This is a genomic window from Gilliamella sp. wkB112 (assembly GCF_001690685.1).
GTDB classification, from domain to species: domain Bacteria; phylum Pseudomonadota; class Gammaproteobacteria; order Enterobacterales; family Orbaceae; genus Gilliamella; species Gilliamella apicola_J.
This window is the reverse complement of the sequence record NZ_LZGL01000007.1, coordinates 1-57,671: the sequence shown is the minus strand read 5'-3', so window position 1 is coordinate 57,671 and position 57,671 is coordinate 1. Positions and strand designations below refer to the sequence as shown.

60 protein-coding genes (1 of these 60 running past the window's edge) are annotated in these 57,671 nt (G+C 33.3%); 29 read left to right on the top strand and 31 right to left on the bottom strand.

Annotation, left to right across the window (positions count from 1 at the left end; translation table 11 throughout):
• The 3 genes from proS to A9G12_RS01960 form a co-directional block, all read left to right on the top strand.
• Positions 1-1,639: the 3' portion of a proline--tRNA ligase gene (gene proS / locus A9G12_RS01970; protein WP_065564208.1), read on the top strand. Its footprint begins 83 nt before the window's first position; the window shows 1,639 of its 1,722 coding nt (coding positions 84-1,722); its start codon lies beyond the left edge, outside the window; its stop codon occupies positions 1,637-1,639.
• Positions 1,640-1,666: 27 nt separating this feature from the next.
• A complete protein-coding gene (locus A9G12_RS01965; RefSeq protein WP_081299620.1) occupies positions 1,667-2,251 on the top strand; it encodes a fused DSP-PTPase phosphatase/NAD kinase-like protein in 585 nt (194 codons plus the stop codon).
• A gap of 167 nt (positions 2,252-2,418) precedes the next feature.
• A complete protein-coding gene (locus tag A9G12_RS01960) occupies positions 2,419-3,867 on the top strand; it encodes a beta-barrel assembly-enhancing protease (protein WP_065564207.1) in 1,449 nt (482 codons plus the stop codon).
• Between the two features lie 77 nt (positions 3,868-3,944).
• Here the strand turns inward: A9G12_RS01960 and A9G12_RS01955 are convergent, their stop codons facing one another.
• Positions 3,945-4,604 carry a histidine phosphatase family protein gene (locus A9G12_RS01955; protein WP_065564206.1) on the bottom strand — a complete coding sequence of 220 codons (660 nt, stop codon included), beginning with the start codon at positions 4,602-4,604 and terminating at the stop codon, positions 3,945-3,947.
• Positions 4,605-4,626: 22 nt separating this feature from the next.
• Positions 4,627-5,610, bottom strand: coding sequence for a 23S rRNA pseudouridine(955/2504/2580) synthase RluC (rluC, locus tag A9G12_RS01950; RefSeq protein WP_065564205.1), 984 nt, complete (start codon positions 5,608-5,610; stop codon positions 4,627-4,629).
• Positions 5,611-5,732: 122 nt separating this feature from the next.
• On the opposite strand from rluC, the gene dsbB reads away from it, so the two are divergent.
• The 4 genes from dsbB (at position 5,733) to rapZ (ending at position 8,621) form a co-directional block, all read left to right on the top strand.
• Positions 5,733-6,266, top strand: a complete 534-nt coding sequence (gene dsbB / locus A9G12_RS01945) for a disulfide bond formation protein DsbB (protein WP_065564204.1) — start codon at positions 5,733-5,735, stop codon at positions 6,264-6,266.
• Between the two features lie 78 nt (positions 6,267-6,344).
• Positions 6,345-7,001 carry a bifunctional tRNA pseudouridine(32) synthase/23S rRNA pseudouridine(746) synthase RluA gene (gene rluA / locus A9G12_RS01940; protein ID WP_065564203.1) on the top strand — a complete coding sequence of 219 codons (657 nt, stop codon included), beginning with the start codon at positions 6,345-6,347 and terminating at the stop codon, positions 6,999-7,001.
• A 74-nt stretch (positions 7,002-7,075) separates the two neighbouring features.
• Complete coding sequence (locus A9G12_RS01935) at positions 7,076-7,672, top strand: XTP/dITP diphosphatase (protein WP_065564202.1); 597 nt, start codon at positions 7,076-7,078, stop codon at positions 7,670-7,672.
• A gap of 100 nt (positions 7,673-7,772) precedes the next feature.
• Positions 7,773-8,621: an RNase adapter RapZ gene (gene rapZ, locus A9G12_RS01930; RefSeq protein WP_065564201.1), complete on the top strand. Its 849-nt coding sequence runs from the start codon at positions 7,773-7,775 to the stop codon at positions 8,619-8,621.
• Here rapZ and A9G12_RS01925 read toward each other — a convergent pair whose 3' ends face one another.
• Positions 8,622-9,452 carry a divergent polysaccharide deacetylase family protein gene (locus tag A9G12_RS01925; RefSeq protein ID WP_065564200.1) on the bottom strand — a complete coding sequence of 277 codons (831 nt, stop codon included), beginning with the start codon at positions 9,450-9,452 and terminating at the stop codon, positions 8,622-8,624.
• On the bottom strand, positions 9,449-10,654 hold the full coding sequence (envC, locus tag A9G12_RS01920) for a murein hydrolase activator EnvC (RefSeq protein WP_065564199.1): 1,206 nt from the start codon (positions 10,652-10,654) through the stop codon (positions 9,449-9,451). Before envC ends, A9G12_RS01925 begins: the two co-directional genes overlap by 4 nt.
• A gap of 219 nt (positions 10,655-10,873) precedes the next feature.
• Here envC and glyQ point away from each other — a divergent pair, with 219 nt between their 5' ends.
• The 4 genes from glyQ (at position 10,874) to ybaK (ending at position 15,336) form a co-directional block, all read left to right on the top strand.
• A complete protein-coding gene (gene glyQ, locus A9G12_RS01915; protein WP_065564198.1) occupies positions 10,874-11,806 on the top strand; it encodes a glycine--tRNA ligase subunit alpha in 933 nt (310 codons plus the stop codon).
• Between the two features lie 10 nt (positions 11,807-11,816).
• On the top strand, positions 11,817-13,889 hold the full coding sequence (gene glyS, locus A9G12_RS01910) for a glycine--tRNA ligase subunit beta (RefSeq protein WP_065564271.1): 2,073 nt from the start codon (positions 11,817-11,819) through the stop codon (positions 13,887-13,889).
• 66 nt (positions 13,890-13,955) lie between these two features.
• Positions 13,956-14,765: a hypothetical protein gene (locus tag A9G12_RS01905; protein WP_065564197.1), complete on the top strand. Its 810-nt coding sequence runs from the start codon at positions 13,956-13,958 to the stop codon at positions 14,763-14,765.
• Between the two features lie 85 nt (positions 14,766-14,850).
• A complete protein-coding gene (gene ybaK, locus A9G12_RS01900) occupies positions 14,851-15,336 on the top strand; it encodes a Cys-tRNA(Pro) deacylase (RefSeq protein WP_065564196.1) in 486 nt (161 codons plus the stop codon).
• Between the two features lie 151 nt (positions 15,337-15,487).
• Here the strand turns inward: ybaK and A9G12_RS01895 are convergent, their stop codons facing one another.
• The 4 genes from A9G12_RS01895 to A9G12_RS01880 form a co-directional block, all read right to left on the bottom strand.
• Positions 15,488-15,760, bottom strand: a complete 273-nt coding sequence (locus tag A9G12_RS01895; protein WP_065564195.1) for an HU family DNA-binding protein — start codon at positions 15,758-15,760, stop codon at positions 15,488-15,490.
• Between the two features lie 175 nt (positions 15,761-15,935).
• Positions 15,936-16,529, bottom strand: coding sequence for a YjaG family protein (locus A9G12_RS01890; protein WP_065564194.1), 594 nt, complete (start codon positions 16,527-16,529; stop codon positions 15,936-15,938).
• On the bottom strand, positions 16,522-17,595 hold the full coding sequence (gene hemE, locus A9G12_RS01885) for a uroporphyrinogen decarboxylase (RefSeq protein WP_065564193.1): 1,074 nt from the start codon (positions 17,593-17,595) through the stop codon (positions 16,522-16,524). The genes A9G12_RS01890 and hemE overlap by 8 nt, the downstream gene beginning before the upstream one ends.
• Before the next feature lie 91 nt (positions 17,596-17,686).
• Positions 17,687-18,592 carry a LysR family transcriptional regulator ArgP gene (locus tag A9G12_RS01880; RefSeq protein WP_065564192.1) on the bottom strand — a complete coding sequence of 302 codons (906 nt, stop codon included), beginning with the start codon at positions 18,590-18,592 and terminating at the stop codon, positions 17,687-17,689.
• A gap of 208 nt (positions 18,593-18,800) precedes the next feature.
• Between A9G12_RS01880 and rpiA the strand changes: the two genes are divergently transcribed.
• Together rpiA and serA are read left to right on the top strand one after the other, a co-directional pair.
• Positions 18,801-19,457, top strand: a complete 657-nt coding sequence (gene rpiA / locus A9G12_RS01875; protein WP_065564191.1) for a ribose-5-phosphate isomerase RpiA — start codon at positions 18,801-18,803, stop codon at positions 19,455-19,457.
• 62 nt (positions 19,458-19,519) lie between these two features.
• Complete coding sequence (serA, locus tag A9G12_RS01870) at positions 19,520-20,761, top strand: phosphoglycerate dehydrogenase (protein WP_065564190.1); 1,242 nt, start codon at positions 19,520-19,522, stop codon at positions 20,759-20,761.
• A 126-nt stretch (positions 20,762-20,887) separates the two neighbouring features.
• Here serA and srlR read toward each other — a convergent pair whose 3' ends face one another.
• The 6 genes from srlR to srlA all read right to left on the bottom strand — a co-directional run bounded on the left by srlR (position 20,888) and on the right by srlA (position 24,983).
• A complete protein-coding gene (srlR, locus tag A9G12_RS01865; RefSeq protein ID WP_065564189.1) occupies positions 20,888-21,667 on the bottom strand; it encodes a glucitol operon DNA-binding transcriptional repressor SrlR in 780 nt (259 codons plus the stop codon).
• A 101-nt stretch (positions 21,668-21,768) separates the two neighbouring features.
• Complete coding sequence (gene gutM, locus A9G12_RS01860) at positions 21,769-22,134, bottom strand: transcriptional regulator GutM (RefSeq protein ID WP_065564188.1); 366 nt, start codon at positions 22,132-22,134, stop codon at positions 21,769-21,771.
• 75 nt (positions 22,135-22,209) lie between these two features.
• Positions 22,210-22,989: a sorbitol-6-phosphate dehydrogenase gene (gene srlD / locus A9G12_RS01855; RefSeq protein WP_065564187.1), complete on the bottom strand. Its 780-nt coding sequence runs from the start codon at positions 22,987-22,989 to the stop codon at positions 22,210-22,212.
• Positions 22,990-23,000: 11 nt separating this feature from the next.
• Positions 23,001-23,369: a PTS glucitol/sorbitol transporter subunit IIA gene (gene srlB, locus A9G12_RS01850; RefSeq protein ID WP_065564186.1), complete on the bottom strand. Its 369-nt coding sequence runs from the start codon at positions 23,367-23,369 to the stop codon at positions 23,001-23,003.
• Positions 23,370-23,407: 38 nt separating this feature from the next.
• Positions 23,408-24,415 carry a PTS glucitol/sorbitol transporter subunit IIB gene (gene srlE, locus A9G12_RS01845; RefSeq protein WP_065564185.1) on the bottom strand — a complete coding sequence of 336 codons (1,008 nt, stop codon included), beginning with the start codon at positions 24,413-24,415 and terminating at the stop codon, positions 23,408-23,410.
• A 19-nt stretch (positions 24,416-24,434) separates the two neighbouring features.
• The gene (gene srlA, locus A9G12_RS01840) at positions 24,435-24,983 is read right to left on the bottom strand and encodes a PTS glucitol/sorbitol transporter subunit IIC (RefSeq protein WP_065564184.1); all 549 of its coding nucleotides are present in this window, start codon (positions 24,981-24,983) and stop codon (positions 24,435-24,437) included.
• Positions 24,984-25,248: 265 nt separating this feature from the next.
• On the opposite strand from srlA, the gene A9G12_RS01835 reads away from it, so the two are divergent.
• From A9G12_RS01835 to A9G12_RS01795, 9 genes are all read left to right on the top strand, one after another.
• Complete coding sequence (locus tag A9G12_RS01835; RefSeq protein WP_065564183.1) at positions 25,249-25,785, top strand: Dps family protein; 537 nt, start codon at positions 25,249-25,251, stop codon at positions 25,783-25,785.
• Between the two features lie 82 nt (positions 25,786-25,867).
• A complete protein-coding gene (locus A9G12_RS01830) occupies positions 25,868-26,416 on the top strand; it encodes an NADPH-dependent FMN reductase (RefSeq protein WP_065564182.1) in 549 nt (182 codons plus the stop codon).
• A gap of 77 nt (positions 26,417-26,493) precedes the next feature.
• A complete protein-coding gene (gene mutH / locus A9G12_RS01825; protein ID WP_065564181.1) occupies positions 26,494-27,165 on the top strand; it encodes a DNA mismatch repair endonuclease MutH in 672 nt (223 codons plus the stop codon).
• 236 nt (positions 27,166-27,401) lie between these two features.
• Positions 27,402-27,821 (top strand): PTS sugar transporter subunit IIA, encoded by a 420-nt coding sequence (locus A9G12_RS01820; RefSeq protein WP_065564180.1) that lies wholly within the window; start codon positions 27,402-27,404, stop codon positions 27,819-27,821.
• Positions 27,822-28,313 (top strand): PTS system mannose/fructose/N-acetylgalactosamine-transporter subunit IIB, encoded by a 492-nt coding sequence (locus tag A9G12_RS01815; protein WP_065564179.1) that lies wholly within the window; start codon positions 27,822-27,824, stop codon positions 28,311-28,313. It begins immediately after the preceding gene.
• Between the two features lie 29 nt (positions 28,314-28,342).
• Entirely contained in the window at positions 28,343-29,161 is an 819-nt protein-coding gene (locus tag A9G12_RS01810; RefSeq protein WP_065564178.1) for a PTS mannose/fructose/sorbose transporter subunit IIC, read from the top strand.
• A gap of 18 nt (positions 29,162-29,179) precedes the next feature.
• Positions 29,180-30,010 (top strand): mannose/fructose/sorbose PTS transporter subunit IID, encoded by an 831-nt coding sequence (locus tag A9G12_RS01805; RefSeq protein WP_065564177.1) that lies wholly within the window; start codon positions 29,180-29,182, stop codon positions 30,008-30,010.
• A gap of 127 nt (positions 30,011-30,137) precedes the next feature.
• Positions 30,138-31,382 (top strand): zinc-binding dehydrogenase, encoded by a 1,245-nt coding sequence (locus A9G12_RS01800; protein ID WP_065564176.1) that lies wholly within the window; start codon positions 30,138-30,140, stop codon positions 31,380-31,382.
• 117 nt (positions 31,383-31,499) lie between these two features.
• Positions 31,500-32,480 (top strand): sugar-binding transcriptional regulator, encoded by a 981-nt coding sequence (locus tag A9G12_RS01795; protein ID WP_065564175.1) that lies wholly within the window; start codon positions 31,500-31,502, stop codon positions 32,478-32,480.
• A 66-nt stretch (positions 32,481-32,546) separates the two neighbouring features.
• Here the strand turns inward: A9G12_RS01795 and argA are convergent, their stop codons facing one another.
• The 7 genes from argA to A9G12_RS01760 form a co-directional block, all read right to left on the bottom strand.
• The gene (argA, locus tag A9G12_RS01790; protein ID WP_065564174.1) at positions 32,547-33,875 is read right to left on the bottom strand and encodes an amino-acid N-acetyltransferase; all 1,329 of its coding nucleotides are present in this window, start codon (positions 33,873-33,875) and stop codon (positions 32,547-32,549) included.
• Between the two features lie 275 nt (positions 33,876-34,150).
• Entirely contained in the window at positions 34,151-35,446 is a 1,296-nt protein-coding gene (locus tag A9G12_RS01785; RefSeq protein WP_065564173.1) for an MFS transporter, read from the bottom strand.
• An 88-nt stretch (positions 35,447-35,534) separates the two neighbouring features.
• A complete protein-coding gene (locus A9G12_RS01780) occupies positions 35,535-36,734 on the bottom strand; it encodes an MFS transporter (protein ID WP_065564172.1) in 1,200 nt (399 codons plus the stop codon).
• Between the two features lie 301 nt (positions 36,735-37,035).
• Positions 37,036-37,548, bottom strand: coding sequence for a shikimate kinase AroL (gene aroL / locus A9G12_RS01775; protein WP_065564171.1), 513 nt, complete (start codon positions 37,546-37,548; stop codon positions 37,036-37,038).
• A 208-nt stretch (positions 37,549-37,756) separates the two neighbouring features.
• Positions 37,757-38,110, bottom strand: coding sequence for an Aca2/YdiL-like domain-containing protein (locus A9G12_RS01770; protein WP_065564170.1), 354 nt, complete (start codon positions 38,108-38,110; stop codon positions 37,757-37,759).
• Between the two features lie 145 nt (positions 38,111-38,255).
• Entirely contained in the window at positions 38,256-39,083 is an 828-nt protein-coding gene (gene aroE, locus A9G12_RS01765) for a shikimate dehydrogenase (protein ID WP_065564169.1), read from the bottom strand.
• Between the two features lie 277 nt (positions 39,084-39,360).
• Complete coding sequence (locus tag A9G12_RS01760) at positions 39,361-40,260, bottom strand: LysR family transcriptional regulator (protein WP_065564168.1); 900 nt, start codon at positions 40,258-40,260, stop codon at positions 39,361-39,363.
• 293 nt (positions 40,261-40,553) lie between these two features.
• On the opposite strand from A9G12_RS01760, the gene rpmB reads away from it, so the two are divergent.
• From rpmB to A9G12_RS01725, 7 genes are all read left to right on the top strand, one after another.
• Complete coding sequence (gene rpmB / locus A9G12_RS01755; protein WP_065557406.1) at positions 40,554-40,790, top strand: 50S ribosomal protein L28; 237 nt, start codon at positions 40,554-40,556, stop codon at positions 40,788-40,790.
• Positions 40,791-40,805: 15 nt separating this feature from the next.
• Entirely contained in the window at positions 40,806-40,973 is a 168-nt protein-coding gene (gene rpmG / locus A9G12_RS01750; RefSeq protein ID WP_025314526.1) for a 50S ribosomal protein L33, read from the top strand.
• 394 nt (positions 40,974-41,367) lie between these two features.
• Positions 41,368-42,159, top strand: coding sequence for a DeoR/GlpR family DNA-binding transcription regulator (locus A9G12_RS01745; protein ID WP_065564167.1), 792 nt, complete (start codon positions 41,368-41,370; stop codon positions 42,157-42,159).
• 83 nt (positions 42,160-42,242) lie between these two features.
• Complete coding sequence (gene alsE / locus A9G12_RS01740) at positions 42,243-42,929, top strand: D-allulose 6-phosphate 3-epimerase (RefSeq protein WP_065564166.1); 687 nt, start codon at positions 42,243-42,245, stop codon at positions 42,927-42,929.
• Positions 42,930-42,941: 12 nt separating this feature from the next.
• Positions 42,942-43,874: a ribokinase gene (locus A9G12_RS01735; RefSeq protein WP_065564165.1), complete on the top strand. Its 933-nt coding sequence runs from the start codon at positions 42,942-42,944 to the stop codon at positions 43,872-43,874.
• A 39-nt stretch (positions 43,875-43,913) separates the two neighbouring features.
• The gene (fucP, locus tag A9G12_RS01730; RefSeq protein WP_065564164.1) at positions 43,914-45,230 is read left to right on the top strand and encodes an L-fucose:H+ symporter permease; all 1,317 of its coding nucleotides are present in this window, start codon (positions 43,914-43,916) and stop codon (positions 45,228-45,230) included.
• Position 45,231: 1 nt separating this feature from the next.
• On the top strand, positions 45,232-45,636 hold the full coding sequence (locus tag A9G12_RS01725) for a VOC family protein (RefSeq protein ID WP_065564163.1): 405 nt from the start codon (positions 45,232-45,234) through the stop codon (positions 45,634-45,636).
• A gap of 90 nt (positions 45,637-45,726) precedes the next feature.
• Here the strand turns inward: A9G12_RS01725 and gltP are convergent, their stop codons facing one another.
• From gltP to rppH, 10 genes are all read right to left on the bottom strand, one after another.
• Complete coding sequence (gene gltP / locus A9G12_RS01720; protein WP_065564270.1) at positions 45,727-47,037, bottom strand: glutamate/aspartate:proton symporter GltP; 1,311 nt, start codon at positions 47,035-47,037, stop codon at positions 45,727-45,729.
• 90 nt (positions 47,038-47,127) lie between these two features.
• Positions 47,128-49,818 (bottom strand): DNA topoisomerase (ATP-hydrolyzing) subunit A, encoded by a 2,691-nt coding sequence (gyrA, locus tag A9G12_RS01715; protein ID WP_065564162.1) that lies wholly within the window; start codon positions 49,816-49,818, stop codon positions 47,128-47,130.
• A gap of 100 nt (positions 49,819-49,918) precedes the next feature.
• On the bottom strand, positions 49,919-50,497 hold the full coding sequence (locus A9G12_RS01710; protein WP_065564161.1) for an SIS domain-containing protein: 579 nt from the start codon (positions 50,495-50,497) through the stop codon (positions 49,919-49,921).
• A 17-nt stretch (positions 50,498-50,514) separates the two neighbouring features.
• Positions 50,515-50,859: a YraN family protein gene (locus A9G12_RS01705; RefSeq protein ID WP_218056551.1), complete on the bottom strand. Its 345-nt coding sequence runs from the start codon at positions 50,857-50,859 to the stop codon at positions 50,515-50,517.
• Positions 50,852-52,636 carry a penicillin-binding protein activator gene (locus A9G12_RS12310; protein WP_176701736.1) on the bottom strand — a complete coding sequence of 595 codons (1,785 nt, stop codon included), beginning with the start codon at positions 52,634-52,636 and terminating at the stop codon, positions 50,852-50,854. Before A9G12_RS12310 ends, A9G12_RS01705 begins: the two co-directional genes overlap by 8 nt.
• Before the next feature lie 95 nt (positions 52,637-52,731).
• Complete coding sequence (gene rlmM, locus A9G12_RS01695; RefSeq protein ID WP_065564158.1) at positions 52,732-53,814, bottom strand: 23S rRNA (cytidine(2498)-2'-O)-methyltransferase RlmM; 1,083 nt, start codon at positions 53,812-53,814, stop codon at positions 52,732-52,734.
• A 47-nt stretch (positions 53,815-53,861) separates the two neighbouring features.
• The gene (gene lpxL, locus A9G12_RS01690) at positions 53,862-54,812 is read right to left on the bottom strand and encodes an LpxL/LpxP family Kdo(2)-lipid IV(A) lauroyl/palmitoleoyl acyltransferase (protein WP_065564157.1); all 951 of its coding nucleotides are present in this window, start codon (positions 54,810-54,812) and stop codon (positions 53,862-53,864) included.
• Positions 54,813-55,050: 238 nt separating this feature from the next.
• On the bottom strand, positions 55,051-55,845 hold the full coding sequence (gene thyA / locus A9G12_RS01685) for a thymidylate synthase (RefSeq protein ID WP_065564156.1): 795 nt from the start codon (positions 55,843-55,845) through the stop codon (positions 55,051-55,053).
• On the bottom strand, positions 55,842-56,711 hold the full coding sequence (gene lgt, locus A9G12_RS01680; protein ID WP_065564155.1) for a prolipoprotein diacylglyceryl transferase: 870 nt from the start codon (positions 56,709-56,711) through the stop codon (positions 55,842-55,844). The genes thyA and lgt overlap by 4 nt, the downstream gene beginning before the upstream one ends.
• Positions 56,708-57,280, bottom strand: a complete 573-nt coding sequence (gene rppH, locus A9G12_RS01675; RefSeq protein ID WP_065564154.1) for an RNA pyrophosphohydrolase — start codon at positions 57,278-57,280, stop codon at positions 56,708-56,710. The genes lgt and rppH overlap by 4 nt, the downstream gene beginning before the upstream one ends.
• Positions 57,281-57,671 lie beyond the last annotated feature (391 nt).

The following is a 57,671-nucleotide window of genomic DNA, read 5'->3' as shown; positions in this document are numbered from 1 at the left end:
TGCTGGAATGATCCGTAAAGTTGCAGCTGGGTTGTATACTTGGCTTCCCACAGGTTATCGAGTACTAAAAAAAGTCGAAAATATTGTTCGTGAAGAAATGAACAAAGCTGGCGCAATCGAAGTATTAATGCCAGTAGTTCAACCCGCTGATATCTGGCAAGAAAGTGGTCGTTGGGAACAATATGGACCGGAATTACTTCGAATAAAAGATCGCGGTGACCGTGATTTTGTCTTAGGTCCAACCCACGAAGAAGTGATTACTGACTTACTTCGTAACGAAGTCAGTTCTTATAAACAATTACCGCTTAATATTTATCAAATTCAAACTAAATTCCGTGATGAAGTTCGTCCACGTTTTGGTGTTATGCGTTCACGTGAATTCATTATGAAAGATGCATATTCATTTCATACTTCCCAAGAATCATTGCAACAAACTTACGATGATATGTATAAGGCCTATAGTGCAATTTTTACCCGCACCGGCTTAAACTTTAGAGCTGTACGGGCTGATACGGGATCAATTGGTGGAAATTGGTCACATGAATTTCAGGTATTAGCTGATAGTGGAGAAGATGATATTGTTTTTTCAACCGAATCTGACTATGCAGCCAATATCGAAATGGCTCAAGCATTGGCACCAACTAATGAACGCTTACAACCAACTAAAGATCTACAATTAATTGACACCCCAAATGCCAAAACTATTGATGAATTAGTAGAACAATTCAATGTACCAATCGAGAAAACAGTTAAAACCCTAGTAGTTAAGGCAAGTAAAGAAAGTGGTCATCAATTAGTTGCTTTATTAGTGCGTGGTGATCATACCTTAAATGAAATTAAAGCTGAAAAAATTGATATTGTGGACTCTCCACTTCAATTTGCAACTGAAGAAGAAATTCGTTCATTAGTTAACGCAGGTCCAGGTTCATTAGGTCCAATTAATTTAAACATGCCCATCATTATCGATCGGGATGTAGCAATAATGAATGACTTTAGTGCTGGTGCTAATATCGATCACAAACACTATTTTAATATCAATTGGCAACGAGATGTAGCCTTACCACGTATTGAAGATATTCGTAATGTAGTTGAAGGTGATATTAGTCCTGATGGTAAAGGCACTTTGCAGATTAAACGGGGCATTGAAGTTGGCCATATTTTCCAACTTGGCACAAAATACTCTGAAGCAATGAAAGCAACGGTTCAAGGTGAAGATGGACAAAATCATGTAATGATTATGGGGTGTTACGGTATTGGTGTGAGCCGAATAGTAGCTGCCGCAATAGAACAATGTCATGATGATAAAGGTATTATCTGGCCTGAAGCTATTGCCCCATTTAGTGTAGTAATAATCCCAATGAACATGCATAAATCTGAAAAAGTACAGACCACCGCAGAAAAAATCTATGCTGATTTACAAGCAGCAGGAATTGAGGTGTTATTTGATGATCGAAAAGAACGTCCGGGTGTAATGTTTGCGGATGCTGAACTTATTGGTATTCCTCATACTATTGTAATTGGCGAACGTAATCTTGATAATGGTGAAGTTGAATATAAACATCGTGCTGGTAAAGATAAAGAAATGGTAAAAACCGATAGTATAATTGAGTTTATTAAAAATCACTGTAATCTTGTTTAAATATCTCAAATACAGTAATTAGCAATAATGAAACGTACATCCAAACAATCGTTGTTTTATCATTCTAATAATATGACTAAAATATTTAGCTATTTGGTTTTATGTTATTTATTGCTAATAATAACTGGCTGTCGATCACAAATTAATCCTAATGATAGGTTACCCAATAATTTTTATAAAATATCGGAAGAGATATACCGCTCGGAACAACCTTCCCCTCAACAGATGCAATATCTGGCAGAATTAGGGGTTAAAACTGTCATTAATTTACGATTATGGCATAGTGATCAAGATGAAATAACCAACACTACAATTACTGAAGTCCCGATTAAGTTACGAGCAGGGAAAATCACTGATGAAAAAATTATTGAAACGTTAAAAGTTATCAATAAATCACCAAAACCAATATTAATTCATTGCTGGCATGGCAGCGACCGTACTGGTGTTGTTGTTGCGATGTATCGTTTAGTTTTTCAAAAATGGACTAAATCTCAAGCTATTAATGAATTAATGCAACCAGAATTTGGTCATCATTCTAATATTTACCCCAACATTGTTAAATATATTGAAAATGCAGATATTGTAAAAATTCGTGAGGCAGTGTTCCACTAGTCCTGTCTTGCTAATTTATAATAGAATTTAAATCACACTTTCCTAAAGAATATAGCTATTTATTATTCTTAATATTTTGATTAATATGATTATAAATTCGAAGTGATATTGTGTTATTTTTCGGCTAAAATAATTGCACTTAGAGTTAATTTGAATTGGATGAATTAATGTTAAAAAAAATAGTAGCGCTTATATTATCTACATCGATATTGCACAGTTCTTTTATGGCTAATGCTGATAATATAACCCTTCCTGATATTGGAACCGCTGCCGCCTCGACATTAAGTATTGGGCAAGAGATGGAGATGGGTGATTATTATATGCGAATGTTGCGAGCTGATGCTCCAATTATTAATGATCCTGTTTTAAATCAATATATTAATGATTTAGGTAAGAAATTAGTCTCCAAGTCAGAATCAGTACAAACACCTTTTCATTTTTATATTATACAGAGCAATGTACTTAATGCGTTTGCTTTTTTTGGTGGCAACGTAGTTATCCATTCCAAACTTATCTTAGATACCGATACTGAAAGTCAATTAGCTTCTGTGATGGCACACGAAATTGGTCATGTTACCCAACGGCATTTAGCTCGTGCAATGGAAGCCCAAAATCGTAATAGCCCTTATGTGTGGGGGGCAACATTAGGTTCTATTTTACTCACACTAGCGGATCCCGAAATAGGAATGGCTGCAATGACTAGTACCATGGCGGGTTCAGCGCAAAGTATGATCAGTTTTACTCAAAGCAATGAACAAGAAGCAGATAGAGTTGGTTTACGTACATTAGCAAAAGCCGGATTTGATCCTTTTGCATCATCGGAATTTTTACAAAAATTAGCTGACCAAACTCGTTTTTCCAGTAAGCCTCCCGAAATTTTACTTACTCACCCTTTACCAAATAGCCGTTTAACCGATATTCGCAACCGCTCGATGCAATATAGTAAAAAAAATGTTAATCCCTCACTTAATTATTATTTAGCTAAAGCACGACTGGCTGTGTTGTTAAGTAGATATAAAGATACTGGAAAATTATTAGTTGAAGATTACAAAAAAATAAATGACCCACAAAGTAAAATTGCAATTGTTTATTGTGGTGCTCTCACTGACTATCGTGGTGGTAACTACCAAAAAGCTAAACAACAATTACAACCATTATTGGATAATGACCCAAATAATATTTGGTATATAGATTTAATGACAGATATTGATTTAGAGTCGAATAATATCAGTGGAGCAATTAATCGTTTGCAAACTGCTTTGAAAAAAGCACCAGATAGTTCAGCACTACAATTAAATTTAGCTAACGCTTATGTAAAAAATAAAAATTATCAACAAGCTGTTAGTTTGCTACATCGTTATACTTACGATCATAATGATGATATGAATGGCTGGGATCTACTTATTACTGCATATGGAGGGCTACGTTCCAGAGCACAAGAAATGTCTGCTCGTGCTGAGTTAGTTGCTTTGCAAGGCCAATTTAAACAATCTATCCAATTGTTACAAAATGCCAAAAATCAAATCCAAGGTAACCAAACCATGGTATCAAAAATCGATGCTAGAATCAGTCAATTACAACAACTACAGAAGCGTTATGCTGCATATAAACGATAAATATTATTGTTATTTATAATTCCTCGACTGGTGTAGAAATGCACTAGCCGAGAAAATAATAATTAATATGCAATTTATTAGTTAACTAAATGATCAACATTATTGTAAGATTTAACCGTATATTGTCCTTCAGATTGATTTTTATCCTGTCTATAATTAACCACACTAATGCTGGTATTCAATGTACGCGGAAAGTAATCTTGATCGCGATGTAAACGCCAATCACCACCATTTAATACACACAGTAAAAGACGTAAAACAGTACCATGCGAAACCACCAAAATATTACCTTTATCTTGTGGAGCATTTTCAATAATTGTATTTAAAGCTCGTTGCATACGAGCAAGCACATCCAAATAGTTTTCACCTTGATTTACTGAAGCATCAAAATTAACCGGATCAGTTAGATAAGTAATAAATTCAGGGACTTCTTTTTTTAGTGATGGTACATGTTTACCTTCCCATATACCAAAATCCATTTCACTCAAATCAGCAAGCTCATAAGTAGGAATCGTTAGATTATTTTCATTAACAATATAATCTCTGGTTTCCATTGCTCGTTGCTTATTACTTGAATATGCTTGCATGAAAGGGATGTTTTTTAGATGTTTTCCGGTCACTTTAGCACCTAAAATACCCTCTGATGTCAATGGTGAATTTAGGGATCCTTGCATATGATCTTTAATATTCCATTCTGTTTGTCCGTGTCTAATTAAATATAAATTAAGATCTTTCATTCTTTTAAACTACCTTTTTTATTTAAAATTCTGTAGATTGAAATTTACCATTTCGGATTTCAGCTAAACAAGCTTGCAAAATTTTATCCATTGGCGCATGCAATTGCATTTCTTGCATAGTTTTTGGATGAATAAATTTTACATTAGAAGCATGTAAAAATAACCGATTAAGTTTGGTATTTATTAACATTGCATCAAATTGACTATCCCCGTAACGATCATCAAAAGCAATCGGATGATTTACATATTGAGTATGCACTCTAATCTGATGGGTTCGTCCCGTAACCGGACTAGCTTTGATAAGAGTAGCAAAATTAAAACGTTCTTCAACTTTAAAGCGAGTTTCTGAAGGTTTGCCTTCTTTATCAACTTTGACTACCCGTTCACCACTTTTCAAAACATTTTTTAGTAATGGTGCTTGAACCACTTTACATTCGGAAGGCCAATTACCTCTCACTAATGCAAGATAATTTTTTTGCATTTGCTTAAGTCGAAGTTGCTCATGTAAAGATTTTAGAGCAGATCGTTTTTTAGCGATTAATAAAATACCCGATGTTTCACGATCAATTCGATGTACTAACTCTAAAAACTTTGCCTCAGGTCTTAGCGCTCGTAAGCCCTCAATTACGCCAAAACTAAGGCCACTACCACCATGTACTGCAATGCCTGACGGCTTATTAATGGCTAAAATAACATCATCTTCATAAATAATTGCATTTTCAAGTTCAGCTACTCTATTAAGTTTATTTGATATTTCAGGTGATGATCTTTCGGCTATACGAATAGGTGGAATACGAATTTCATCCCCTATTTCTAATTTATATTCGGGTTTAATTCTTTTTTTATTAACTCTGACTTCACCTTTACGTAAAATCCGATAGATCTTACTTTTAGGTACCCCTTTTAGATGTGTAATCAAAAAATTATCTATTCTTTGAGTCACATTATCTTCCGAAATAGTTATAAATGAGACCTGCAATTTTGTGTTTGGCGCGTAAGAGTCCATAAGAGATGATTAATCCACCGTCATAAATAAAAGTCATTTACATTATTCTAAAATAAACTACACTTACCGTTAGAATAAAAATAGCAAGATAATTATAACGGAATATGGAGGAATAAAATAGTATGTTATCACTGCTGAATCAATACTCTCGAGGAAGGATTGCTTGGCTTTTACTTTCCCTTTCCGTCATTATTTTTGAAATAACAGCATTATATTTTCAGCATGGATTAGGCCTTCCTCCTTGTACACTTTGCATCTATCAGCGTTGCGCCCTTCTAGGAATTTTATTCGCTAGTATTATTGGTATTATTGCTTCACAAAATATTATTTTACGGATGATTGCAATTTTAATATGGTTATTTAGTGCTTTCAAAGGCTTTAACTTAGCTACATTTCAAGCACAATTACAATTTGCTCCTAACCTCGGGGATACATGTTCTGTTAATGTGCAATTTCCATCATGGTTATCATTAAATGAATGGTTCCCAAGTATATTTAATGCATATGGTTCTTGTGCCGAAAAACTTTGGTCATTCCTCACCATCGAAATGTCACAATGGATGATCATTATTTTTGCTTGTTATCTTGTTGTTGGTTTAGCTGTTCTTATTTCACAACTATTTTCCCCTAATAAAAAATCAATTTGGAGAAAATAACCATCTTGTAGAACTGACACTTTCTATTTATTTTGTTAAAATGTGTGGCAATTTTAGTTTACAAATTGTCACACACAAATGCTTTTAGAATACCATCCACCAATTAATCCTTGGCTTTCTATTTTATATCAAGATGATCATATTGTTGCGGTTAATAAGCAACCTGGAATATTATCTGTTTCAGGTAATAAACCTCAATTTATTGATAGTATTATTTACCGTCTACAACAAAAATATAGTTATGTTGAATCAGTGCATCGCTTAGATATGGCAACAAGTGGAATTATGATTGCCGCATTATCTAAATTAGCCGATCGGGAAATAAAAAAGCAGTTTAGAGAAAGAATACCTAAAAAACAATACATAGCAGTAGTATTTGGACACTTAAAAAACGATACAGGTATTATTGAATTGCCTTTAAGTTGTGATTGGCCAAATCGTCCTAGGCAAATGATTGACATGGAAAATGGTAAACATGCATTAACCGAATATCAAGTCATTTCCAGAAATCCAGATAACACCACGCGAGTTAAATTATTTCCTTTTACTGGAAGATCTCACCAATTACGTGTTCATATGCAAGCGATTGGTCATCCAATTTTAGGTGATAAATTTTATGCGACTTCGGAAGCTTTTTCGATGTCAAAAAGATTGTTATTACACGCACAGCTTCTTACTTTTAATCATCCCAAAACAGGAGAAAGTATGACTTTTAGCTGTGAACCTGATTTTTAAATAAAATTAAACCGAATAATTCAACCAAAATGATTACTTAATGAAAAATGAGTAATTATGTTAAGGAAATCAAAATGCAAAAAATAGTTCTAGCAACCAATAATCAAGGTAAAGTAAATGAATTACAAAAATTACTTGCCGATGCTGGCTTTAATATTATCGCACAAAGTGAATTTAATGTACCTGATGCTGATGAAACAGGTTTAACATTTGTCGAAAATGCTATATTAAAAGCAAGACATACAGCAAAATTAACTGGGCTACCAACTATTGCTGACGATTCGGGCTTAGTCGTTCACGAATTAGATGGTGAGCCAGGAATCTATTCAGCTCGATATGCTGGTGAACATGGTAACGACAAAAACAACAATCAAAAATTACTACAAGCATTAGCCAATACACCTAAAGAAAAACGCACAGCTTATTTTTACTGTGCTCTAGTTTTTATGCGTCATGAAAAAGATCCGACCCCTATTATTTGTTTAGGGAAATGGCATGGCTTGATTTTAAATGAAGCGCGTGGCGATGGTGGTTTTGGTTATGATCCACTTTTTTATATTCCTGAGCTAGGTTGCACCGCTGCTGAATTGACAAAAGAACACAAAAGCCAGATCTCACATAGAGGTCAAGCTCTTAAGCAACTAATAAAAAAAATCACAACTGAATTTTAATTTTGCGGTGGTTAATAAATAATCTTCTTTCTACTTACAATTGTATATTTAGAATTAAAAAGTATATACTTAATCAATCAATTATATTGGAGTTAATGCTGTGATTCTAATGATAGTAAGTGGTCGTTCTGGCTCAGGCAAATCAATTGCATTACGAGCACTAGAAGATATGGGTTTTTATTGCGTTGATAATATTCCAGTAGTTTTATTACCACAATTAGCCAATGCGCTAGAAAATAATAATACTCCTGTTGCTGTCAGTATTGATATTCGAAATTTACCAGAAAAATTCAATTTTAATCAGGATATTATTCAACGATTACCAGAATCTATTTTCCCTGAAATGATTTTTTTAGATTGTAGCCGCAATACTCTGATTCGCCGTTATAGTGAAACAAGAAGAACCCACCCATTATCTGAGCTACATTTTTCTTTAGAAGAAGCTATCGAACGTGAAGGTAAGTATTTAGAACCACTAAAATCCCATGCTGATTTAGTTATCAATACTGATAATCTTTCCGTTCATGAATTATCGGATATTTTAAGAACCCGAATTTTAGGCAAAAAAGAACGAGAATTAACTATTATTTTTGAATCTTTTGGCTTTAAGCATGGTTTACCTATTGATGCTGATTTTGTATTTGATGTACGTTTTTTACCAAATCCTCATTGGGATGCAAATTTACGACCTTTAACCGGATTAGATCAAGCTGTGAAAGATTTCTTGTCACAACAACCAGAGGTAAATAATTTTATCTATCAAACCGCATATTATTTACAACAATGGTTCCCAATGCTAGAAAAAAATAACCGTAGTTATTTAACCATTGCTATCGGTTGTACTGGAGGACAACATCGTTCAGTTTTTATTGCTGAACAACTAGCCGAATTATTCCGAACACGCAATAAACAAGTACAAACTCGCCATCGCACATTAGAAAAGAAATAATTATTTTTCTTTTGAATTATAAAAAAGATATATATCGTTAATTAACTTTTTATATTTTTCAATAAAATCTTTTAAAGTGACATTTTTGGGTTGTGTGATTGAAGGCAATGGAGTGATTAACTGGCTAAGTTTAATTAATTCAATATCTACAGGTAAATTAGCTAACTTACTCCTTAAAACATTTACTGTTTGTGGGTGAGGGTGACCTATAGCAATTGCATATCCATTTTTACGTGCAATTGCTACAGCTAAATCAAATTGATGAGCAATACTATTCTCTTTTTGTTCATCATCTAAAAAAACATCTCGACTAATAACTGGGATATTATAACCACTAGCGGCTTGTTTTACTTTAGTTTTACCAATAGTTTTGCTATCTAAAAAAAACATTGGGTAATGGCTAAGCGCTTTCATAACATGTTGCATACCATTTAAATTAGATGTCATTAAACTCCCCATATGATTATTAACACCGATCGCATAAGGAACACGTTCAATAGCATTGGTGACAATTCTTTGAACTTCAATTTCATTCATATAGGGAAATAACGTATCTTTCTCCAATGGTTGTTTACCCATTGGAGCCATTGGTAAATGAATAATGACATCATTACCATGGTTATGAGCTAAAGTTGCAATATGTTTTGCATTTGGGGAGTGAGGTAATACTGCAACTGTTATGTTTGGTGAAAACGAAATAATTTGTTCTTCATTACGTTGACGGTAACCAAAATCATCAATAACTAGAACTAACTTTGCTGCCCAAACACATTGAATATTTAACATAAATAAAGTTATGATGAGTGTAAAAATAAAACGAAAATTAATCATTTTAGCCACCCTTTTGGATCAAGGGCTTTACCATCACGACGAATTTCAAAATATAACCCTGGCGTATTTTGACCACCACTAGCACCAACCAAAGCAATAGCTTGACCACCTTGAACTTTATCGCCAACATTAACCAGTAGCCGTTGATTATAACCGTATAAACTCATATCTCCTTTACCATGTTCTAGAGCCACCACAAAACCATAACCTTGTAACCAACTAGCTAGTATTACCCGCCCATCGGTAATCGCGTTGACTTGGATCCCATCTTTTGCATTAATGACTATTCCTTTCCAGTGAAGTTCACCTTGTAAAGATTCACCAAATCGATGAGCTATACTACCAGTAACAGGCCAATTGAACTGATGTTGTGGTTTGCCAATTCCACTAACTCGTGCCATTAATGACTTTTCATCTGAATTAAGTATGTAATTGGTATTTTTCTGTTTTTCTGCTATATGCTTCGCCTGCCTTGCTTCTTCTTCAGCTAAACGGCGACTTTCTTTTTCCGCTTGAGCTATTTTTGCTTGAAGTTTTGCTTCATTATCACGAAGTTCTGCTAATTTTTGTTGATTTACCTGCATTGAGGATTCAAGAGCACTAATCGTTTTTTGGCGATTTTGGCGATTTTTTTCCAACCCTATTTGAACTTGTTTTTGTTTGTTTTGTAATTCTTTTTGTGATGTTTGCTTTTTTTGCAAAATAATTCTTTTATTATTAAGTTGTGATTGAGTGTCACGAAGTGCATTTATTTGTTGTTCTCTCGCCTCATTAATATATCCATAATAATTTATAATACGTTCATTACGCTCACTTTCTTTATTGGAAAAAATGAGTTCTAAACCAGTCATTTTCCCTAGTTTAAAAGCACTTTCTAGTTGTTTTGATAATACATTGCGCTGTTGTTTTTGCTTAATTATTAGTTCATTAATTTGTTTTATTAAATTATTAACTTCAATATCAAGCTTTTTTAAGGAAATACTATTTTTTTCAATGGATGTCAGCAAGTTGGCAATTTCGGTTTCTTGCTCCTTGAGGTCATTAACTAATTGGGTTCGTTCTTTTTTCTGTTCAGCTAAGCGGTTCTCTTGTTCTTGAATAGAACGACGTAAAGTTTGTAGCTGCTGATTATCATCAGCATACGAAAAATTGAGATTCAACAGACCAATTAAAAAGATAATCAAAAATTTATAACAGGACATGGTGTTTTATTTATAATTAATTACCAAGCTATACAGATAATCCACTATACCTACAAATAGGTAAAGATGCAAAATGAAAACTATTTTAAACATTGAGATAATATTAATAATATATTGTAATATGCAAAGATTAGGCATTTCACAATAACTAATAAAAAGTATAAAATATAAAACTATTTAAATTATCGCAATAACTAACTCAACCATAAAGATAACATCATGCAAAAGTTTAATGTAAAAACCTTTCAGGGTTTAATTCTTACGCTACAAGATTACTGGGCAAATCAAGGTTGCACCGTGATCCAACCATTAGATATGGAAGTTGGTGCGGGTACATCACACCCAATGACTTGTTTACGGGCACTTGGACCAGAACCTATTAATGCTGCTTATGTACAACCATCTCGCCGGCCAACTGATGGTCGTTATGGTGAAAACCCGAATAGGCTACAACATTATTATCAATTTCAAGTTATCTTAAAACCATCCCCAGATAACATCCAAGAGCTTTATTTGGGATCATTAAAAGAACTTGGTTTAGATCCTACTATTAATGATATTCGCTTTGTTGAAGATAATTGGGAAAATCCTACTCTTGGAGCATGGGGGCTAGGTTGGGAAGTTTGGTTAAATGGTATGGAAGTGACACAATTTACTTACTTTCAACAAGTAGGCGGACTAGAGTGTAAACCTGTCACTGGTGAAATTACTTATGGTCTTGAACGTCTTGCTATGTATATTCAAGGTGTGGATAGTGTTTATGATCTAGTTTGGAGTGATGGTGCATTTGGTAAGACTACTTACGGTGATGTATTTCATCAAAATGAAGTTGAACAATCTACTTATAATTTTGAATATGCCAATATTGATTTCTTATTCTATTGTTTTGAACAACATGAAAAAGAAGCAAAAATGTTACTAGAGTTAGAAAAACCACTGCCTCTACCCGCTTATGAACGTATCTTAAAAGCGGCACACTGCTTTAACTTACTCGATGCGCGTAAAGCAATTTCAGTGACGGAAAGACAACGTTACATTTTACGTATCCGTGCATTAACCAAAATGGTGGCTGAAGCATACTATGCATCACGTGAAGCACTCGGATTCCCAATGTGCCAAAATTCATGTCTAAGTGAAACTGTATCAAAGTAGGAAAGTATATATTATGCAAAAAACATTTTTAGTAGAGATTGGTACAGAAGAGTTACCTCCAAAATCACTGCGTACCTTAGCTGAAAGCTTTGCTACCAATTTTATTGAACAACTCGATAATGCCAAATTAGAACATGGAGAAGTACTTTGGTACGCATCTCCTCGTCGTTTAGCATTAAAAGTTTTAAATCTTAATGATACCCAACCTGATAGCCAGATCATTAAACGTGGTCCAGCTGTTAGCGCCGCTTTCGATAGTAATGGTAATCCAACCAAAGCAGCAGAGGGTTGGGCTCGGGGTTGTGGTATCACTATAGATCAAGCTGAACGTATACAAACGGATAAAGGTGAATGGCTGTCATATACACACAACCAAAAAGGTCAGCCAGTAGTTAACCTTCTATGTGATATGGTTAAAAATGCCTTAGGTAAATTACCAATTCCAAAACCGATGCGTTGGGCGGCTCGCCAAGTCGAATTTATTCGCCCAAGTCATACTGTTACAATGTTATATGGTAATGAACTTGTACCAGGTACTATCTTGGATATCGAATCTGGCCGTATTATTCGTGGGCACCGTTTCATGGGTGAACAACAATTTACCATTGATAATGCTGATCAATATCCACAGATATTAGAACAACGAGGCAAAGTTATTGCAGATTACGATAAACGTAAAGCAATTATTAAACAGCAAGCAGAAGAAGCTGCAGCTATACTTAATGGTAAAGCTGATTTGACTGAAAGCTTACTTGAAGAAGTTTCATCATTAGTTGAATGGCCGGTGGTATTAACCGCTAAATTTGAAGAAAGATTCCTTGATGTTCCTGCCGAATCACTAGTTTATACGATGAAAGGCGATCAAAAATATTTTCCAGTCTATGATAAACAAGGGAAATTATTACCTAACTTTATTTTTGTTGCTAATATTGAGTCCAAAGATCCACAAGTGGTTATTTCTGGTAATGAAAAGGTCGTTCGTCCACGCCTCGCTGATGCAGAGTTTTTTTATAAAACTGATTTAAAACAATGCTTAGAAGCTCGTCTTTCTCGTCTCGAAACTGTTTTATTCCAACAACAACTTGGTACCGTTAAAGACAAAGCGCTACGAATAGAAGCATTGTCAGGTTTTATTGCTGAAAAGATTGGTGCTAATACTGAGCAAGCCAAACGAGCAGGAAAGTTGACTAAATGTGATTTAGTCACCAATACCGTATTCGAGTTTCCTGAAACCCAAGGTATTATTGGGCGATACTTAGCACTCAAAGATGGCGAAGGTATTGAGGTAGCAACTGCCATTGAAGAACAATATAAACCTCGTTTTTCTGGTGATGAACTGCCAAGTACTTTAGTATCAAGTGCAGTGTCCATTGCTGAAAAAATGGATACACTAGCAGGTATTTTTGGTATTGGTCAATTTCCTAAAGGTGATAAAGATCCATTTGCACTGCGCCGTGCTGCTATTGGTGTTTTGCGAATTATTGTAGAAAAAAATTTACCACTCGATCTTGTCGATTTATCTAATTTTGCTACATCACTATATGGCGATAAACTTAGTAATAAAAATGCTATTCAGGATATAGTTAGCTTTATGCAAGGTCGTTTTCGAGCTTGGTACCAAGAACAAGGTTTTGCTATTGATACTATCCAAGCAGTATTGGCTCTCAACCCAACTAAACCGGCAGATTTTGATGCTCGAGTTAAGGCTGTCACCTATTTTAGAACCTTACCTGAATCATCATCATTAGCAGAAGCTAATAAACGAGTATCTAACATCTTATCCAAAACTGAAATGGCTATTCCTGAAAAAGTTAATGTCGCGTTATTAGAAGCTGGGGCTGAAGGTGAATTAGCCAAACAAGTGGCTATATTAACTGATAAACTTGAACCATATTTCAATGAAGGTCGTTATCAAGATGCATTAGTTGAACTGTCTTCACTTAAAGTGCCAGTTGATGTATTTTTTGAATCAGTTATGGTAATGGTTGACAATGAACAGATAAAGTTAAATCGATTAGCTTTGTTAAAGAAACTGCAAAGTTTATTTTTAAAAGTAGCCGATATTTCACTGCTACAAGCATAATTTTATATTTATAATAACTTGTGGTAATTCTGTCTGAGTTACCACTAATAAGGTAATAATATTAACATGCAAACAAACTTATCCTTTTCTTTGATTTTCAATCAAACCAAAAATTTTATTCGAAATCGATTTTGGCAATTTATTATAGTTAGCTTAATAACCGGATTATTCCATGTATTGGTGTCTAACTATATTATGGATGAAAAAACGCTTGAGCAATTAGCCAATACACAAGATGTATTAATTGTACTTTCGACTATATTAAAAATGTTGGTTGTATTAATATTTGCATCTTTAATTATTGTTTCAGTAGATGTTGCTACTATTTATAATCTAGCTATCAGTGATAAATTTAATATTAAAATATTACTGTCTAAATTCCTTTCTAGCATAATAAAAGTATTTGGAATTGGTACTATTTATACGTTTATTATTCTATTTATTTTATTATTCTTTGGATTAGTATTTTTTACACTCCGGATGGTTATGCCAGAATTAGGTACCATAATGATGATATTTTTTATGGTAGGTTTTACACTTTTAATAATGACTGTTTATTACTTTTTTATTGGCTCAATTATTGCCCCATCAACAAAAAGTTTTATCCAGCTTTTTGTTCAAAGCCATCAATTAGCTAAAAAATATTGGCAACAAGGCTGCTTAATATTAATTATTGATGCTTTTTGTATGCTTATACTATCTGCTTTATCGGCGACTTATGGTGATAACTTTATTTTGGATTTGATACTTTCAACTGTGTCTAATTTAGTTGATATTTTCGTAATCTGCTTTTTTTATCGCATAAATCAACTGCTTTCTGATAAAGAAATGAACTTAACAGAAAGTAATCCTAATAATACAAATTTAATACTATAATAAAACGTAACTAGCTCTTTTTACTAATTAGTTATTAGTAAAAAGAGAATACTGACTAATCAGTTATTATTAATTAGGTATTATAATGACGCCAGCTATTAATTTGCTTAAAAAGTTAAAGATCAAATTTCATATACATCAATATGAACATGATGTATATGAAACTCACTATGGACAAGAAGCAGTTAGTAAACTTGACCCCAAATTGAACATTGTTCCCGGGCAAGTTTTTAAAACACTTATCCTCAATTTAAATGATGATAATAAAACATTTGCTGTTTGCGTGTTACCAGTGAATTGTCATTTAGATCTTAAAAAAGCAGCCAAAACATTAAACTGTAAAAAAATTGAGTTAGCGGATCCTAATGTGGCCACAAAAATCACAGGTTACTTAGTTGGTGGTATCAGCCCTTTAGGCCAGAAAAAGCATTTACCAACATTAATTGATTTAACTGCTCAACAATTTTCAATGATATTTGTATCAGGTGGGCGACGAGGATTAGAAATTGAAATTTCACCACAAGATTTAGCTAATATCTTAAATGCACATTTTGTTGAAATAACAGCTTAAGTTTATTAGCAATAGAATCTAATTTTTAGCAATATATCAATTAGTGGCAGAATAGCCAATAATAAATAGACAAAATAAAAGGCCATAAGATTAGAACTTATGACCTATCACTTATTCCTACCCAAATAACTGATAGAAATAAAAAGCAATATTATTTAATTGCTTCTTTTAAGCTTTTACCAGATACAAAAGCTGGAACTTTGCTTGCTGGAATCTTAATTTCTTTACCAGTTTTAGGGTTACGACCAGTTCGTGCTTTACGCGCATTTACTTTAAATGTACCAAAACCAACTAATTGTACTGGGTCACCAGCTTTCAATGATTCAGTAACAGCGGCTAAAGTTGCTTCTAGTGCTGTTTTAGCAGCTACTTTTGTAATATTAGCTTTGCTAGCAATTGCATCGACAAGTTCTGTTTTATTCATGGATATATCCTTACATAATTATTTTATTGTTAAAGTAATGTTATAAGTAAAGTTAAAAATATAACTTTACAACTGTAAACGACATTTAGATTACATTGGTAGTAAATGTAGTCTATATTTCCCTAATATTAAAGAAAAATTTAATAAAAAATAAAAAAATTTGGCTTTCAATGATTTAATTGCTCAAAAAAACACCAATATTGCTAGTTGCGACTGAACGAATATCAGACTTTAAGCCTTTAATTAATTCAATTGCATCATCTGTTTCATCTCGTAGTAACCGAAAAATCTCCCACTGCAAATCGAATTCATCAACCACTAGTGGTAAACGAGCTTGTTCATCTTCTGATAGAAAAGAATCTGCTTTTGTCATTTCAAATTCAGCTATAGTTGTTGCCGAGAGGCTACTAACTTTAGTGGTATGCTCGGCTATTTCACCACTCAAATAAGAATGTAGAAGTTCACTCAACGCTTGACACGCATCTATAGCAGGATAAACCATATAAGGGGCATCATCGCTTACTAAAGGTATAATAGCTTCTAATTTTTCTAATTGTAAATCAAAATTAATTTTTACACCTTTAACTAATAAAGATTCCCAAATTAGGTCAAGTATTTTTTTGTAACTTTTAGCATCTTCATCATTTTGCTGTTGTTGACAATAATAAGCAAAATTAGGATACATCCGTTCACATAAACAAACCATAAATAATCGTTGTTGCCATACAGCTAACTTTTCCATGCGTAATTGAACTGGATTTTTAATCATAATGATACCTTTTAGATTGCTGATGTACAGCATCTATCAAATATTGTACATGCTCTACCGGAGTATCTTGGTGAATACCATGCCCCAAATTAAAAATATGCCCATTATAACCCCCAAACTCAGTAAGGACAGTATCAACATTAGACTCTATGATTGATTTACCAGCATATAGAATTGAAGGATCTAAATTACCTTGCACTGCAACTTGACCTTTATGCTTTATTTTACTTAAATCTACCGTCCAATCGACGCCAATCGCGTCACATCCGGTTTGCATGATGTGATCTAACCATAATCCACCACCTTTAGTAAACAAAGTGATAGGTACATAAGATGTAACATCTGGACTTTTAACTCCACGAGTTAACTGTGACAAGATCATTTGCATATAATAAAGTGAGAACTCTTGATAACATTGATGGCTTAATACCCCACCCCAAGTATCAAAAATCATAATAGATTGAGCTCCCGCTTGGATTTGTGCATTTAGATATAGTGCAATACAAGTTGATAATTTATTAAGTAATAAATGCAAGGCTTTGGGATCGCAATACATCATTTTTTTGATTTTAGTAAATGCTTTACTACTACCACCCTCAAGCATATAAGTTGCCAATGTCCAAGGACTACCAGAAAATCCTATTAATGGTATTTTTCCAGCTAACTCTTTCTTAGTAAGGCGAATTGCATCCATAACATATTTCAGGGATTGTTCAGGATCAGGAATTGGTAATTGTTCAATATCAATATTACTTAAAATCGGTTTGACAAATTTTGGACCTTCACCTGCCTCAAAATGTAGTCCTAACCCCATTGCATCAGGTATAGTTAAAATATCGGAAAAAATAATTGCCGCATCCAGATCAAATCTTTTTAATGGCTGCAAAGTTGCTTCACAAGCAAGTTCAGGGGTCTGACACAAAGTCATAAAATTACCAGCCTTTAACCTCAGCTTACGATATTCTGGCAAATAGCGACCTGCTTGGCGCATCATCCACACTGGTGTGTAATCTACAGGTAAACACTGTAAAGCTCGTAAGTAGCGATCATTTTTTAAATAGCTCATATCAATGGCTCTTTGTATTAAAATCTGTATATTGTAAAGAAGTTTCAGGTAAAGCTAACGTTTAAGAATAAAATTCAAACAGTTTTAATTATTATTTATAATTTTGAGGTTGTGATAGTGTATTATGTGCATAGTTAATTAATGTCTCAGAAATATTTTGCATCACACTACTTTCAGGTGCAAATCGATGCCAATAAAGCATGCGTTTTTGATATAATCCCTCAGTAAGATTAATTAACTCACCATTTTTTAATTCATTTTCGACTTGTAATATTGGTAACATGCAACATGCAGATCCTTGTTTAGCCAAATGTACAAAAGCCTCAGAAGAACTAGTAATATGACATACCACACTGCCTGGAGTAAGATTAAAATTCTCCTGTAAAAATGCCTGATGCATATCATCTAGATGATCAAAAGCTACCGCAGGTGCCTTTAATAATGAAGCTCTAGTTACACCATTAGGAAAGTATTTTTTAGCAAAATCAGGAGATGCAACAAAAATATAATCTAATGCACCTAATAAATCAGATAAACAACCTGGTAAAGGAGTGCTTTGAATACTAATCGCAGCAACTACAGTCCCTAAACGCAGTAATTCCAAAGTATGTTCTTCATCTTTTACTTGGATATCAAAACGTAATATATTTTTATTTAATACTGGTTTTAGTGCTGGTAATAACCAAGTAGCCAAAGAGTCAGCATTAACCGCAATAGATAATGACAATGGCGTAGTATTTTGTTCATTGTCACCTAACCATTGTTGTTCTAATAATTCAACTTGATGCAATAATCCGAGAAGATGTTCACCTTGTTTAGTCGCCTTTGGCGGAATAGTACGTACAAGCAACTGCTGCCCAAAAAAGCTTTCTAATTGCTTAATACGTTGCGACACTGCAGGCTGTGTAATACACAACTTATCGGCAGCTCTTTCAAACCCTCTTTCTTTTATCACTGCATCTAATGCTTGGAGTGCTCTATAATCTGGACGCTTCATAATCTCTTTATAAATGATTCAATTAGGGCCTAAATATACAAGCCATTTTAATATATAAATAAAGACGTAAATATAGCAAAAAATTAAAATATTTTCTTAAAATCCTAATGATTTTTGCTTTCCAATTGGTTACTATGCCATATCTTCATAAATTTTGCTTTTAATTTTTATGTTTAAGAAAAATTATTTTTAATAATAAGGTGATATCATGACGCAAGATGAATTAAAAAAAGCAGTAGGTTGGTCAGCATTAAAGTATGTAAAGCCGGATTCATTAATCGGTGTTGGTACAGGTTCAACGGCTGCGCATTTTATTGATGCCTTAGCAACAATTAAAGACCAAATTAAAGGAACCGTATCTAGTTCTGAAGTCTCAACCCAAAAATTAAAAAGTTATGGTATTCCTGTATTAGACTGCAATGAAGTTGATAGCTTGGATATTTACGTTGATGGTGCCGATGAAATTAATCATCATATGCAAATGATTAAAGGTGGGGGTGCAGCTTTAACCCGTGAAAAAATTGTTTCGGCATTAGCTAAACAGTTTATCTGTATTGTCGACGAGTCAAAAGTAGTTGACGTGTTAGGCAAATTTCCCTTACCTGTTGAAGTAATTCCTATGGCACGATCTTACGTAGCTAGAGAGCTATTTAAGCTTGGAGGGAAACCTATATATCGTCAAAATGTCGTCACTGACAATGGTAATGTTATTTTAGACGTTCATGATTTTATCATTGCTAAACCTATAGAATTAGAGAAACAAATTAATAACATTCCTGGCGTGGTGACAGTAGGACTATTTGCGAATAAAGGAGCCGATATTGCACTCATAGGAACAAGTTTCGGCGTTGAAGAAATGAAATAATTTTATGCATAATATTTTATGACAAGAACTATCAATTAATTTAATAGGAAAGAGAGGGAAAAATGGTTGTTCAGGTTCTAACCAAAGATGAAAATAAATTTCTATTATTGGAAGGTATTCATCCTAGTGCCATTGAAACGTTAAAATCAGCAGGTTATACAAATATTGAGTATCATAAAAGTGCACTATCCCCAGCAGAACTTAAACAAGCACTCAAAGATGTCCGTTTTGTTGGCGTTCGTTCCAGAACGAAGTTAACCAAAGAAATCATTGAAGCTGCCCCAAAACTCGCTGGTATTGGTTGTTTTTGTATTGGTACTAATCAAGTTGATTTACAAGCCGCTACTGTTAAAGGTATCCCTGTATTTAATGCACCATTTTCTAATACCCGTTCTGTTGCCGAATTAGTATTAGCTGAAGCTATTTTATTGCTCCGCCGCGTACCTGAAGCAAATGCTAAAGCACATCAAGGCAAATGGAATAAAATTGCTACTGGTTCACATGAAGCTAGGGGTAAAAATCTTGGAATTATTGGTTATGGCCACATTGGTAGTCAATTAAGTGTATTGGCTGAATCCCTTGGCATGAATGTGTATTTTTATGATATTGAGACAAAATTGCCATTAGGTAATGCTAAACAAATGTCTACGATGCAAGAATTACTTAAGATGAGTGATATTGTCAGTATGCATGTCCCTGAAAATCCAACGACAATGAATATGATTGGTGCCAATGAAATTGGAATTATGAAGGCCAATGCTATTTTGATCAATGCTTCACGTGGTACAGTAATTGATATTAATGCATTAACACAAGCATTAGAAACCAATAAACTTAGTGGTGCAGCGATCGATGTATTCCCAACCGAACCAGCAAGTAATAGTGATCCATTTCAATCACCATTATGTAAATTTGATAATGTTATTATTACCCCTCACATTGGTGGTTCAACAAGTGAAGCACAGGAAAACATTGGTATTGAAGTAGCCAGTAAATTAGCTAAATACTCTGATACCGGGGCTACACTTTCAGCTGTCAATTTTCCTGAGGCATCATTACCTATTTTAGCTAACAGCACTAGTCGGTTCTTAAATATTCACCATAATCAACCCGGAGTTTTGACAGCCATTAATACCTTATTTGCGGAACAAGGTTTGAATATATCAGCTCAATATTTACAAACCGATCCTACAATTGGTTATGTAGTTATTGACATTGATAGAGTAGAACAAAATAAAGCGGAAGAATTATTAGTTAAGTTAAAAAAAGTACCCGGAACTATTAGAGCTCGCTTACTATTTTGATTTACATACCAATAACAAATATTATTAGCTTTTAATAAAAGTTAAGTATGAATAATATTTTATTAGACATATTATTCATACTTAGTATTTCCAGCTATTATAAATAACATATAATCCTTTATTACATTACTCTTCTGTAACTGCTACTTTAACGACTTTAATCCCTTTTTGAGTTAATGCTTTATAATACCTGTCGTCTAAATTACTATCCGTGATAATAGTATCAACAGCATGTAAATCACAAACAACATTAGGACTGCGACGCCCAAATTTTGATGAATCAACTAATAAAATCAACTTAGCGGCAGCCTTACTCATAGCTACACTACCATGATAGCTTTCATTAAAAGTAGTAATTCCTCCGACTAAATCAACCCCATCAGCCCCCATAAAAAGTTTATCAAACGTATAAGCTTCAAAAGCTGCAATTGCCGAAGCATTGTTACTATGGAAAGATGCGGATTTACGACGAAAAGTTCCTCCAGTTAATATAATGGTTTGGTCATTATCGTTAGCAACTAATTCATTTACCATATGTAAACTATTAGTCATAATTGTAAGGTTATTGAATGCAGCTAACATTGGTATCATTTGAGCAACAGTGCTACCTGCATCAAAGATAATAGAATCCCCTTCATGAATTAATTTAGCTGCTTCATGAGCGATAGCTTTTTTTTGTTGTATGTTTATATAAGTCTTATGATCAATAGCTCTATCACCAATTTCTCGATTTAACATTGCTCCGCCATAAGTTCTTAAGACTAATCCGCTTTCTTGAAGTTGAGTTAAATCTTTACGAATTGTAGTACCTGTAGTTTTAAAATACTCCACTAATTCATCAATACTTACTTGTCCATTATTTTGCAGATATTCTAAAATAGCTGATTGCCGGTGTTTTACTTTCATATTTAAATTCCATTATTATTGTTTGCAAATAAAATAAATTTATTAGCGAGCTAATTATACTTCAAAATGAAAGAAAATACTTTTCAAAATAAAAGAAATTATCATTTATTTACGGTCAATGCTACAGTTAATGCACTTTGCGAAGCGAGGTCATTAGGAAAAATATTTTCTGGAATAATGTCTGTAGCTGTTAGCCCATGTAATTGAGTAATAGGCTTAGGTAAAGCAAAAACAGTAATTCCTTTCATTGAAATTGAATCAATAACGATCTGATTCTCATCTAATGAAATAGCTATTAATACTCTGGGTTTAAATCGTTTGGTTTTACTGCGACCAACCCCCAAGTAAGTTCCTTTTTTCATAGTCAAAAAAGCACGATTGAAACGACGAATTTGAAACCAACTGAATACAATTTGAATGCACCAAGCAATAAGTGCAATCACAATTAAAGTGGTAGTCATATTCATAGAGGGCTCCATTCATATTTTATTCAAACAAAAAGGTGCGAAAACGACTACGCTCATTTTCGCACTTTATTCTACCTAGAACATCACTTGTCCACCAGTAATGTTAATTGATTGGCCTGTACAATATGAAGCTTTATCACTAGCATAAAATAATAATACATTTAGGACATCCTGATAATCACAACCACGTTTAAGTGGTACTTTATCAATATAAACTTGTTCTACTTGGTTTTCAGGAATCCCTAGTTTTTTTGCATACTGTGGTAGTAATGATTGGAACATTGGCGATTTTAATAAATTACCTAGCATCAATGAATTAACTGTAATACCATACTCAGCTAAATCTAATGCTAAAGATTGTGTCAAACCAACACCTCCGAACTTAGATGCACTATATCCTGAATTATGCTTACTACCAACTTTGCCCGATTTTGAGTTAATTTGTATAATTCGACCATGAGTATTATGCTTAATCATCAATTTAGCAAACTCACGCGCGCATAAAAAATAACCAGTTAGATTCACATTAACAGATAATTGGAAATCACTTAAGGAGAAATTTGTAATTGGAGCTGCTTTAGCAACACCTGCACTATATACCAATAAATCAACACGATTAAAGGTATTATCGACATCACTAGCCAACTTAATTACGCTTTCTTCATTAGTTGCATCAACACCAAAACCTTTGGCCGTACCAACACCATGTTTTTGATTAATAGACTCAGCTACTTTATTAGCGTTGCCGATATTCAAATCAGCAACCACAACATTATATCCAGCGTCAGCAATACCATTACAGAGAAATTCACCTAAAGTTTGCCCACCACCAATAATTACTGCTACTTTTTTCATTTTTATATTCCTCAATCGCTTAAAATTTTCACTTCATCACCAACACAAAGTTGATTAGGCATTTGACCTTCTAAATGAACTGTTCCTGGTAATTCAGCTTTATGATTACCATCAAACTTTAATGTGATATGGCCTAATTCACGGAAATTATTATTTGCAACGTCACCAACAGAAGTAATGTTATAAACATGATTACCCAATTGAAATTTCTGACCTACTTGTATGTCCTGTTTTAAATCACCATGACTATGTACAAAACAATAATCGGCCAGGTCTGAAGGTGCCCCTTCTTTAAAAAGGATTAACATACCATCCGTTAATGCTTCTGGTGCAAATTCACCAATTTGATTAATTTTCGACTGATAGATAACAATTGACATCATTAACCTTCTTAATAATTGTATTTGATATAAAAGTTTTACTGATAAATAAACAATGACACGGCCCAAGCAATCAATACAGTTGGTGCACCAGTTAAAAACCGGCTTACAAGTACTGATGGTACTCCAACTCGTACGGTATCTTGTTTAGCTTCTGCGAGTGATAAACCTACTGGAATAAAATCACATGCCGCTTGTGCATTAATAGCAAATAGTGCTGGTAATGCTAAATGAGGTGGAATATTACCTAGACCAATTTGTACCCCAACTAATGTACCTATAACTTGCGCAATAACAGCACCAGGACCTAAGAATGGTGAAAGTAATGGGAAAGAACAGATTAATGCTAATATAACCAGACCAAGTGGATTATTGGCTAATGGAACCAAACCATGAGCTATAAAATCACCTAATCCTGAAGCAATAATGATTCCTATTAATGCTGACACAAATGCCATAAAAGGTAAGATTGTTTTGATCACGGTATCAATGGTATCTCGACCAGCTTGGAAAAATACGGCCACCCCAGATCCCATACCAATACCGATTTTAGCTAATAAACCATCACTTTGCTCGGTGATCTTTTTACTAGTGTCATATTCTTTATATTCAGTTGTTTTATTATTTGTATCTTGTTGTTCTTGGGATAAAGAAGATTCTATTATCGCATCACCTTCTTTCTCAATTACTTTAATATTATTAGGTTTGACAGCAGAAACATAAATATCTTCAACAATATATTGAGCAAGTGGCCCTGATTTACCAGTAGCATGAATATTTATGGTTGGTACTCGATTTTTAGGATAAATACCACAACGTAATGTACCACCACAATCAATCACAGCAACGCCTATTTCTTCTTTTGGTGGTTCACCTTCTTTGAAGCCATCAACAGCTTCCCAACCAGTTAATTTTACTAAGGTATCAACTATTGCAGGTCTTGTACCAGCAGCAATATACACAATTTTTTTGCCTGCAATGATCGGAAGTTCTAAAGGTCCACCCCAACCAGCTTCACCTCTTTCAATATAAATAAATTTAGTCATTTTATTTTCCTTCTGATTGTTATAGACGAACTTTTCTATCTAATTTAATACCCATTTTTCTTTCAAAAATAGCAGTACAAAAGTCAGTAATCCAACCTCTAAAAAAGTTAGTTACAAGACCTACAAGAAAATAACTTACTGCAAGAGGCCCTAATGGTAAATTCAAGGTAGTTAAACCTGCTGCGATACCTAAGTAGACAAATAGTTCACCAGGATTCACATGAGGAAATAATCCATTCATGGAATGGCAACTATAAGAAGATGCTGCATAATAACTAGGCTTGTAAACCTCTGGCATAAATCGGCCCAAGCTTAATGTCATTGGATTACAAAATACAAAGGTACCAATTAATGGTAATAATAAATATCTTGATATAGGGTTACCTGCACAGGCTTGTGCTAAACGTTCAATACGGTCTTGACCGATAAATTTTATTACTGCATTCATCACAACGAGTAATGCTATTAATAATGGTATTATACTTGTAACCATTCCAATGAATACTTTACCGCCTTCTTGGAATAAACCAATAAACCATTCAGCGCCAAATGAAATTGCATCAATCATATTTTCTCCTTGTTAAGTTAATTTCGTATTTATATTAACAAGTATGAAAATTAAAAACTTTTAATTGGATCACATTTTGAAAATATTTCTTTCAAAATAAAAGAAATAGTTTCAAAAAAAATATTTTTATGTAAATAAATTTATAATCATAGATTGCTAGAATAACAATGATAGCTAAAATTAACTTAATTTCATTGGACTTTAATATTGAGTTGGCGTAATTTGTAATTATAAATACTTACTATTCAATCAAAGGAGAAATGCGATGTCAAAAAGTACTACTTCTAGTAAAAAACTACAACAATCAGCTATTTTATTTCCTACCGATTTAGGTTCAAAAGCATCAAAAGATATTAGTGGTGCAATGAATTCTGTGTTAGCTGATGTATTTGCTTTATATTTAAAAACTAAAAATTTCCATTGGCATGTAAGTGGGCCACACTTCCGTGATTACCATTTAATGTTAGATGATCATGGTGAACAATTATTTGCTATGACTGATCCTATCGCCGAACGTGTACGTAAATTAGGCGGTACTACATTACGTTCCATTGGTCACATTTCTAAATTACAAAGTATTTCTGATAATAATGCTGATTTTGTTGAACCATCAGATATGCTTGCTGAGCTTTGCCAAGATAATATCAAACTAACTGCTCGCATGCGTGAAGCTCATGATATTTGTGATAAATATAATGATACAGCAACAGCGAGTCTTATCGAAGAATGGATTGATGAAACTGAAAAACGCGCGTGGTTCTTATTTGAAACTGGTCGTAAGATGGATTCATCTGGTCATTAATGTTTTCTATTGTACAAAAATATTAATCATACATAAGAGGCACAATAAGTGCCTCTTGTTTTAAGAAGAGTGAGGATAGAAAATGAGTAAAAAAATTGCAGTATTAGTCGGTAGCTTACGCAAGGATTCTTATAATTTAAAAGTAGCTAAAGTCTTTGAAAAAATTGCACCATCATCACTTTCATTACATATTATTCAAATTGGTGATTTACCTTTATATAACGAAGATATTGATACCCAAACACCGCCGCCTTCTTACACACGTTTTCGTCAAGAAGTCGCTGACTGCCAAGGCGTTATTTTTATAACACCTGAATATAATCGAGGCTTGCCTGCTGCCATTAAAAATGCCATTGATGTTGGTTCTCGTCCTTATGGTAAAAGTGTTTGGTCAAAAAAACCAGCCGCAGTTATTTCTGTTTCACCTGGTGGTATTGGTGGGTTTGGTGCTAATCATCAACTACGTCAATCATTAGTCTTTCTTGACATGCCTACCTTACAACAACCAGAGGCTTACTTTGGTGGTGTTAGCTCAGCTTTCGATGCCAATGGTAAAATAACAGCAAAGAGCCAAGAGTTTCTTTCAGCAATCATTAATGCTTATGCAACTTGGATTGAAAAATTAAGCTAAGTCACAATTATCTGCAATATACACAACTAAGATAATTTGGTTGTGTATTTAAGATAAAAAAGTTATAAAATTGCAAGATGACAAGATTTTTCCCTACTAATGAACAACAATTATTGAATCGTGCCAAATTAGCGGCAGGATATACTTTTGCTGAAATAGCAAATTATTTAGAAATGCCAATTCCTGAAAATCTAAATAAACAAAAGGGTTGGGTTGGTAATCTTATTGAAACTTTTTTAGGTGCTAATGCTGGTAGTAAAGCCGAACGAGATTTTGCTAATTTAGGCATAGAACTTAAAACAATCCCGGTTGATAAGCTGGGCCGACCTTTAGAAACTACTTTTGTTAGTGTTACACCACTAATGGCAAACCATGGTGTTATTTGGGAAACCTGTCATGTTAAATATAAATTAACCAAAGTTCTTTGGATCCCAATTGAAGGAGAAAGAACCATACCATTAGCACAACGCAAAGTGGGGTGCCCAATTTTATGGACACCAACTACAGAACAAGAGCTACAACTCAAACAAGACTGGCAAGAATTAATGGATATGATAGCCCTTGGACAAGTTGAAAAAATAACTGCCCGCTATGGTACCTATTTACAAATTAGACCAAAAGCCGCCAATGGCAAAGCATTAACAGAAGCGATTGGTGAAAATGGACAAATTATTATGACCCGCCCCCGAGGTTTTTATCTTAAAAAATCATTTACGTTACAAATTCTAAATTTAGCAGTTAAGGGGTAGTTTTATCCTTATCCTTATTTTTTAACTTTTATTATGTACCTATAAAAGATATTAAATATCTTTCTTCTCTATCAAATCTACTTAATCAAAAAACAATATATTATTTTTTCTAATTTTTTTAGAAAAAATCAAATCTATATCACAAATTAACACAAAAGTGATTTACCAAGATCATTTGTGATCATAAACTTACTTTAACATTTGTGAAATTAAATGAGAATTTGTGAAGGTGTTTTATGAATATTATTTTATCTGGTCATGGCAAAATTGGCTGTGAAATGAAAAAGAGTATTGAAATGATTGCAGGAAATTACCCTAATCTATATGCAATAACATTCGAACAAGGAGAAGGAGTTGAAGATCTTAAAGAAAAATATCTAAACATCATCAATCAATCTAAAGATGAACAATTTATTGTCATTACTGACATTTTCTCCGGTAGCCCATATAACGCTGCAACAATATTAGCAATGCAATTGGGTAATATTGAGGTCATCAGCGGTTTATCTCTTCCCCTTTGCTTAGAATTATTAAATCTTGATTTTTCTTTAATTAATATTGACAACACATTTGAACAATTAGATGAGGTGAAATTAGACTTTATCAAATCTTTCAAGGAGTTATCAAAAAATAATGTAGCCGATGAGGAGTTATAAATGATTATAAACTTAGTTCGTATTGATGACCGTTTAATTCACGGTCAAGTAACTACTGTTTGGACCAAAGAAGCAAAAGCAGAAAGAATTATTGTCGTGAGTGATGAAGTCGCACACGATGAAATACGTTCAACTTTAGTTAAACAAGCGGCCCCTCCAGGCATAAAAGTTTCAGTAATAACTATAGAGAAAGCCGCCGCGGTATATAAAAATGTTAAATATGAAAATGATACTGTTTTTTATCTTTTTTCAAATCCAACAGATGTATTACGTTTAATTGAAGCGGGAGTACCAATTAAAGATGTCAACATTGGGGGGATGTCATTTAAAACTGGGAAAAAACAGATTACTAAAGCTGTTTCTGTTGATGAAAAAGATGTATCTGCATTTAGAAAAATGAACGAAATGGGCGTTAATCTTTGTTTAAAAGTGGTTATTACTGATCCTGCTGTAGATTTTATTAAGCTTCTCGAACGAGATTTTCCATATTAACAATATGTCATAAATAAATGGGGGCGAAAATGGAAATTTCATTATTTCAAATTGTACTAATTTTTATATTTTCTTGTATTGCAGGCATGGGAAGTGTTCTTGATGAGTTTCAAACCCATCGTCCATTAATTGCTTGTACCGTAATTGGATTAATTTTAGGTGATATTAAAACCGGCATTATTCTAGGTGGTACCCTAGAATTAATTGCTTTAGGTTGGATGAATATTGGCGCAGCACAATCACCCGATTCTGCATTGGCAAGTGTAATATCTACCATTTTAGTTGTTGTTGGTAAACAAGATATCCAAACAGGTATCGCTATTGCGTTACCTGTTGCCGCTGCAGGACAAGTTCTTACTGTTTTTGCAAGAACGATTACTGTCGCATTTCAACATGAAGCAGATAACGCAGCAGAAAAAGTACAATTCAGAAAAATTGAACTTTTACACTTTAGTGCACTTTTTGTACAAGCATTAAGAGTCGCAATTCCAGCTACATTAGTTGCTATATATGTAGATGCTAACACAGTACAAAGCTTATTAAATATGTTACCGGATTTTGTTACTGGTGGTCTTGCTGTTGCTGGTGGATTTATCGTCGTAGTTGGTTATGCCATGGTTTTAAATATGATGATGGTCAAATATTTAGCACCTTTTTTCTATTTAGGCTTTGTATTAGGCGGGTACCTCAACTTTAGTCTTCTATCTTTTGGTATTTTGGGCGTTATTTTTGCCATTATTTATGTTCAATTAAATCCTAAATTTAATACATCCAAAAATAGTGAAAATACAGCAAACATGGCAACCAATAACCATTCTACCATTGCTGATGACGAATTAGATGATTAACAAATAAGGATTTTTATTATGAATGATAAGTTAAAAACTATTCAGAAAAAAGATGTTGTTAGTACGTTTATTCGTTCTAATTTTCAACAAGCATCTTTCAACTATGAACGTATTCATGCGCTAGCTTTTTGCGTCGATATGATACCTACTATAAAACGTGTCTATAAAACAAAAGAAGAACAACGGAACGCTTTAAAACGCCATCTAGCTTTTTTTAACACTACACCAGCTATGTGTGGTCCTGTTTTAGGCGTAACTATGGCTATGGAAGAAGCGAGAGCAAATGGTGCACCAATTAATGATGGAACCATTAATAGCCTAAAAATTGGTTTAATGGGACCATTAGCTGGAGTGGGTGATCCATTAGTATGGGGAACATTGCGTCCAATTACAGCGGCTCTCGGCGCATCGCTAGCCTTAACAGGTAATATTGCTGGTCCATTACTATTTTTTATTCTTTTCAATTTAGTCAGACTTGCCATGAAATGGTATGGATTAACCTATGGTTTATCTAAAGGAATTGGTATTGTGAAGGACCTATCTGGCAATATTCTACCGAAACTTACAGAAGGTGCTTCAATTCTTGGACTCTTTATTATGGGGGTATTGGTTACCAAATGGACCTCCATAAATGTACCATTAATTGTATCTCAAACCGCTGATATTAATGGCAACGAAATCACCATGACAGTTCAAGGCATACTTAATGATCTTGTGCCTGGGTTATTACCACTTGGATTAACTCTTTTAATGATGAAATTACTTAGAAAAAAAGTAAGTCCAATTACATTAATCTTTGCACTTTTTGCCGTTGGTATTCTCGGTTATAGCTTAGGCATTTTAGCTTAGAGATACAATTACTCAATAAATTTGTATAAACAAATTTATTGAGGTTGACAATATAACAACAAAAAATTTTTGAATTTATTTGCATATAAGTACTAACCAATTTTAATTTATTAGAAAAGAGGAATATATGATTACTCAAGCTGTTCGATTATATGGCAAAAAAGACTTACGTTTAGAGTCATTCGAGCTTCCGCAAATTACAAACGATGAAATATTAGTATCTGTCATTGTAGATAGTATGTGTATGTCTTCATTAAAATTAGTCAATCAAGGGGAAGATCATAAAAAAACTCCCCCTGATTTAAAAAATAATCCCATTATTATTGGGCATGAATGTTGTGGTGAAATTTTACAAGTAGGTAAAAACTGGCAACATAAATTTAAACCAGGACAAAAGTATGTAGTACAAGCTAATTTACAATTAGCTGATAGTCCTTATTGTGTTGGTTACTCCTATTCTTATACTGGTGGCTGTGCAACCTATATGATTATTAATCATGATGTATTAAAACAAGATTGTTTAATTCCTTATGAAGGAAAAACTTATTTTGAGGGTGCTTTAATTGAACCTTTATCTTGTATAATTGGCGCCTTTAACGCCAATTATCATTTAAAACCAAATAGTTATGACCATGTCATGGGAATTAAACCTGATGGCGATCTTTTAATTTTAGGCGGTACAGGACCAATGGGCATGCTAGCTATAGATTATGCACTTGGGGGCCCAATCAAACCTAAAAATGTGATTATTACTGGACGAAATAAAGAAAAAATAGAACATTTTAAAACTTTATATCCACCTCGTAATGGTATTAACATCGAATTTGTAGATGTATCAAATGCAGATAATCAATTAGCGTTATTAAAAAGTAAATCGCCTAAAAATAGCTTTGATGATGTATTTGTTTTTTTACCATCACAAGAATTAGTTCGTTTAGCATCTCAATTATTAGCTTTTGATGGCTGCTTAAACTTTTTTGCTGGGCCACAAGATAAGAATTTTATGGCTGAAATTAATTTCTATGATGTGCATTATAATTTTACTCACATTGTAGGAACCTCAGGTGGTAATACCGATGATATGCGATCTGCGGTAAAGTTAATTGAATCAGGCGCCGTAAATGTTGCAAAAATCATTTCTCATATCATGGGGATCAATAAAGCTAGTGAAATAACAAAAATTCAAGATACAATCAAAGGTGGCAAAAAATTAGTATATACACATAAATGTTTTGATCTAAAAAATTTAGAGTCTTTAACAGATTCAGCTGATGATATAACATTGAAAAAAATTCTCAATAAAAATCATGGAATTTGGTCAAAAGAGGCGGAAGATTTTATATTAAACTATTTACCTGATATTGAACCTTAATTTTTTGGTATACACAATTCACATCAAGATGTCATAATGTTATCTTTAATAAATGACACCTTGATGTTATTTATATAATAAGTTTTTAAAAGCAATAATAAACAAGATAATGCAATTATGATTAACAATAACTTTGGAACTAATGATTTTGAACAAAATAAATTACTTATTAAAATTGCACAACTCTATTATGAGGAAAATAAAACGCAATCTGAAATAGCTAAGTTAGTTAATATTCATAGATCAAGCATTAGCCGAATGCTAAAAACTATCCGTGAGTTAGGTATTGTTTCTATTTCAATTAATTATGATTTGTTACCTGATATTGCCTTAGAAGAAAAAATTCGTAAAAAATTTAGTTTAAAGCAAGTCATCGTCGTTCCCGTCAATCTTAATATTGATAACGATAATAAAAATCAAATTGTTTGTAATGTTGCTTCAAGTGTATTACTCAAAAATATTCATGACAATGATGTGATTGGGATATCGTGGGGCCGCACAATTAATTACATCGTCAACAGTTTAAAAAATGACAATAACTCATTTGCTAATATAACTATTGTACCGATGATCGGAGGACCTTCTGGTAAAATCGAAACAAAATATCACGTCAATAATATTGCCTATAAACTTTCTAATAAACTAAAAAGTAAAGCTGTTTTAATTGATTACCCCGCAATTGTTGATACAGCAAAGCTAAAAATAGAAATTGAAAAAACTCAACATATGAGAGAGTTAAATCAATGGTGGGAAGAAATAACCGTTGCTTTATTCAGTATAGGATGCCCTGCTATATCTAAAAGTTCTATTTGGTATGGTTTTTATGGTGAGCTATTCCAAAAAGTCACCGATAAAAACATCGTTGGTGATATATTATCTCGATTTTATGATAAAAGTGGTAAGGAATTAGATACACCTTTTAGTAATCAAATTATTGGTATTACCTTAGAGAATCTTAAGAAAATCCCTCTAAAAATATGTGCCACCGGTGATTCTGAAAAAATTAATAGTTTAATTGCAGCATTAAATGCAAATTATATAGATATATTAGTTATTAGTGATGAAATAGCAGATCAGTTAAATAACTATTCTATCTAGTTAAGATATTTATAATCCATATTATATAACACATTATAAATACTAATAAATAATTACTTAAATAATCTACATTAAATCAAACATCAATATTTTTGAGTTCCGCTGATAGTTATATAGTTTCTTCTTTTTGATTGGTAAATCATCTACCTCTGCCGGCATAAACCCCTTTTCTCTAAACCAGTGAATACTTCTCGTTGTCAGGACAAATATTTTTTCAAGTCCTAAGTTACGAGCGCTTTCAGCAATTTTTTCAATAAGTAAATCACCTCGAGAAGAATTACGATAATCTGGATGGATGGCAACACAAGCCATTTCGCCCATTTTCTCTTCTGGATATGGATAAAGTGCTGCACAACCAATAGTCATATTATCACGTTCTATAATAGTAAATTTATCGATTTCCATCTCTAATTGTTCACGCGAACGTTTAACTAAAATACCTTGTTCCTCTAGTGGGCGAATAAGTTCTAAAATACCACCAATATCATTGATGGTTGCTGAACGAATTTGTTCCGAATGCTCCATTGCTACTTGGGTACCAATGCCATCACGTGAGAATAACTCTTGTAAAATAGAACCATCGATTAGATAGCTAACTAGGTGACTACGTCTAACACCATTACGACAAGCTTTAGAAGCTGCACGTAAAAAACGAGCTTCACTTGATAAATGCTTACCTTGGTGTTCTTTGTTATTAACATAGTTATCAGCATCAATCGGAAACAAATCGGTGATCACATTGCCTTGTTCATCTAATACACCTTGTTCAGCGCAAAAACCGATTAATTTATCAGCCTTTAAACGAATAGCTACTTCAGCAGCAACATCTTCGGATGATAAATTGAAACTTTCACCAGTTACAGAGACACCAACGGGACCTAATAACACAATTGATCCACGCTCTAATTGTTCATCAATAGCTTCGTTATTGATACGACGGATTTTGCCTGTATGGCAATAATCAATACCATCATCGACTCCTAAAGGTTGGGCTATCACAAAATTACCACTTACTACACTAATATGAGCACCTTGTAATGGTGTATTGTTTAAGCTCATGGATAAACTAGCTGTAATATTGAGCTGTAATAATCCAGTGATTTGCTTAACAATATCTAAGGTTGTGGTATCTGTAATGCGTGTGTTTTTATAATATTTAGGTTCTATGTTATAGTTTTTAAGTGCTTCATCTATTTGATTACGTGCACCATTAACAATAACCAGTTTAATTCCAAGGCTATAAAGCAAACCGATATCACTAATAATATTTGCATAATTATTGCTTTTTAATACCGCCCCAGTTAATAAAATAACAAAGGTTTTTCCATGATGGGCATTAATATAAGGTACGGAATGCCTTAAACCTTCGACTAATTCTGTAGTTCTTTCCTTCATTTTAGATAGCCATCCTTAAATGAATATTTATTCACATTTTCTGTATTTTTATTTATTTTTAAGCTAATGGCAAGTATTTTTAAAAAATTTAAAAAGAAAAATAATTATTTTATTAATTGATAATAAACATTTTTGTAAAGATGTTTCAGGAGAGGGGCACGTTTAAGCATAAAAACCATGAAAAAGAGTATGTCATTTTTAGACACACTCTTTATAAGAAATATTATTACCTTTTCAAATAAATGCTATTTGAAGAGGCTAATAGCAACTTATCACTAAGCTTTAGCCGTTTTCTTAGGGAAACTAAATATTTTGCGATATCGAGCTAAAACGATTACCGCTAGCAAAGTACCTAAACCAGCAATAAAGGCATCGGTAAGCATTACATAACGTAAACCTAAATTAGTTGATACCCAACCGATTAAAAATGGTATAACTGCTGTTGCCACACTTGAAGAGGTAAAAAAGATACCAAGGACTTTTCCTTTACCTGATGGGAAAAATTCAGCCATTGTAGTTAATGCTAGTTGTAATACGCCACCTGCAGCAGTAAAGCCAAGTACGAAACCACCGACAATACACATAGTTGGGGTTGGATTCAAATAAAGTGCAATTAACATTAATGTAGAAAGTAATGGGTAAATAACAACTACATAAGCTGGTCTTACCAAACTTTTTACTAGTATTGAAGTTAAAAATACACTAGCGAGTGTTCCGATTCCATATGAAGAAAATGCTTGAACGGCTCCAGCAGAATCCATTCCGGCAACAGTTTGTGAAAAATCTTTTAAACAAGATGATACTAAATAGAAAGTTGCTGTCGATGTAAAACCAATCACAATAAAACAAAGCCCTTCAATCCAGAAATTGGCTTTTTCTTTCAAGAATGGAGTATCTTTAACAACTGTATCTCCACTTTTTTCTTCTTGTTCAGGAGTAATTTTATGATTAGGGAATGGCATTTTAAGAACAACAATGGCATTCAGCGCTAATATTACACAACAGAAAACGAATGACCACCCATAATAACCTTGATTCGCCATAATAATACCCATAATGATAGGTAATACTGATTGGCCTGCCGCAATTGCAGCTTTAGTTAAGATTGAGGCTGAACCTGGTGATTTAGGGAATGCTTCCATTAATGCAGGATAAGTGCCCGCATCAAGTGTTGAATTTGCAATACCACCTAATACAGCAAACATAAACGCAATTTGCACACTAGGGCTAACTAAAATACCAAGCAAAAAGCCAATATAAAACAATCCACCTAATATAATAAATGGTTTACGTCCAAATTTATCCGATAGTGTTCCCATAACAAATAACACTAATAAACGACCAACACCTAACCCCATCATGACGTTATATACACTTTGCTTAGCTTCACCAATCAGAACTGATTGTTCAGAAGTAAGTGCATCTTTTGCTATGCTGAATAAATATGCAAGTTCAGGATTAAACTGAGCAGCTAAATAGTCAATATTTAAGCCAAGAATAATTGCTCCCATTCCATGCACAAAATAATTCATATATAAACAAATTGATGTGCCCAAATATCTATTTTTCATTTATTATTTCCTATTTTTTAAATAAAAATTTTATTATTTTTAAATACCAACAATAAAATAATCTATACAAGACAAATTAAATCGCTGACTAAATCTTTTTCATATCAATAACTTTAGTAAATCTGTAATAAACAATGGAACCTAGTACAACACTAGATAAAGCGATAAAGAAATCAATTAAGATTGCATAACTCACATTAATCATAGCTAACTTTGGTACAATAAGCGGAATAACCACAAATGAAAGTCCACTGAATGTATACATACATCCCACAGCTAAGCCTTTACGAGTTGGAAATAGTTGTTGCATAACAACTAAAGTCAATTGAAGGACTCCACCTGCAGCAGTAAAACCCATGCCAATTGCTGCAATAAAGCACATTAGTGGCGAAATATTAAAATAGAAAAGAATTAATACTAATGCAGAGAGTGCCGGAAGCATAATGATACAAAACACTGGTTTTAAAAAACGTTTTACGATAAAAGCAGTTACAAATACAGAGATAATTGAAGCAGTACTATAATAGCTTATTAGTTGTTTGGCTTCGATGTCATTCATATTAACACCATGGGTCGCAATAGCAGGTAACCACTGTAAAATAATCACAAAAGTTGCCGTTGTTGTGAATCCCATAATAATTAGCAAAATACCTTCAAATCCAAAATTTGGAGTACCTTTAAAATATTCTCCAGAACCCGTGCTACCACTTATTGCGGTGTCTTTGTTTGGAAAATGTTTAGGGAAAAGTAATATTCCATTAATAACTAAATAAGTTGTAAATCCAAGAAATGCCCATCCATACCATATTTGATGAGTATCAAAGAAACCAACAATAAATGGAAGAACTAAAGTTCCCATAGAAATAAAAGCTTTAATAAGTACACTAGCCGAACCGGCGGATCCAGGAAAACATTCTGTAAGTGCAGGCATAGAACCAGTATCTAAAAAAGAATTCCCGGCACCTACGGCCATGGCTAGAAAAAATGCTATATGAATATTGGTACAAAAAGTCATTCCGACAAAGAAAATAGCATAGCAAGTCATACCAATATAAATAAATGGTTTACGCCCAAATTTATCGGATAATATTCCACCAATAAACATTAATAATATTTTACCAATCCCTATACCTGAGGCAACATAACCAAGACCAACTAAATCAGTACTAAGTTGCTTTGAAATATCGACTGAAAATTGCATAATCACAATTAAGGCAATACTTTGTATAATATAATTTGCATAAATAGAGCCGACAATTCCATAAGAATTGACTTTTTTATTATCCATTAGTAGTACTCCATATTTAAAATTAAAAATTTAGAACTTTAATTGCAGTTAATATACAAGCATCAATATTAATCTAAAAGAGATAAGTAAAACTTTATTACTAAATTTCTACATTCGTCACATTTATTTATAGATTTTATATTATTTATAAAATTAATGATATAATTATGAACAATAAACAACCTAATAGATAGAAATATTTTATAGTATTTTGTTAATTTATTCTTTTTTTATTTAATAAATAAAAAAAATACCACTGCACTGTGGTATTTAAAATAGAATAAAGTACTTACAAAATTAATTAATCTGTCAATAACTCTATTATTTGTGCAAGAATAAGATTTTCATCCTGATTCACATCGACGACATAATGTGCAGCATCATGATATAAAGGTAGGCGATCAGCGAGTACTTTTTCCATTTCATCAACAATCGATAAGCCGGTTAAAGATGGCCGTTGTGCAATATTAGGATCTTTCATTAAACGGGCAGCTAATGTTGCAGCTGGAGCAGATAAAAAAATAACAGTACCATTTTGTTTCATAAAATTACGATTATGCTCTGCCAATACCATTCCACCACCAGTTGCAATAACCCGATTCGGCTTTGTGGTATCAACCAGAATTTGACTTTCTCTTGCTCTAAAACCTTCCCAACCTTCTTTTTCAACTATTTCTGCTACTGTTTTTTGGGTTGTTTCAAGCAAATGACAATCCGTATCAATGAAAGAAAAAGATAACTTATTCGCGAGCATCTTTCCCATGGTTGTTTTTCCGGCTGCCCTTGCACCAACTAAAAAAATTGTTTCATTCATATTGGGTCCTTTCAGATTTACAGATCTCAGAATACACTGTCTATGCTAGTGACTCACTCTAATTTTTGCAACATTTTTTTTACATATTGTCATATAAAAATAAACTTCTTGATTTTATTTAATTAAATTAATCAGTTTCAATCAAACTGTGTAAATTAAAATTTACATTAACTTCAAAACTTTTTGTTAATAAATTATTCTCTAACTATTAACAAAGTTTTTCTAATCCGCGAAAATATAGTTCAGTAGCAATAGATTGATGTAATCTCCATTGAATAACATCCAAATCAGGATTTACTTTTTGAAATTCTGTATACGTCATAAAGTAACGAATAGTATTATTACCGACACGATCATTAATACTATTAATGATAATATTTACTTTTTCACTGCGAAGTTTTTTTAAATCTTGCATAGCTATATCAACGAACTCAGGAACAGGAACTACACCTTGTTCCCAATCATGCCATGTTTTGGTATCTGTTTTGCCGATGTATTCACTCGCTTCTGACACTTTTAACATAAGAAAACGTCGGTATGCTTGCAGTTCTAAGTTAGTCATATGCACTCCTTAATAATATTATTTCTTTATACAATACTTTAAAATAATATCTTTAATATTACTAAATATTGAGAAACGTTTTTTGAACTAAAAAATATTTAAAACACACCTAACTCAACAAATTAGATGTGCTTTTTATCAGTTATCATCCAGCTAAAGCATCTATAACGGCCTGTTTAGCATTATTCGAAAGTTCTTTACCTGTCCAAATCTTAAATTGCGCATTAGCTTGGCCAATAAACATATCGCGCCCAGAAATAGACTCCCAACCAGCTTGCTCTGCTTCTTGTCGAAAACGAGTGTGATAAGGAGTATACACAATATCATATGCCACTCCTTTACCTTTAAACCAAGCTTTCTCATAAGCTGTTTGATCTTCAAATTTACCTTTCATTCCTAACGGAGTTGAATTAATAATAATCTGAGCTTCAACTTTACTACGATCTTTCCAATCCACAATATTAAGATTGAATTCTTTGGCTAATGCTTCAGGTAAATCAGAAACAATATCTGTGACAGTTATATCGGTATAGCCTAAGTGTTGCAAGCCAACTACAGCTGCACGTGCAGCACCGCCAGCGCCTAGTAATAAAACCTTACGGTAATCAGCTGGTAGTTTTTTCTGCTGAAGTGGCTCCATAAAACCAATAATATCAGTATTATCACCACAAAGTTTATCTCCATCCCAATAAACCAGATTTGCTGCACCAGCTTTTTTTACATGATCACTAACATAATCTAAATAAGGAATGATGGTTTGTTTGTGGGGAATCGTGACACATAAACCACGAATATTTAATAAGCGGACAGATTTAAATAGTGTGGCTATTTCTTCCGGTGGGGTTGGGAAAGCCACTAACACTGCAGGAATACCATAATCTTGAAATGATGTAGTGTGTATTAGTGGACTCATACTATGACCAAGTGGATAACCGATAATTCCGTATATACTATATGGAGTAAACTGACTCATACTATCTCCTTGCAAAATTAGAAAATCAGACAAAATAGCTAAATTTGTAAACAATAGTATTAAAGCATATTTATTACAAAATTAAATAAATTTTTCTAAAAGGATAGAAGCATTTAATGTTTAATTTCATAACAATATGTTTATTATATAAAAATAGTTATCCATTCTTTTAGTAATGGTTTTTATACTTTCACATTTCAGTAATAGAAATAAAAATAAACTCTATAAATCAATCCTAAATATATATTACATTTTATACTCATTTATATTCTAAAATTTATCTACCAAAAATAGCATCGTCACTATACTCAATCAAAAAATGATAAAATTTTTGTGCAGCAGGTAATAATGGTCGATTTTCCATAGTAGCAATAAAAATATCTCTTTTTTGATAATTTTTATTCATAGGTACAAGTGTAACATTGAATTCTTGTGGAATAAGAACTCGTGGCATAATACCTATACCATAATTTATAGAAGCTAGTCCCATCATTGCACTCTCAGTTTCTACATGGCAGGCAATATTAGGTTGTATACCTGTTTTATTTAGCATTTCATCAATTACATTTTTCATACCACTTCTTTCTGTAAAAAGAATAAGTGGCTCATTTGCGAGATCCTTTAAATCAAGTTTTTTACGTTTAGATAAAGGATGATCATTAGATATAATAAACACGAGTTCTTGTTTAGTTAATTTTTGAAAGTAAACATCTGGCTCGTCTTGTAACCGAGAACAAATACCTATTTCATATTTTTTATTACGAAGTCCTTCAATAATATTTTGAGACATCCCTTCATAAAATGAAAATGTAATATTTTTATTTTCTGGTTGAGCGAGAAAAGCTTTAACTATTCTAGGTATGTAATTTGAACTAATAGAATAAATAAAAGCAAGCCCAATATGTCCATGAGAAACGCTAGTTAATTCTCTGACAAATTGTTCGCCTTCTGATAGCGCACTTAAAGCTTGCTCAACATAGGTCAAGTACTGTTTACCTTCCTTTGTAAGCTCAACATTACGACCACGTTTTTGAAATAATTTAATACCAACCTCTTTTTCTAATTCTGCAATAGAATGGCTTAAGCTCGGTTGACTAATAGAAAAATACTCTGATGTAGAAGTATAATGTTGCGTTTTTGCAAGTAATTGGAAATATTTTAGCTGTTTTAAATTCATATTATCTAGTGCTCTTCACTAATAAATGCAATTTACAGTATAGGAGAATTTTTAATGAAAACAACATTTGTCTACTATTTATATAAAACTTATTTTTTATCCTTATAATAAGATAATACTTGAGAATATTTGCATAAAAGCGTATACTTCGCTACCTCATTATTATGGGTGTAGTGTGAGAGGTTAGTCTGCTTCTCAGATAGAACTGCAGCAAACTAAAAGCCTGACGAGGTTAATTCCATTAACATATTACGCCCAAGGCTTAAGCATAGAAATTTCGGAGAATTATTGACATGTCACGAGTATGCCAAGTAACAGGAAAAAGTCCTTTAGTAGGAAACAATCGCTCTCATGCGATGAATGCTACTAAGCGTCGTTTTCTACCAAACCTTCAAACTCACCGTTTTTGGGTTGAGAGCGAAAAACGTTTTGTAAAATTACGTATATCAGCTAAAGGTATGCGTACTATCGATAAAAAGGGTATTGATGCAGTTTTAGCTGAACTTCGTGCCCGTGGTGAAAAGTACTAATAAGGAAACCAAATCATGGCTAAAGGTGTACGCGAGAAAATTAGATTAGTTTCTTCTGCTGGTACAGGTCATTTTTATACCACTAGCAAAAACAAAAGAACTATGCCTGAAAAAATGGAGATCAAAAAATACGATCCTGTTGTACGTCAGCATGTAATCTATAAAGAAGCTAAAATTAAATAATTATCTGCATAAGATATTAACTAGAAAACCGACGTTTGTCGGTTTTTTTGTATGCCTCATTTATCAATTCCATTTTCATAATTTATTTATGAAAACACATTAACATCACAATGATTTTACGATTAATAAGAAAATCCAGATTGGATCATTCGGGTCAAATCGGTCATATTAAGTAATAATCAAAAATAATTTTGCATACCGTTCATGACCGAATTCTTGTGTTTTACTTTAATATAACCAGAAATATCGCCATATTAGGGTGATAAAATATAGATAATTGTGACTATTGTCACACTTTATTATCTAAAGATGATAATAAAACACAAAACAGATTGAGTACACAAAAAGATAAATTGCTGATGGTTAGAATTGTAAAGCAGTTAAGGAGATATTAATGTTAATGCTAGAACGACAACAGATGATTGTGCAACTACTAAGTCAACAAAATAGCCTAACCGTAAATGATATGGCAAAGTTATGTTCTGTTTCCAAAGAAACGCTTAGAAGAGATCTGAAAGTGCTAGAAAAGAAAGGCTTGATTTGTCGTAGTCATGGCGGAGCAATGCTTGCCACATCAGTCTCGCATGAACCAGTTGTAACCCCAATATTGAATGACCGAAGTAATTCATTTCGACAACGAATTTTAGTTAATGCTGAAATTAAAACACGGATTGCTCGTAAAGCACTACAATTTGTTAATACTGCAGATCGTATTGCTTTAGATAGTAGTTCTTCATGTTGGTTTTTGGCTCGACAACTTCCAAACGTTGATATGACAGTCATTACGCATTCAATTAATGTAGTTCAAACATTAGCGGCAAAAAGTCAAATTCAAATTTTTGTATTGGGTGGTGCTTATTTTGCAAAGAATGAGGATATGGTTGGGACATTAACAGAAAAAATGTTAACTGATTTCACCATAGATACCTTATTTATATCTTGCGATGGATTAGATTTTGATAATGGCTTAAGTGATAATAATGAATACCATGCACGTTTGAAAAAACAAATGATACTTGCAGCGAGGAAAATCATTGTATTAGCCGACGGCTCAAAATTCAATCATAATGCTTTTGCAAAAATATGTAATTTAGGTGATATCGATGTACTTATTACAGATAAAAAAATCGATAAACTACTGCAAAAAGAAATGGATTGGCACAGCGTAAATGTAGTTATAGCTTAATTCATCAATATCTCCTCTTAACTAGATAAATAACTTATTTGACTTTAAGTCATAACAATATCTGGTAATAAGGAGAAAAATCAATGCAATGCAAAATATCACCATCACTAATGTGTATGGATCTAATAAATATAAAGGAACAACTAACATTTTTTAACCAACATGCTGATTTCTTGCATGTTGATATAATGGATGGACATTATGTAAAAAATATTACATTGTCCGCTTTCTTCATCGAACAAATTAAACCGCATACATCAATACCCATAGATGTTCATTTAATGGTTGAACATCCAACTGATTTTATTGATCAAATGGCCAATGCAGGTGCTGATTATATCTGCCCGCATGCAGAAACAATCAATTCTCATGCTTTTAGAACTATCAAACATATTCACCAATTAAATAAAAAAGTAGGTGTCGTCATAAATCCAGCTACTCCAGTGGAATATATCTCTCAATATATCCATCTTCTCGACAAAATAACTGTTATGACAGTCGATCCAGGTTATGCAGGACAACCGTTCATCCCAGAAATGTTAGATAAAATAAAAACATTATCTGAATTAAAACAAGAAAATAACTTTAAATTTCTTATAGAAGTTGATGGTTCTTGCAATATAAATACTTATGAAAAATTACTTTCTTCTGGTGCTGAGGTTTTAATTATGGGCAGCTCAGGTCTATTTAAGAAAAATTTATCATTAGAAAATGCCTGGCAAAAAATGACTGCTGATATAAATCATGCCATTCAAAATATTAAACAATAAAAGGGCTTTATAATGAAAGGGAAAGTTTGTGTTTTTGGTTCTTTTAATCTTGATATCACTGCAATATTGGAACGCTTTCCGATGCCAGGTGAATCACTTGTTGCTAAATCAAGCAAAATTTCAGCTGGCGGGAAAGGTGCGAATCAAGCAACGGCAGCATTAAAAGCGGGAGCTAACGTCCATTATATTGGCAAGATAGGTGAAGATGACTTTGGTTATTTTGCCCGCCGCCATTTAAAAGAAGTAGGATTCAATGCTGTCACTATTCTCAGCTCTCCTGAAAGAGCTACGGGAAATGCTTTAATTTATGTTGCCGGAGATAATGCCGAAAATATGATTTCTGTTGATCCTGGTACTAATATGATTGTAACAGAAGAAGAAATTAAAAAATGTGAACCAGCTATAAAATGTGCGGATGTAGTGTTAGTTCAACTTGAGAACAATCTCTCTGCAATTAACCAAGTAATTGATATAGCAAGAAAAAACAAAGCATTTACCATTTTAAATCCTGCTCCATTTCAAGCGATCGATGATGAATTATTAACAAAGGTTGATTTATTAACACCCAACGAAACTGAAACCTATTTACTTACAGGTCAAAAAATTACCGATAAAGCAAGTGTTGAACGTGCAGCTGATAGCTTGCATCAAAAAGGCGCCAAACAAATCATTATTACGCTTGGAGCTCAAGGTTCATTACTTTCTGATTCATTATCAAAAACATGGATTCCTTGTTTTCCTGCTAATCCCATTGACACAACTGGCGCTGGAGATGCATTTAATGGTGCTTTAGCTGCTCAAATAGCCAACGGGAAAAATATTAAACAAGCAGCATTATTTGGATCAGCGTTTGCAGCTGTTAGTGTTGAGTATATTGGTGCAGCGTGCATGACAACATATGAACAAGCGGTTGAACGAATGAATATGCTTAATGATATTCAATAAATTAGCAACAACTATTAGATAGAATAATAAGGTTTTATTATGAATACAAATACAAAAGATATGATAAAAGAATCAACTACTTTAGATAGTAGCACTTATTTATCAAAAACACCGTGGGTCAAATTTATTTTAGTTTGCTGTTTATTCGCACTTTGGGGAATGGCTGTTAATTTAAATGATATTTTAATTGCTCAATTCAAAAAAGGATTTGATCTAAGTGATACACAAACGGCCTTAGTTCAATCCGTATTTTTTCTAGGTTATTTTTTTATCGCATTACCAGCTGCCGCGATTATTAAACGGTTTTCTTATAAAATCGCTATTGTCATAGGTTTAGCATTGTATGCTACAGGATGTTTTTTATTTATCCCAGCAGCATCTGCAATGACATATGGTGCATTTCTTGGTTGCTTAGGTATTATCGCTTGTGGTTTATCGTTTCTTGAATCTTCTTGTAATACTTACTCAAGTTTATTAGGTCCAATAGAAACTTCAACACAGCGAATTAATTTCTCACAAATATTTAATTCTGTTGGTGTGATATTAGGTGTGTTAGTAGGACAAACATTAGTTTTTGGGAAAAATGACCCTAGCCATGATGAATTGCTACAAATGGCACCTGAAGCAGCAAATGCAGCCCGACATCAAATGGTAGGACAAGTTGTTACTCCTTATCTTATTATTGGCACTATATTAGTTTTAATTGCATTAATATTTATTTTTGTCAAATTTCCGGCATGTAAACCACAATCTTTCGAACACAAAAATAATGAAAATATATTTCATTCACTAAAACGTCTTTTTTCAATTCCTCGCTTTACTTTAGGTATTATTTCTCAATTCTTATACGTTGGTGCTCAAGTTGGTGTTTGGAGTTTTACTATTCGTTTTGTTCAACTTGTAGATAAAGGAACGTCTGAACATAGTGCAACATATTGGTTACTTATATCATTACTTTTCTATGCTTCAGGAAAAGTTGTTTCTACTTACTTAATGAAACGAATAGCTCCAGCAAAACTCTTAAGTATTTTTGCAATACTAGCTGTATTTTTACTTGGTATTTCAATAATGAGCTCGGGTTTATTTGCTATTGTAACTTTAACAACTATTAGTTTTTGTATGGCTCCCGGATGGCCAACCAACTTTGGGCTTGCAATTAAAGGTATGGGAAAAGATACACAAACAGCTGGTTCTATTGTTGTTATGTCTATCATTGGTGGTGCAGTTATTCCTCTCATTATGGGAATTATTTCAGATATGAATCATGGAAATATGCAAATAGCATTCATTGCTCCATTATGTTGCTTTATTTACGTTGCTTTTTATGGTTATTATTGTTCTCGCAAAGGTATTTAATATGAATAATTTAATTAAAGGTATTGCCCATCTTGGGTTGCAAGTTAGTGACATTAATAAATCTTCATCCTTCTACCAAACATTAGGATTTTCACTAACTGAAAAGTTTTCAAAAAACACTAATAACGGTGAAGTAAAAGTCGAATTTTTAACATCACCTGCACTTACATTAGAACTATATCAATTACCAAATACCATTCGTTCTGAATTAATTTACAGTGGTATTGAACATTTCGCTTTAGAAGTAAGTGATATAGATAAAATGATGCAAAAGATTAGCAAATTAGGCTATGCAATCAATGAAGGTCCTATTTATGAAAGAAGAGAACATTGTGAAGTACATTTTTTTCTAATTAGTGGGCCAGATGGAGAAAGAATTGAATTTGATATGACTAAATATTTTTAATATCAATGACGGCCAAATTAAACATATTAAGCAAAAACTACCTGATAAACAGGTAGTTTTTAGAAAATAATACCTTTTTAAAGGTATTTTCTATTTTAGATATTGTTGTTCATAAGCTCTGGCTTTTTTATCGTCGAATAAATGTTCCCAACGAGCGATTACAATAGCTGCTAAGGCATTACCAATAACATTAACCACCGTTCTACCCATATCCAAAATACGTTCAACACCCATGATATAACCTATCCCCTCAAGAGGAATGCCCACACTACCAAGTGTTGCTGATAAAACCAAAATGGAAGCACCTGGTACTCCAGCTATTCCTTTAGAAGCAATCATCAAGGTAATAACGATAATAACCTGTTTGGTAATAGTTAAATCCATATGGAAAAGTTGTGCTAAAAATATAACCGTAATACTTTGATAGAGTGTAGAACCATCAAGATTAAATGAATAACCTGTTGGAATAACAAAACTAGTTATAGCTTTAGGTGCCCCATAGGCTTCCATTTTTTCAATAATTTTAGGTAATGCTGTTTCTGAACTTGCTGTTGAAAATGCAATAATGAGTTCTTCTTTTAAAATTCGTAATAAAGTGAAAATATTAAATTTACACATTTTACAAACTATTCCAAATACCAATATAGTAAAAACAATCATTGCTGAATAAACAGTCAAAATTAATTTAAATAGTGGTATTAAAGATTCAAATCCATATTTAGCAACGGTAACAGTAATCAGCGCAAAAACACCTATTGGTGCATAACGCATAATCATGTTAGTTACTTTAAACATTGTGTCAGAAACAACTTTCAAGAAAAATACAAATGGTTCACGTTGTTTAGTTGGCAAAGACATTAAACCTAAACCAAAAAACACACAGAAGAAGATCACTGGTAAAACCGCACCATCCGTCATTGCTTTAAAAATATTGGCGGGGATCATATCTAAAATCATCACGATCAAACCATGTGGTTTACCACTTAGTTCTTCAGTAGCCTTGGTGTACTTACTAATATCTGCAGTTGCAAGAGTTGAAGAATCAATACCAGCTCCGGGTGCAAAAACATTCCCCCAAAAAAGACCTAATAAAATAGCAATAGTAGTGATAATTTCAAAATAAAGAATTGTTTTAAAACCTAACGTTCCTAGCCGTTTAGAACCACCAATACCAGCAATACCTAAGGTCAATGTACTCAGAATAATAGGCAACACAATCATTTTTATTAAACGAATAAAAATATCGCCCGCTGGTTGAAATATGTTTACAATTGAAAATTGATAATATGCATGTAAAGGGTGATTTGGATCGGATAATTGATAAAAATAAGATCCGACAATAACACCTAGAATTAAAGCAATCAAAATTTGCCATGCTAAGTTGGTTAAGATTTTTTTCAGTGAAAATGACATTTAATACTATTCCTTATCAAGGTTTTTATAATAAAAAAGGATTAGCCATATTTGCTAATCCTTTTAGATAATTAAAAACTATTGTTCCAACTCTGGAGTTGAATCATTCGGTTCATCACTCTGTGGTAATTCTGTATCTTCATCTTCTTCAGTTTCAGCAATTCGCTGTAATCCAACAACTTTTTCATTTTCTGCTGTGCGAATAAGCATAACCCCTTGAGTATTACGACCTACTATACTGACTTCAGATACTCGAGTACGAACTAATGTACCAGCATCAGTAATGAGCATAATTTGATCGGTTTCATCTACTTGAACCGCACCAACTACTGTACCATTTCTCTCACTTACTTTAATTGAAATGACACCTTTAGTTGCACGTGATTTAGTCGGATATAATTCTTGTTCGGTACGTTTACCAAAACCATTTTGAGTCGCCGTTAGAATTGCACCATTACCTCGAGGGACAATAAGAGAAACAACTTTATCATCGCTATCAAGTTTAATACCTCGGACACCAGCTGCGGTTCTTCCCATGCAACGTACTTTATTGGCCGGGAAACGTACAACTTTACCATTTGCAGAAAATAGCATGATGTCTTCTGTATTGGAGATTTCAGCCAACTCTTCTTCAGTTTCAGTTTCTTCAACAATGACATCATCGTTAAGATCTTCATCATCTATCATTAATGATGTTTCGTTATTAGTTAAGTCAACGCCAATTAATTCGTCATCATCGCGTAGATTAATGGCAATAATACCACCACTTCGAGGCCGACTAAATTCGATTAACGAAGTCTTTTTAACTGTACCTTGTGCAGTAGCCATGAATACACAATGGTCATCATCAAATTCTTTAACCGGCAAAATCGCTGTTATACGTTCATCAGTCTCTAACGGTAATAGATTAATGATTGGGCGACCACGGGAGCCACGGCTGGCTTCTGGTAATTGATAGACTTTCATCCAATATAGGCGCCCACGACTAGAAAAACAAAGAATGGTATCGTGCGTATTAGCTATAAGTAACTTCTCAACAAAATCTTCTTCTTTAATTTTAGTTGCCGATTTACCTTTACCACCTCGACGTTGTGCTTCGTAGTCTGATAATGGTTGATATTTTACATAACCTTGATGAGAAAGAGTAACCACCACATCTTCTTGCGCAATCAGATCTTCAATATTAATATCGGCACTACTAGCGGTTATTTCTGTTCTTCTTGCATCTTGAAATTGATCGCGAACAGCCTCAAGCTCTTCACGAATCACTGCCATTAGTTTTTCTGGATTTGCTAAAATGCGTAATAACTCACCAATTTGCACTAATAATTCTTTATATTCATCAAGAATTTTTTCGTGCTCAAGACCAGTTAACCGATGTAAGCGAAGTTCTAAAATAGCTTGAGCTTGAGCATCAGATAGATAGTAATGCCCATCACGAATACCAAATTCTGGTGCTAAATCTTCAGGGCGAGCCGCATCATTTCCAGCTTTTTCAAGCATAGCTGCAACATTACCCAGTTGCCATGCTTGAGCAAGTAATTTACTTTTTGCTTCTGCAGGCGTTGCCGCAGCACGAATTAATTCAATAATTGGATCTATATTAGCTAGAGCAATAGCTAGCCCTTCTAATACATGGGCTCGTTCACGCGCTTTTCGTAATTCATAAATAGTTCTACGAGTAACCACTTCCCGTCGATGAAGCACAAAAGCTTCAATCATGTCACGAAGATTTAACAGTTTAGGTTGGCCTTGGTGCAAAGCCACCATATTTATACCGAAAGAAACTTGTAATTGCGTGAGTGAGAAAAGATTATTTAATACTACTTCACCAACAGCATCTCGTTTGATTTCAATAACAATCCGCATGCCATCTTTGTCAGACTCATCACGCAAAGCCGAAATACCTTCAACTTTTTTATCTTTAACTAATTCAGCAATTTTTTCGATTAGTTTTTTCTTATTAACCTGATATGGGATCTCATTAACAATAATAGTTTCGCGCCCGCTATGATCGTCTACCTCGATCGTCGCTTTAGAACGAATATAAATGATGCCACGTCCGGTACGATAAGCATTTTCTATCCCTTTACGACCATTTATTAGTGCAGCAGTTGGGAAATCAGGACCATGGATGTGCTCCATCAAACCATCGACAGAAATATTTTCATCTTCAATAAAAGCCAAACAACCATTAATTACTTCAGATAAGTTGTGAGGTGGAATATTGGTTGCCATGCCAACAGCAATACCAGAAGAACCATTGATTAACAAATTAGGAATCCGTGTTGGTAACACATCAGGAATCATTTCTGATCCGTCATAGTTAGGTGAAAAATCAACGGTTTCTTTATCTAGATCAGTTAACAATGAATCGGCAAATTTCTGCATGCGAATTTCGGTATAACGCATAGCTGCCGCAGAATCACCATCGACAGAACCAAAATTACCTTGACCATCAACTAGCATATAGCGTAATGAAAATGGCTGAGCCATTCGCACAATAGTATCATAAACGGCAGAATCACCATGCGGGTGGTATTTACCTATAACATCCCCTACTACACGGGCTGATTTTCTGTAAGGCTTATTCCAATCATATCCTGCCTCATGCATAGCAAATAAAACTCGCCGGTGAACAGGTTTTAAACCATCGCGCACATCGGGTAAAGCTCGGCCTACAATTACAGACATTGCATAATCAAGGTAGGACGATTTTAATTCATCTTCAATATTAACGGGGGTTATTTCTTTGGCTAGTTCGGTCATAACACCAAGATCTCTTATATAAATTTAAGTCATCAAAACAGTGTATAATTATAGCATAAAAATAGTTATTATTGCAGAACTAAACTGTTTTTATTTTAACTTATTCTGCATGAATAAATAATGTATTTTCAATTAATTGGCATAGACAGTTTAAAATCATGGCATGCATTTCGTAAGCCATGACCTTTTTATCAGATGGAACCCTAATTTCTATATCATTTTGCCCTAATAAGCCAATAACTTCTCCACCATCAAAGGCGGTTAATGCCACAATTTTCATATCTTTAATTACAGCTTCTTGAACAGCTCTAATAATCGAACGGCTTTTACCTTGACATGTCGATACAATTAATACATCCCCTTGTTGACCTAATGCTTGGATTTGGCGGGCATAAATTTCTTCATGATTAACAATAGCACTTAATAAAACATTATCAGCAACTAATGCTATTGCTGGTATGCTAGGCCTTTCTATTTCAATACTTGTGATTAATCGGGATGTAAAACTTTGAACATTGGCGGCAGAAGCTCCATTACCACAACTCATAATTTTATTACCACTAAGCAAACCTTCTACAATAATTCTAGCTGCTTTTTCAATCGACCCACCTAACGATTCAGCCATAACAATTTGAGTTTGAATACTTTCTGTAAAATAATTTTTAATTAAATCTTGCACGTTTTTCACCTAATATATTAAAACGCATTAATAATCCATTGTTGTTTTTTACCAGTAATAGCAAAAACATCAAATCTAAACTCAGTTTCTTCAATATTTAAATTTTGCGACAACATCCAAAACTGGGCGGCTTGTTTAATTTTACTTTGTTTGTTTGGTGTAACTGTGATTTCAGCAGGACCAAAATTAGCATTTTTACGGTAACGAACTTCTATAAAAACAATACATTCTTCATCTCGCATAATTAAATCTATTTCGCCTATGCGATAGTGGCTATTATGTGACAATAAGATAAGACCTTGTTTAATTAAAAATTGGCGAGCAATATTTTCATAATGATCACCAATTTTTTTATTATTCACTTTTTGGAGTTGGTTGTTGGCTTGAGTCATTTAGATATTGTTGCCATGATAGTGAACGCGTTAATTTGCACTGTTCAGTAGTTGATAATTTTCCGGTCATTCCATTTAAAAAATCAATTTGTTCTGAATCTAATTGATTAAAACGGTTAGCTAATCGCCATGCATCAATACCCATTGCATATAAACGTAATAATGAATAATCGTTTTCTATATTACTTGGTAAAGTAACGGTGTAACTTGACCGATTGGCGATCATCGGAATATCAGCATATTCGGTATGATTCATATCATAATAAAAATCAGTTGAAGCATGGGCTACATGACTTTTTGAACTTGAATAAATCATGGTTGCTGATAATGAACTGCCGCCAGCTTTACTTGCCCCCATATCAAGCATAGGTTTTATTAACGTAAGCTCATCATATGATGAATAAATATAAATGGCATCAAAACCAATTCCTCCTAATCCAGAATATAAAGTTGGCTCTGAATCTATAAAAATAGGAGCACCAGTGAGACTAATACCTACATTTCGATTCATATTAGCACTTAAAGTTTTAGTATTTCCAAAATATTGTACATAGGCTCTAGAAGTATTGGATGATAGTTTTGACCATTGTTTAGCAAAGCTTTGGGCTACACGCTGTCCTAAATCATTTTGAGGAACTAATAATAAAGGGGACTGTTTATTTTGTGCATAAATATGGTCAGCAGCATCTTTAGCTTCATCTTCTGGTGACAATGCAAAATAACACATCTTATTGGTTGTAGAACTATTATCATCAACTTTATTCAAAGCCAAGACCGGAATAGTTGGCGCTAACTGTTTTATTTTAATTACTTCTTCTTTTAACAAAGGTCCAACAATCAGTTCAACGTTTTGCTCTTGCGCTTGCTGGATAAGGGATTCAAGTGAAGATGTAGTAGTATCAAGCACTAATAAATTCTGTTGTGGTTCTTGTGGGAAAAATTTAATTGCATCACTATATCCTTGTCGAATAGTTTCACCAAATATACGAGAAGAACCATTTAAAGGTAATAATAATGCTACTTTTTTAGCGTTAGCACTATCAATAGAAAGTGTTTGTTCTCCTGTTAATAAAGGAATAATTGCTTTAGCCGGATGATCAGGATGTTGCCTTAACCAATCATTAGCAATTTGTTTCAATGATTCTTTTTGCTTTTTAGTTTTTTCTGCAATGATTTCTGGAGTATCATCTTCTTGTTTAGCTATTGCTTTACTGTTGTTTTGAAATGCATAACTTAAATCAATCCAACCTTGCAATATTGTTTCATTATCATAAACTATAATCGTACTTATTTGACTTGGATTTAATTTACTAAAAAAACTCCAACTAGCATTGATTACTTGTTTTTCTTGATTTCCTGTGGCGTATTTTCCTAGCTCAATATAATCATGAGCTTGATCATTAATTCGTTTATTTTTACCATCTAAACTTAATTTAATCTCATAATAACGATATAATTGTGAATTAGATAAGCTTGGTATTAATATTTCGTTCAGATTAACTGACTTACCTGTTTTTACGGCAATTTCTGCTTGTGATAATAACTTTTCTTGTTGTTGTTCAATACTAAGTCCAGATGGCAAACTTGATAATATGCTATTAGCTTGAGCAAATTTATTTTCTTTAACTAAAGCACGAACTGCCAATAATTGCCAATTTATTTTAGTTTGACCTGAACTTGAATCTACTTGTGTTAGATAATAACTAGCACCTTTAGTATCATCATAATCAAAAACTTTTTTAGACATTTTGGCATTACATCCTACCAAAAATGTAAATAATGCTAATAGCAGCATACTATAAATGGACTGTTTTAGATTCATACCTATTCTCTTGTAAATTGTTAACCCCAAATTCGTTGTACATGAACCGTAATTTCTTCTCGATCATGATAAAGCTGTTTAGCCTGAATTTGTACATTAATTTGTTTATTATTTAGTTCTTTTTTAAGTAATTGTAAATTATTTTTTACTTCTTCATAGCGTTTTTTCATTGGTAACTTAAGATTAAAAATCGTTTCTCGACACCAACCATTAATTAACCATTTAGCGATTAGTTCTGTTACTTTTGCAGGTTTTTCAACCATATCACATACTAACCAATAAATATTATGCTTTTTAGGCGTAAATTTGAAGCCATCTTCTCGATAATGTTTAACCTGTCCTGTTGCCATTAATTTTTCATCCATGGGACCATTATCGATAGCATAAACCATCATACTACGTTTCACCAATTGATAAGTCCAGCCACCTGGACAAGCCCCCAAATCAACAGCATTTAGCCCTCCGTGTAGTCTTTCTTCCCATTCTTCGTAAGGAATAAAAATATGAAAAGCTTCTTCTAATTTTAGTGTGGAACGGCTTGGTGCATCCGATGGAAATCTTAACCTCGGTATTCCCATATAAAAAGGTGAGTTATTTTGACTATAAGAATAACCAGCATAACAACAATTACTACTTATAAAGAAAATATGAATAACAGGACGAGAAGGATTAGTTACTTTCAATAACAAACGTTTATTTCGTAATGCTTGTCTTAGAGGGACAGTAAATTTACGACAAAAACTAGCAAGATCTTTGCCTTCATTTGTATCGGCAACTTCAACTCGTAGATCACCAGCTTTATCAATGCAGCCTGATAAGGTTTCAACAATTGGAGTTATCCTATCATTAGCTGGTAAATTAGATAATAAATCACCAGCAACAAACATTTGGCGAGCAAAAATAAGTGTTCGGAAAGAAAGAGTTTTCACTAATATTTCAGCATTGTTATCTTGATAACATTCAAAAATTACATAACCACTTTTTTCATTAACTTTAGCAAAGCCGTATATCTCTTGTTGTGAAGCTTTATCTGTGATCTCAGCAGCACATTCTTTTTCAAATCCTGAACGGCAGTACAAAATAATTTTATTAAGTTTTTGCATACTTGTATATTTAACTGGTTAAACCAATCCTATAAATAAAATTCATATTAATCTGATTGCACACTATTAGTATACAAAGGTGATTCACCTTTAGGTCGGGTTTTAAAACGCCTATGTAACCACATATATTGTTCAGGTGCTTTTAAAATCTCATTTTCTATTGCTCTGTTCATAAATGTTGCCGCTAGTACATCATCATCCATAGGATAACCTTTTAGTTCGGATGAAACATAAACAGTATAGTGACCATTTTTTTCCCGCTTTGGTGTAAATGGAATAATAGCTGGTTGACCAAGTTTAACCAGTATACGTGTACCGATAGTAGTTGCGGCTTTTTCGACCGCAAAAAGTGGGGCAAATACACTATTCTTAGGTCCATAATCATGATCTGGTGCATACCACAATAATTCACCATTTTTTAATGCCCGAATCATTCCTTTAGTATTATGTCGATCGAGCATATATTTATTTGATTTCAATCTTCCTTTAAGCTGAATATAATCCATAACCGGATTATCATTAGGTCGATAAACACCTACACCGGGATGACTCATCCCTAAAATACGTGCACCTAACTCTAAAGTTAAAAAATGAATACCAATAAGTAATACACCTTTACCAGATTGTTGAATTTGAGTTATGTATGCATCACCAATAATAGAAGAATGTTTAGCTAGTCGTTTATCCGACCAAAACCAAGCAATACCAGTTTCAAAGATGGCTAAACCAGTTGAAATGAAATTATCTCGTAACATTAAATCTCTTTCTTGCTTTGACTTTTCAGGAAAACATAATTGAAGATTTTGAGTTGCTGTTTCTTTGCGTTTACCAATTAACTTCATAGAAAGCAATCCTAAACTCTTTCCTAATTGATAAATAATTGGATAAGGTAATAAAACAATTAGATATAAAATGCCTAGACCTAGCCAAGTTAACCAATAACGTGGATGTAATAAACGCTTAGTGAATACTGGGTATATTTCCTGATTTTGACTCATATTAAAATTAGGTAATTACTTAAACAAAGTTAGTTATTATATACTATATCTTGATTTAATGGGCAAAAATAACCAGCGAGTTAGTCACAATTACATCCGGTGAAACTTCTGCGGTAACAAAATAAAGAATTCATAAACAAAAAAGGTTGGTATAACCAACCTTTTTATAATCTAGAATATAGCCGTATCAGAATTACATACTCAAACGTATAGCAAACCTGAAACATTTTTACAAAGATTAAATTGCTACTGGTGCTTTAATTGCCGGGTAAGGATCGTAATCAACAATTTCAAAATCTTCAAATTCATAGTCAAAAATTGTTGGTGGTTTACGTTTTATTTTAAGTTTTGGCAATGCTTTTGGTTGACGACTTAATTGTAGATGGGTCTGCTCCATATGATTTGAATACAAGTGAGTATCGCCACCAGTCCAAACAAAATCCCCCACAGTCAAATCACATTGTTGAGCTATCATATGAACCAATAAAGAATAACTAGCTATATTAAACGGTAATCCTAAAAATACATCACACGAACGTTGATACAATTGACAGGATAGTTTTCCTTGTGCGACATAAAATTGGAAAAAAGCATGGCACGGTGCTAATGCCATTTGATCAAGTTCACCAACATTCCAAGCAGAGACAATCATTCGCCTTGAATCAGGGTCATTTTTAATTTGCGAAATTACTTGTGAAATTTGATCTATTTGCCGGCCATCTGCAGCGCCCCAAGCTCGCCATTGTTTACCGTAAACCGGACCCAAATCTCCGTTATCATCTGCCCATTCATCCCAAATACTGACTTTATTATCTTGTAAGTACTTTACATTTGTATCACCTTTTAAAAACCAAAGAAGTTCATGAATAATTGAACGTAAATGGCATTTTTTGGTAGTAACTAATGGAAAGCCGTCTTGCAAATTGAATCGCATTTGATGACCAAAAATAGATAGCGTTCCAGTTCCAGTACGATCGGATTTAGGCACTCCTTCATCCAGAATTTTTTGCATCAGCGCTAAATATTGTTTCATAATTGTCTCGTTTTTTGATTAGTTTGATATGCGTATAAAATAATTAAAATACCAAAAATTATCATTGGTAGGCATAAAATCTGCCCCATGCTAATGATATTTAAAAATAATCCTAGCTGTTCATCTGGCTGTCTAAAAAATTCAATAATAAATCTAAATAAACCATAACAAAATAGGAATAGCCCAGAAACGGCACCTGTTGGCCTTGGTTTACGAATAAACAGATTCAGAATAATAAATAAAACAATTCCTTCAAAGACCATTTCATAAATTTGTGATGGATGCCTTGGTAAAATGCCATTAAGTTGTGAATATAGGGTAAACCACTCTGGATGTGTTTGTACAAACATAAAATCTGCATGAGAAGAAGTAGGAAATAACATACCAATTGATGAATGAGTTACTCTTCCCCAAAGTTCGCCATTAATAAAATTACCAAATCGCCCAAACATTAATCCAATAGGGACAAGCGGAGCAACAAAGTCAGCTACTTGCATAAAAGTTTTATGAGTTTTTTTAGCAAATATCGCAATCACACATAATGCTCCTATCAATCCCCCGTGAAAAGACATTCCACCTTCCCAAACTCTAAATAAAATTACAGGATCTTGAATAAAAGCATCAAAATTATAAAATAAAATATAACCTAGGCGACCTCCAATAAAAAGGCCTAAAAATCCCCAAAAAAGTAAGTTTTCAACTTGTAATGCGGTCCACTGACTGTTTGGTTTCTTAGCTCGACGTTTGGCTAAATAGAGGGCTCCTAATACGCCAAATAAATACATTGCCCCATACCAATGCAGAGAAATAGGGCCAATTGAAAAAGCTATAGGATCGAAATTAGGAAATTGTAAATATTGATTCATTTTTTAATACGCTGTTTATTTTTTCGTTTATGAGCAAAGAAATTAAAACGTTTCTTTTTTAGAGAATTTATTGTTGGTTCTTCTATTTCAGACTGTATAGTAAATACTGACGATGAAAATTCTTTCATGGCTTTTCGATAGACATCACGTTTAAAGGCAATCACTTGCCTAATTGGGTACCAATAATTCACCCATTTCCAATCATCAAATTCAGGAGTCGGTGAAACATTTAGATTAATTACCGATGTATTAGAGATTAATTCTAGTAAAAACCATTTTTGCTTTTGACCAATACAAACAGGCTGATTTTCCCAACGAATCATTCTTTTAGGTAATTTATATCGTAACCATCCATTGGTAACCGATAAAATCTTAACATCTTTTGGTAATAATCCTACCTCTTCATTCAATTCACGAAACATTGCTTGCTCAGGAGTTTCGTTCAATTTTATCCCGCCCTGAGGAAATTGCCAAGAATTTTGCCCAAAGCGACGAGCCCAAAGCACTTGACCATACCTGTTACAAATAACTATTCCTACATTTGGACGGTAGCCATCATTATCGATCACTGACTACCTCAAAAAATTAATTCTTATATATCTGAATTGTTTCATACATACAGCAATAAATAAATAGAAAAATGATATTAAACCAGCAAATATATCAATAAATCTACTATATTCTATTTATTTTGAGATAATTCGATGACAGCAATAATATTGGTTATTACAATATGTTACTTTTTTAGCAAAAATCACTAAAGATCTTATCCACAAGCTATAAATAATCTATGAGGTACAAATAAACGAATAGCTTGCTGTAATTATTTAAAAAGCAAAAACAAAAAAGCCCAGCATCACAGCTGGGCTCTCACTTATTTATTAGTCTGGCGGCACCCTACTCTCACATGGGTAATACCCACACTACCATCGGCACTACGGCGTTTCACTTCTGAGTTCG

Excerpts from the sequence above, each read along its gene's own strand:
- A9G12_RS12310 (WP_176701736.1), bottom strand. The coding sequence starts at position 52,636 with ATGTCTAAAAAAGTTTTTGATTATGATGATACTAAAGGTGCTAGTTAT.
- glyQ (WP_065564198.1), top strand. The coding sequence starts at position 10,874 with ATGCAAAAGTTTAATGTAAAAACCTTTCAGGGTTTAATTCTTACGCTA.
- A9G12_RS01800 (WP_065564176.1), top strand. The coding sequence starts at position 30,138 with ATGATTACTCAAGCTGTTCGATTATATGGCAAAAAAGACTTACGTTTA.
- alsE (WP_065564166.1), top strand. The coding sequence starts at position 42,243 with ATGCAATGCAAAATATCACCATCACTAATGTGTATGGATCTAATAAAT.
- A9G12_RS01835 (WP_065564183.1), top strand. The coding sequence starts at position 25,249 with ATGTCAAAAAGTACTACTTCTAGTAAAAAACTACAACAATCAGCTATT.
- lpxL (WP_065564157.1), bottom strand. The coding sequence starts at position 54,812 with ATGAGTCAAAATCAGGAAATATACCCAGTATTCACTAAGCGTTTATTA.
- A9G12_RS01795 (WP_065564175.1), top strand. The coding sequence starts at position 31,500 with ATGATTAACAATAACTTTGGAACTAATGATTTTGAACAAAATAAATTA.
- A9G12_RS01960 (WP_065564207.1), top strand. The coding sequence starts at position 2,419 with ATGTTAAAAAAAATAGTAGCGCTTATATTATCTACATCGATATTGCAC.
- argA (WP_065564174.1), bottom strand. The coding sequence starts at position 33,875 with ATGAAGGAAAGAACTACAGAATTAGTCGAAGGTTTAAGGCATTCCGTA.
- serA (WP_065564190.1), top strand. The coding sequence starts at position 19,520 with ATGGTTGTTCAGGTTCTAACCAAAGATGAAAATAAATTTCTATTATTG.
- gyrA (WP_065564162.1), bottom strand. The coding sequence starts at position 49,818 with ATGACCGAACTAGCCAAAGAAATAACCCCCGTTAATATTGAAGATGAA.
- aroE (WP_065564169.1), bottom strand. The coding sequence starts at position 39,083 with ATGAGTCAGTTTACTCCATATAGTATATACGGAATTATCGGTTATCCA.
- A9G12_RS01935 (WP_065564202.1), top strand. The coding sequence starts at position 7,076 with ATGCAAAAAATAGTTCTAGCAACCAATAATCAAGGTAAAGTAAATGAA.
- srlE (WP_065564185.1), bottom strand. The coding sequence starts at position 24,415 with ATGACTAAATTTATTTATATTGAAAGAGGTGAAGCTGGTTGGGGTGGA.
- A9G12_RS01725 (WP_065564163.1), top strand. The coding sequence starts at position 45,232 with ATGAATAATTTAATTAAAGGTATTGCCCATCTTGGGTTGCAAGTTAGT.
- rlmM (WP_065564158.1), bottom strand. The coding sequence starts at position 53,814 with ATGCAAAAACTTAATAAAATTATTTTGTACTGCCGTTCAGGATTTGAA.
- dsbB (WP_065564204.1), top strand. The coding sequence starts at position 5,733 with ATGTTATCACTGCTGAATCAATACTCTCGAGGAAGGATTGCTTGGCTT.
- rpmG (WP_025314526.1), top strand. The coding sequence starts at position 40,806 with ATGGCTAAAGGTGTACGCGAGAAAATTAGATTAGTTTCTTCTGCTGGT.
- rpiA (WP_065564191.1), top strand. The coding sequence starts at position 18,801 with ATGACGCAAGATGAATTAAAAAAAGCAGTAGGTTGGTCAGCATTAAAG.
- thyA (WP_065564156.1), bottom strand. The coding sequence starts at position 55,845 with ATGAAACAATATTTAGCGCTGATGCAAAAAATTCTGGATGAAGGAGTG.
- rluA (WP_065564203.1), top strand. The coding sequence starts at position 6,345 with ATGCTTTTAGAATACCATCCACCAATTAATCCTTGGCTTTCTATTTTA.
- gutM (WP_065564188.1), bottom strand. The coding sequence starts at position 22,134 with ATGAATATGACTACCACTTTAATTGTGATTGCACTTATTGCTTGGTGC.
- A9G12_RS01770 (WP_065564170.1), bottom strand. The coding sequence starts at position 38,110 with ATGACTAACTTAGAACTGCAAGCATACCGACGTTTTCTTATGTTAAAA.
- A9G12_RS01785 (WP_065564173.1), bottom strand. The coding sequence starts at position 35,446 with ATGAAAAATAGATATTTGGGCACATCAATTTGTTTATATATGAATTAT.
- srlD (WP_065564187.1), bottom strand. The coding sequence starts at position 22,989 with ATGAAAAAAGTAGCAGTAATTATTGGTGGTGGGCAAACTTTAGGTGAA.
- A9G12_RS01925 (WP_065564200.1), bottom strand. The coding sequence starts at position 9,452 with ATGATTAATTTTCGTTTTATTTTTACACTCATCATAACTTTATTTATG.
- srlA (WP_065564184.1), bottom strand. The coding sequence starts at position 24,983 with ATGATTGATGCAATTTCATTTGGCGCTGAATGGTTTATTGGTTTATTC.
- A9G12_RS01760 (WP_065564168.1), bottom strand. The coding sequence starts at position 40,260 with ATGAATTTAAAACAGCTAAAATATTTCCAATTACTTGCAAAAACGCAA.
- A9G12_RS01880 (WP_065564192.1), bottom strand. The coding sequence starts at position 18,592 with ATGAAGCGTCCAGATTATAGAGCACTCCAAGCATTAGATGCAGTGATA.
- A9G12_RS01890 (WP_065564194.1), bottom strand. The coding sequence starts at position 16,529 with ATGATTAAAAATCCAGTTCAATTACGCATGGAAAAGTTAGCTGTATGG.
- rluC (WP_065564205.1), bottom strand. The coding sequence starts at position 5,610 with ATGGACTCTTACGCGCCAAACACAAAATTGCAGGTCTCATTTATAACT.
- hemE (WP_065564193.1), bottom strand. The coding sequence starts at position 17,595 with ATGAGCTATTTAAAAAATGATCGCTACTTACGAGCTTTACAGTGTTTA.
- lgt (WP_065564155.1), bottom strand. The coding sequence starts at position 56,711 with ATGAATCAATATTTACAATTTCCTAATTTCGATCCTATAGCTTTTTCA.
- A9G12_RS01895 (WP_065564195.1), bottom strand. The coding sequence starts at position 15,760 with ATGAATAAAACAGAACTTGTCGATGCAATTGCTAGCAAAGCTAATATT.
- A9G12_RS01905 (WP_065564197.1), top strand. The coding sequence starts at position 13,956 with ATGCAAACAAACTTATCCTTTTCTTTGATTTTCAATCAAACCAAAAAT.
- A9G12_RS01965 (WP_081299620.1), top strand. The coding sequence starts at position 1,667 with ATGAAACGTACATCCAAACAATCGTTGTTTTATCATTCTAATAATATG.
- A9G12_RS01745 (WP_065564167.1), top strand. The coding sequence starts at position 41,368 with ATGTTAATGCTAGAACGACAACAGATGATTGTGCAACTACTAAGTCAA.
- srlB (WP_065564186.1), bottom strand. The coding sequence starts at position 23,369 with ATGTCAATTGTTATCTATCAGTCGAAAATTAATCAAATTGGTGAATTT.
- A9G12_RS01805 (WP_065564177.1), top strand. The coding sequence starts at position 29,180 with ATGAATGATAAGTTAAAAACTATTCAGAAAAAAGATGTTGTTAGTACG.
- A9G12_RS01810 (WP_065564178.1), top strand. The coding sequence starts at position 28,343 with ATGGAAATTTCATTATTTCAAATTGTACTAATTTTTATATTTTCTTGT.
- envC (WP_065564199.1), bottom strand. The coding sequence starts at position 10,654 with ATGTCCTGTTATAAATTTTTGATTATCTTTTTAATTGGTCTGTTGAAT.
- A9G12_RS01830 (WP_065564182.1), top strand. The coding sequence starts at position 25,868 with ATGAGTAAAAAAATTGCAGTATTAGTCGGTAGCTTACGCAAGGATTCT.
- A9G12_RS01955 (WP_065564206.1), bottom strand. The coding sequence starts at position 4,604 with ATGAAAGATCTTAATTTATATTTAATTAGACACGGACAAACAGAATGG.
- srlR (WP_065564189.1), bottom strand. The coding sequence starts at position 21,667 with ATGAAAGTAAAACACCGGCAATCAGCTATTTTAGAATATCTGCAAAAT.
- A9G12_RS01780 (WP_065564172.1), bottom strand. The coding sequence starts at position 36,734 with ATGGATAATAAAAAAGTCAATTCTTATGGAATTGTCGGCTCTATTTAT.
- aroL (WP_065564171.1), bottom strand. The coding sequence starts at position 37,548 with ATGAATGAAACAATTTTTTTAGTTGGTGCAAGGGCAGCCGGAAAAACA.
- A9G12_RS01820 (WP_065564180.1), top strand. The coding sequence starts at position 27,402 with ATGAATATTATTTTATCTGGTCATGGCAAAATTGGCTGTGAAATGAAA.
- mutH (WP_065564181.1), top strand. The coding sequence starts at position 26,494 with ATGACAAGATTTTTCCCTACTAATGAACAACAATTATTGAATCGTGCC.
- A9G12_RS01815 (WP_065564179.1), top strand. The coding sequence starts at position 27,822 with ATGATTATAAACTTAGTTCGTATTGATGACCGTTTAATTCACGGTCAA.
- rpmB (WP_065557406.1), top strand. The coding sequence starts at position 40,554 with ATGTCACGAGTATGCCAAGTAACAGGAAAAAGTCCTTTAGTAGGAAAC.
- fucP (WP_065564164.1), top strand. The coding sequence starts at position 43,914 with ATGAATACAAATACAAAAGATATGATAAAAGAATCAACTACTTTAGAT.
- A9G12_RS01735 (WP_065564165.1), top strand. The coding sequence starts at position 42,942 with ATGAAAGGGAAAGTTTGTGTTTTTGGTTCTTTTAATCTTGATATCACT.
- ybaK (WP_065564196.1), top strand. The coding sequence starts at position 14,851 with ATGACGCCAGCTATTAATTTGCTTAAAAAGTTAAAGATCAAATTTCAT.